At 43.4% G+C, this 57,671-nt stretch carries 53 protein-coding genes and 1 pseudogene (2 of these 54 cut by a window edge); 33 read left to right on the top strand and 21 right to left on the bottom strand.

The features are described from left to right. The 5 genes from CKO50_RS07830 to rmuC form a co-directional block, all read left to right on the top strand. Positions 1-865 carry the 3' portion of a ParB N-terminal domain-containing protein gene (locus CKO50_RS07830; RefSeq protein ID WP_095727700.1) on the top strand. It extends 98 nt beyond the left edge of the window, so only the last 865 of its 963 coding nucleotides appear in the window; its start codon lies beyond the left edge, outside the window; it ends in the stop codon at positions 863-865. 170 nt (positions 866-1,035) lie between these two features. Beyond that, on the top strand, positions 1,036-4,128 hold the full coding sequence (locus tag CKO50_RS07825; RefSeq protein WP_095727699.1) for a DEAD/DEAH box helicase: 3,093 nt from the start codon (positions 1,036-1,038) through the stop codon (positions 4,126-4,128). 234 nt (positions 4,129-4,362) lie between these two features. After that, on the top strand, positions 4,363-4,566 hold the full coding sequence (locus tag CKO50_RS07820; RefSeq protein WP_095727698.1) for a hypothetical protein: 204 nt from the start codon (positions 4,363-4,365) through the stop codon (positions 4,564-4,566). A 5-nt stretch (positions 4,567-4,571) separates the two neighbouring features. Continuing rightward, entirely contained in the window at positions 4,572-5,258 is a 687-nt protein-coding gene (locus CKO50_RS07815; RefSeq protein ID WP_095727697.1) for a response regulator, read from the top strand. A gap of 62 nt (positions 5,259-5,320) precedes the next feature. Beyond that, positions 5,321-6,802, top strand: coding sequence for a DNA recombination protein RmuC (rmuC, locus tag CKO50_RS07810; RefSeq protein ID WP_095727696.1), 1,482 nt, complete (start codon positions 5,321-5,323; stop codon positions 6,800-6,802). Between the two features lie 74 nt (positions 6,803-6,876). On the opposite strand, the gene CKO50_RS07805 is transcribed toward rmuC, so the two are convergent. Beyond that, positions 6,877-7,362 carry a hypothetical protein gene (locus CKO50_RS07805; RefSeq protein WP_095727695.1) on the bottom strand — a complete coding sequence of 162 codons (486 nt, stop codon included), beginning with the start codon at positions 7,360-7,362 and terminating at the stop codon, positions 6,877-6,879. 358 nt (positions 7,363-7,720) lie between these two features. Between CKO50_RS07805 and CKO50_RS07800 the strand changes: the two genes are divergently transcribed. After that, complete coding sequence (locus CKO50_RS07800) at positions 7,721-10,264, top strand: TonB-dependent siderophore receptor (protein ID WP_095727694.1); 2,544 nt, start codon at positions 7,721-7,723, stop codon at positions 10,262-10,264. A 75-nt stretch (positions 10,265-10,339) separates the two neighbouring features. Here CKO50_RS07800 and CKO50_RS07795 read toward each other — a convergent pair whose 3' ends face one another. Together CKO50_RS07795 and CKO50_RS07790 are read right to left on the bottom strand one after the other, a co-directional pair. Beyond that, a complete protein-coding gene (locus CKO50_RS07795; protein ID WP_095727693.1) occupies positions 10,340-12,388 on the bottom strand; it encodes an ATP-binding protein in 2,049 nt (682 codons plus the stop codon). Positions 12,389-12,876: 488 nt separating this feature from the next. Beyond that, on the bottom strand, positions 12,877-14,481 hold the full coding sequence (locus CKO50_RS07790) for an isocitrate lyase (protein ID WP_095727692.1): 1,605 nt from the start codon (positions 14,479-14,481) through the stop codon (positions 12,877-12,879). A gap of 247 nt (positions 14,482-14,728) precedes the next feature. On the opposite strand from CKO50_RS07790, the pseudogene CKO50_RS07785 reads away from it, so the two are divergent. Continuing rightward, a pseudogene (locus CKO50_RS07785) lies at positions 14,729-16,898 on the top strand (malate synthase G). Positions 16,899-17,028: 130 nt separating this feature from the next. On the opposite strand, the gene CKO50_RS07780 reads toward CKO50_RS07785, so the two are convergent. Beyond that, positions 17,029-17,544, bottom strand: coding sequence for a cysteine hydrolase family protein (locus CKO50_RS07780; RefSeq protein WP_095727691.1), 516 nt, complete (start codon positions 17,542-17,544; stop codon positions 17,029-17,031). Positions 17,545-17,646: 102 nt separating this feature from the next. On the opposite strand from CKO50_RS07780, the gene CKO50_RS07775 reads away from it, so the two are divergent. The 11 genes from CKO50_RS07775 (at position 17,647) to CKO50_RS07725 (ending at position 27,840) form a co-directional block, all read left to right on the top strand. Then, complete coding sequence (locus tag CKO50_RS07775) at positions 17,647-18,558, top strand: GlxA family transcriptional regulator (protein ID WP_095727690.1); 912 nt, start codon at positions 17,647-17,649, stop codon at positions 18,556-18,558. 304 nt (positions 18,559-18,862) lie between these two features. Further along, entirely contained in the window at positions 18,863-19,363 is a 501-nt protein-coding gene (locus CKO50_RS07770) for a hypothetical protein (protein ID WP_095727689.1), read from the top strand. Then, the gene (locus CKO50_RS07765) at positions 19,356-19,568 is read left to right on the top strand and encodes a helix-turn-helix transcriptional regulator (RefSeq protein ID WP_095727688.1); all 213 of its coding nucleotides are present in this window, start codon (positions 19,356-19,358) and stop codon (positions 19,566-19,568) included. Before CKO50_RS07770 ends, CKO50_RS07765 begins: the two co-directional genes overlap by 8 nt. A gap of 213 nt (positions 19,569-19,781) precedes the next feature. Continuing rightward, positions 19,782-20,633, top strand: coding sequence for an ABC transporter substrate-binding protein (locus CKO50_RS07760; RefSeq protein ID WP_095727687.1), 852 nt, complete (start codon positions 19,782-19,784; stop codon positions 20,631-20,633). Positions 20,634-20,933: 300 nt separating this feature from the next. Further along, complete coding sequence (gene betI, locus CKO50_RS07755) at positions 20,934-21,524, top strand: transcriptional regulator BetI (RefSeq protein WP_095727686.1); 591 nt, start codon at positions 20,934-20,936, stop codon at positions 21,522-21,524. Between the two features lies 1 nt (position 21,525). Continuing rightward, positions 21,526-22,989 carry a betaine-aldehyde dehydrogenase gene (betB, locus tag CKO50_RS07750; protein ID WP_095727685.1) on the top strand — a complete coding sequence of 488 codons (1,464 nt, stop codon included), beginning with the start codon at positions 21,526-21,528 and terminating at the stop codon, positions 22,987-22,989. 9 nt (positions 22,990-22,998) lie between these two features. Further along, on the top strand, positions 22,999-24,666 hold the full coding sequence (gene betA / locus CKO50_RS07745) for a choline dehydrogenase (protein ID WP_176474626.1): 1,668 nt from the start codon (positions 22,999-23,001) through the stop codon (positions 24,664-24,666). A gap of 151 nt (positions 24,667-24,817) precedes the next feature. Then, on the top strand, positions 24,818-26,035 hold the full coding sequence (locus CKO50_RS07740) for a choline transporter (protein ID WP_095727683.1): 1,218 nt from the start codon (positions 24,818-24,820) through the stop codon (positions 26,033-26,035). Positions 26,036-26,047: 12 nt separating this feature from the next. Continuing rightward, the gene (locus tag CKO50_RS07735) at positions 26,048-26,749 is read left to right on the top strand and encodes a TorF family putative porin (RefSeq protein WP_095727682.1); all 702 of its coding nucleotides are present in this window, start codon (positions 26,048-26,050) and stop codon (positions 26,747-26,749) included. Positions 26,750-26,856: 107 nt separating this feature from the next. After that, positions 26,857-27,240, top strand: a complete 384-nt coding sequence (locus tag CKO50_RS07730; RefSeq protein ID WP_095727681.1) for a VOC family protein — start codon at positions 26,857-26,859, stop codon at positions 27,238-27,240. A gap of 291 nt (positions 27,241-27,531) precedes the next feature. Continuing rightward, on the top strand, positions 27,532-27,840 hold the full coding sequence (locus CKO50_RS07725; protein WP_095727680.1) for a cupin domain-containing protein: 309 nt from the start codon (positions 27,532-27,534) through the stop codon (positions 27,838-27,840). Positions 27,841-27,865: 25 nt separating this feature from the next. Here the strand turns inward: CKO50_RS07725 and CKO50_RS07720 are convergent, their stop codons facing one another. Next, on the bottom strand, positions 27,866-28,801 hold the full coding sequence (locus CKO50_RS07720; protein ID WP_095727679.1) for a LysR family transcriptional regulator: 936 nt from the start codon (positions 28,799-28,801) through the stop codon (positions 27,866-27,868). A 122-nt stretch (positions 28,802-28,923) separates the two neighbouring features. Between CKO50_RS07720 and CKO50_RS07715 the strand changes: the two genes are divergently transcribed. From CKO50_RS07715 to CKO50_RS07705, 3 genes are read left to right on the top strand one after another with little or no spacing between them, the layout of a single operon-like run. After that, the gene (locus tag CKO50_RS07715; RefSeq protein ID WP_095727678.1) at positions 28,924-30,918 is read left to right on the top strand and encodes a ligand-gated channel protein; all 1,995 of its coding nucleotides are present in this window, start codon (positions 28,924-28,926) and stop codon (positions 30,916-30,918) included. Continuing rightward, a complete protein-coding gene (locus CKO50_RS07710; RefSeq protein WP_095727677.1) occupies positions 30,918-32,009 on the top strand; it encodes a PepSY-associated TM helix domain-containing protein in 1,092 nt (363 codons plus the stop codon). The genes CKO50_RS07715 and CKO50_RS07710 overlap by 1 nt, the downstream gene beginning before the upstream one ends. Before the next feature lie 2 nt (positions 32,010-32,011). Continuing rightward, positions 32,012-32,839 (top strand): DUF4198 domain-containing protein, encoded by an 828-nt coding sequence (locus CKO50_RS07705; protein WP_095727676.1) that lies wholly within the window; start codon positions 32,012-32,014, stop codon positions 32,837-32,839. A 129-nt stretch (positions 32,840-32,968) separates the two neighbouring features. On the opposite strand, the gene CKO50_RS07700 is transcribed toward CKO50_RS07705, so the two are convergent. The 4 genes from CKO50_RS07700 to CKO50_RS07680 all read right to left on the bottom strand — a co-directional run bounded on the left by CKO50_RS07700 (position 32,969) and on the right by CKO50_RS07680 (position 37,633). Next, positions 32,969-34,501, bottom strand: a complete 1,533-nt coding sequence (locus CKO50_RS07700) for an ATP-binding cassette domain-containing protein (protein WP_095727675.1) — start codon at positions 34,499-34,501, stop codon at positions 32,969-32,971. Between the two features lie 616 nt (positions 34,502-35,117). Further along, a complete protein-coding gene (locus CKO50_RS07695; protein ID WP_095727674.1) occupies positions 35,118-35,873 on the bottom strand; it encodes a DUF3307 domain-containing protein in 756 nt (251 codons plus the stop codon). 38 nt (positions 35,874-35,911) lie between these two features. Beyond that, positions 35,912-36,520 carry a hypothetical protein gene (locus CKO50_RS07690; RefSeq protein WP_095727673.1) on the bottom strand — a complete coding sequence of 203 codons (609 nt, stop codon included), beginning with the start codon at positions 36,518-36,520 and terminating at the stop codon, positions 35,912-35,914. Between the two features lie 273 nt (positions 36,521-36,793). Next, positions 36,794-37,633, bottom strand: coding sequence for an alpha/beta hydrolase (locus CKO50_RS07680; protein ID WP_255229465.1), 840 nt, complete (start codon positions 37,631-37,633; stop codon positions 36,794-36,796). Between the two features lie 232 nt (positions 37,634-37,865). On the opposite strand from CKO50_RS07680, the gene CKO50_RS07675 reads away from it, so the two are divergent. Together CKO50_RS07675 and CKO50_RS07670 are read left to right on the top strand one after the other, a co-directional pair. Next, positions 37,866-40,001, top strand: coding sequence for a winged helix-turn-helix domain-containing protein (locus tag CKO50_RS07675; RefSeq protein WP_095727670.1), 2,136 nt, complete (start codon positions 37,866-37,868; stop codon positions 39,999-40,001). Positions 40,002-40,014: 13 nt separating this feature from the next. Beyond that, positions 40,015-40,242 (top strand): hypothetical protein, encoded by a 228-nt coding sequence (locus tag CKO50_RS07670; RefSeq protein ID WP_095727669.1) that lies wholly within the window; start codon positions 40,015-40,017, stop codon positions 40,240-40,242. Positions 40,243-40,298: 56 nt separating this feature from the next. On the opposite strand, the gene CKO50_RS07665 is transcribed toward CKO50_RS07670, so the two are convergent. From CKO50_RS07665 to CKO50_RS07655, 3 genes are all read right to left on the bottom strand, one after another. Next, positions 40,299-40,673: a PH domain-containing protein gene (locus CKO50_RS07665; RefSeq protein ID WP_010605565.1), complete on the bottom strand. Its 375-nt coding sequence runs from the start codon at positions 40,671-40,673 to the stop codon at positions 40,299-40,301. Between the two features lie 146 nt (positions 40,674-40,819). Next, on the bottom strand, positions 40,820-41,188 hold the full coding sequence (locus tag CKO50_RS07660; protein ID WP_010605566.1) for a nuclear transport factor 2 family protein: 369 nt from the start codon (positions 41,186-41,188) through the stop codon (positions 40,820-40,822). 25 nt (positions 41,189-41,213) lie between these two features. Next, positions 41,214-41,849: a glutathione S-transferase family protein gene (locus CKO50_RS07655; protein WP_095727668.1), complete on the bottom strand. Its 636-nt coding sequence runs from the start codon at positions 41,847-41,849 to the stop codon at positions 41,214-41,216. Between the two features lie 112 nt (positions 41,850-41,961). On the opposite strand from CKO50_RS07655, the gene CKO50_RS07650 reads away from it, so the two are divergent. From CKO50_RS07650 to CKO50_RS07635, 4 genes are all read left to right on the top strand, one after another. Further along, positions 41,962-42,321, top strand: coding sequence for a MerR family transcriptional regulator (locus CKO50_RS07650; RefSeq protein WP_095727667.1), 360 nt, complete (start codon positions 41,962-41,964; stop codon positions 42,319-42,321). A gap of 327 nt (positions 42,322-42,648) precedes the next feature. Next, entirely contained in the window at positions 42,649-43,221 is a 573-nt protein-coding gene (locus CKO50_RS07645; RefSeq protein WP_095727666.1) for an NAD(P)H-dependent oxidoreductase, read from the top strand. Between the two features lie 102 nt (positions 43,222-43,323). Continuing rightward, entirely contained in the window at positions 43,324-44,274 is a 951-nt protein-coding gene (locus CKO50_RS07640) for a cytochrome-c peroxidase (RefSeq protein WP_095727705.1), read from the top strand. Beyond that, positions 44,271-47,432, top strand: coding sequence for an EAL domain-containing protein (locus tag CKO50_RS07635; RefSeq protein WP_095727665.1), 3,162 nt, complete (start codon positions 44,271-44,273; stop codon positions 47,430-47,432). The genes CKO50_RS07640 and CKO50_RS07635 overlap by 4 nt, the downstream gene beginning before the upstream one ends. Positions 47,433-47,568: 136 nt before the next feature. On the opposite strand, the gene CKO50_RS07630 is transcribed toward CKO50_RS07635, so the two are convergent. Together CKO50_RS07630 and CKO50_RS07625 are read right to left on the bottom strand one after the other, a co-directional pair. Continuing rightward, entirely contained in the window at positions 47,569-47,856 is a 288-nt protein-coding gene (locus CKO50_RS07630) for a hypothetical protein (RefSeq protein ID WP_019647463.1), read from the bottom strand. Positions 47,857-47,883: 27 nt separating this feature from the next. Next, on the bottom strand, positions 47,884-48,501 hold the full coding sequence (locus tag CKO50_RS07625) for an HAD-IA family hydrolase (RefSeq protein WP_255229460.1): 618 nt from the start codon (positions 48,499-48,501) through the stop codon (positions 47,884-47,886). 145 nt (positions 48,502-48,646) lie between these two features. Between CKO50_RS07625 and CKO50_RS07620 the strand changes: the two genes are divergently transcribed. Next, a complete protein-coding gene (locus CKO50_RS07620; protein ID WP_095727704.1) occupies positions 48,647-49,402 on the top strand; it encodes a DeoR/GlpR family DNA-binding transcription regulator in 756 nt (251 codons plus the stop codon). Between the two features lie 85 nt (positions 49,403-49,487). On the opposite strand, the gene CKO50_RS07615 is transcribed toward CKO50_RS07620, so the two are convergent. Further along, positions 49,488-49,979 carry a GNAT family N-acetyltransferase gene (locus tag CKO50_RS07615; protein WP_095727703.1) on the bottom strand — a complete coding sequence of 164 codons (492 nt, stop codon included), beginning with the start codon at positions 49,977-49,979 and terminating at the stop codon, positions 49,488-49,490. Between the two features lie 168 nt (positions 49,980-50,147). Between CKO50_RS07615 and CKO50_RS07610 the strand changes: the two genes are divergently transcribed. Beyond that, positions 50,148-50,567 (top strand): nuclear transport factor 2 family protein, encoded by a 420-nt coding sequence (locus CKO50_RS07610; protein WP_095727702.1) that lies wholly within the window; start codon positions 50,148-50,150, stop codon positions 50,565-50,567. Between the two features lie 37 nt (positions 50,568-50,604). Then, positions 50,605-50,841 (top strand): hypothetical protein, encoded by a 237-nt coding sequence (locus CKO50_RS07605; RefSeq protein ID WP_095727664.1) that lies wholly within the window; start codon positions 50,605-50,607, stop codon positions 50,839-50,841. A gap of 243 nt (positions 50,842-51,084) precedes the next feature. On the opposite strand, the gene CKO50_RS07600 is transcribed toward CKO50_RS07605, so the two are convergent. From CKO50_RS07600 to CKO50_RS07590, 3 genes are all read right to left on the bottom strand, one after another. Beyond that, positions 51,085-51,438 (bottom strand): VOC family protein, encoded by a 354-nt coding sequence (locus CKO50_RS07600; RefSeq protein WP_095727663.1) that lies wholly within the window; start codon positions 51,436-51,438, stop codon positions 51,085-51,087. Between the two features lie 54 nt (positions 51,439-51,492). Beyond that, positions 51,493-52,005, bottom strand: a complete 513-nt coding sequence (locus CKO50_RS07595) for a hypothetical protein (RefSeq protein ID WP_095727662.1) — start codon at positions 52,003-52,005, stop codon at positions 51,493-51,495. A gap of 213 nt (positions 52,006-52,218) precedes the next feature. Next, on the bottom strand, positions 52,219-53,091 hold the full coding sequence (locus CKO50_RS07590) for a LysR family transcriptional regulator (RefSeq protein ID WP_095727661.1): 873 nt from the start codon (positions 53,089-53,091) through the stop codon (positions 52,219-52,221). Positions 53,092-53,186: 95 nt separating this feature from the next. On the opposite strand from CKO50_RS07590, the gene CKO50_RS07585 reads away from it, so the two are divergent. Next, on the top strand, positions 53,187-54,557 hold the full coding sequence (locus tag CKO50_RS07585) for an MATE family efflux transporter (protein WP_255229459.1): 1,371 nt from the start codon (positions 53,187-53,189) through the stop codon (positions 54,555-54,557). Between the two features lie 56 nt (positions 54,558-54,613). Here the strand turns inward: CKO50_RS07585 and CKO50_RS07580 are convergent, their stop codons facing one another. Beyond that, positions 54,614-55,147, bottom strand: a complete 534-nt coding sequence (locus CKO50_RS07580; protein WP_095727660.1) for a dihydrofolate reductase family protein — start codon at positions 55,145-55,147, stop codon at positions 54,614-54,616. Between the two features lie 86 nt (positions 55,148-55,233). On the opposite strand from CKO50_RS07580, the gene CKO50_RS07575 reads away from it, so the two are divergent. Beyond that, positions 55,234-55,791: a TetR/AcrR family transcriptional regulator gene (locus tag CKO50_RS07575; RefSeq protein ID WP_095727659.1), complete on the top strand. Its 558-nt coding sequence runs from the start codon at positions 55,234-55,236 to the stop codon at positions 55,789-55,791. 58 nt (positions 55,792-55,849) lie between these two features. On the opposite strand, the gene CKO50_RS07570 is transcribed toward CKO50_RS07575, so the two are convergent. Further along, on the bottom strand, positions 55,850-56,644 hold the full coding sequence (locus CKO50_RS07570; RefSeq protein ID WP_255229458.1) for an AraC family transcriptional regulator: 795 nt from the start codon (positions 56,642-56,644) through the stop codon (positions 55,850-55,852). A gap of 144 nt (positions 56,645-56,788) precedes the next feature. On the opposite strand from CKO50_RS07570, the gene CKO50_RS07565 reads away from it, so the two are divergent. Further along, positions 56,789-57,160, top strand: a complete 372-nt coding sequence (locus tag CKO50_RS07565) for a DUF3224 domain-containing protein (RefSeq protein ID WP_095727657.1) — start codon at positions 56,789-56,791, stop codon at positions 57,158-57,160. Between the two features lie 19 nt (positions 57,161-57,179). Here the strand turns inward: CKO50_RS07565 and CKO50_RS07560 are convergent, their stop codons facing one another. Continuing rightward, positions 57,180-57,671, bottom strand: the 3' portion of a protein-coding gene (locus CKO50_RS07560) for an HAD family hydrolase (protein ID WP_095727656.1). Its footprint extends 126 nt past the window's final position; the window shows 492 of its 618 coding nt (coding positions 127-618); its start codon lies off the right edge, out of view; its stop codon occupies positions 57,180-57,182.

Raw genomic sequence — 57,671 nt, 5'->3', positions numbered from 1 at the left:
CGATGTGGTTACTATGCCTGCGCCAAGCGACCCGACAAAAACCATAGTACTGACCTGTGAAGTAGTGCCGTTTAGCGAAATTGAGAGTAAAACCACAGTTTATGGGCAAAATCGCCGTGAGCAATCCCTATTAAGCGAAAAAGCAGTCGCAGATATATTACCTGCCATTAAAAAAGATAAACGTAATCTCCACCCAGCCCTTTGTTGGCAGCACAATGGCAAACTTCACGTTTTATCGGGTTCAAGACGCCGCAAAGCCTGTTTGCTAGCCGAAGCGGATTATGTGGTGTTGAGCTCGAAAGACTTTAGTGATGAAGATGCAAAAACATTAGCGGTATCTTCCGATCAATACATCGCCCCGAGCCTTTGGGAATTGGGTAAAGCCTATTTTGATACTAAGCATAACTTGATCAAACAAGGCCAAAAAGGATCGTATCGAGAAATCGCTGCGGTGGAAGGTGTTTCTCACACTGCTATCGCAGACGCATTGAAAGCTTATGAAAGCATTCCTGTCGAAGTATTGCAGTTATATCCAACAGCAAATCATTTAGGTCGTGAAGCAGCTAAAAAGCTCATCACAGCAAAACAAGAACAGCCTGAGCAGTTTTCAGAGCAAATTGCTGCGCTTAAAGTGCAAGACTTTATGACAGAAGAGATGTCAGATGAGAAACGTGCTGTTCAGATCACTAAATTCTTGACTACATTCGGAAGTAGCGATTCACGTGTGGAATCCATGCTAGAGAACGACTACATTCGAGTACAAAGAAATCTGAAAAGCGGTGATGTTACCGTAAAAATAGATAATCGAGTATTGACTGATAAGCGTTTAGAGCAATTGCAAAAATTACTAAGCAGTTATAATTAAGGTCTGCTCAAAAATTGCCGTGTTGGTTGAATTATCAAGCAACTCGGCACTTTTTCTAGTCAGTTGACCTCCAACCAGTCCTTTTTTAGCGAATTTCTCGCATTTCTCTCTTTAGCTCAAATCACTAATTTCATATACTGGCTTTTTATTTTAATTTTGACGTGTACTTAATGTCTTCGCAGTTATCTAAAGAGCAACTTTTCGCCTTATTTGAAGAAATCAAACAGGAACAGGCTAATCAATTTCCTTTGTCTGAACGTTTTCTTCGTCAGTACTTCAATTCAGCTTTACTTGCGAAAGCTAAGGAGTATTTAAAGGACGAACAAGTCTGCTATCTTCAACACAGCGAAAACTTTGCGCAAATCGACGCGCAGGTATTGGGTAATTACGGCAATACCTTCACTCAACACATCAAAATAAACCAAACACAAGGTGCCGTTTCGGTTGAAGCAAACTGCTCGTGTTCAAATAATCCTAAATGTCGGCACATTGCCGCGGTATTACTCAAACTTAAAATAGAACATTCTGGTGGTTTTGGTGAGGCTTATTTGGTTAATGACTGGTTTAATGAGCTCGGGCAATTGCAGCAAATCGATAAAGCAGATGCAGAAAACGTCTTACTCTTCGTATTAGAGCCTCGAGCAAACGAAGTCCTTGTAAGCCCAAAGGTATCGCCAAATCGACCCGACGGTGTTTACCCCTTAGGCCGAGTGTTAACCGAGCAGCAGCTCAATAGTCAGGTCGCTCCGGCTGGTTTATTAGAAAACGATTTTCGCTTATTTAGTTGGATCCGCTCGCAAAATACACCGGGTCATTTTGAGCTATTTGGCGCCTGGGGTTTTAATGCACTCACACAACTTGTACATACCCATCGCTGTTTTTATCGTAACCAGCGCCAACCTTTGGAGCTTGGACACAAGCAAACACTAGATTTTTACTGGTATCAGGAAGGCAATGAATATCAGCTTAAAAGCCGTCTAGCGAATGTTGAGCACTGGCGCTTGATTAAAACCGAACCTCCAATGTATCTAGATACCGAAAACTTGATCGTTGGCCGAATTGAGTCAGAGCTCACCGCGCAGGAAATCGCCCACCTTCATACTATGCCTACTATAACGGCTGAGAAACTAGAGCAGGTTATGGCGCGCTTCCAAGACATCTTTACAGATGATGTGATTGCCCCCCCTGCTGGGTTTTCGCTGTTAGCAAGCAAGCAAGCTAATGTTGCTAAGCTTATAAAACTCGATAGACCAAATAAAATTCGTTTTGCAATTGAGTCGCTTGGGAAAGGCGCGATGAAAAAGCAGTTGGCAAGGCTGGAGCAGGTACTTACAGGTCTGGGCTTTGTTCATGAGGGCAACGAATTTTTACTACCAACCGAGGATGGCGTTGAAGTACATTGGTTTAACAGAGAGATCAGGCCGCTTCTACAGGGTAAGCGTTGGATTGTTGACGAGTTGCCGAGCAATGGCCTTGTTGTTACACCAAAAGTGCTGTTAAGTCTTAAACGAGATAAGCAACATCACGTGCTTGGTAAGGTGATGTTAGATGACAAACCTGTCACGCTCAACTGGGATAAGCACCCGGCTCATGAGCTTAATAATCTGGCGCATGAATATCGCTACGTCGAAATCGGCGAGCAGTTCTATGCCATTAGTAAATCCATATTTGATGAATTGCTGGAGCTGAAATCTCGTTTTAGTTATTACCTTTCGAGCTCACAATTTAAATTTCCGTTATCGTATGCCAAAAAGCTGTTTGAACTGGGCCATATTCATACCGACTCAGACGATCAAAAGCTACTTGAGTATCTCGCTGAGTTAGATAAACCGATAGAAAATCTTGACGTGATCCCTGCTAGTGAAGGACAAAGTTTCACCCTACGAGATTATCAAGTTCAAGGCGTTAACTGGCTTAAGTTCCTTAATCGTCATCAGTTAGGTGGCATTCTGGCCGATGATATGGGCCTTGGAAAAACACTTCAGGTTATTGCTTACTTTATTTCTCAGCACAATACGCTTGTGACACAACCAAGTTTAATTGTCTGTCCGACGAGTTTAGTGGGGAACTGGCGTGATGAATTTAAACGTTTCGCACCACATCTACCTCTGACTATAATTCATGGTTCTAATAGAGAGGAAGCACTCACTAACTTGTCTGGTGTTCGATTTATTTTAACGACGTATCCGCTACTTAAGCGCGATGTGGCGTATTATAAAGGGCTTGATTTCGATTCCATCGTGTTGGATGAGGCGCAATATATTAAAAACGAAAGCGCACAAATATCTAAATGTGTAAAGAGCCTATCCGCGCGTTTCAAGCTTTGTTTAAGTGGCACACCGGTAGAGAATAATTTACTCGAGCTTAAATCGCTGCTCGATTTTGTCATGCCTGATGTGCTGGGCACCAAGCAACAGTTTAAGCAACACTTCCAGATCCCAATTGAAAAGGAACAAGATCGTCCTAGAGCTCGAGAACTCAGATCGCTGATCGCGCCGTTTATTCTTCGTCGTACAAAAGCTGAGGTAGTGAAAGAGCTACCTAATAAGACTGAACTCATCAAAGAATTAGAGTTCTCTGATGAACAACAGAAATTATATCAAGGTGTTCAGCATCAAGTAGAAAGCAAATTGCTCAATCTATTTCAAGAGCAAGGCGTTGAAAGAAGCAAGCTGGCGTTCCTCGATGCCTTGTTAAAGTTACGTCAGATCTGCTGTCACCCACAATTGGTTGATAAATCACTGACCGATCAACATGGCGCCAAATTTGAGTGGCTTGCACAACACCTACCGGTGCTACTCAGTGAGGGCCGCAAGATAATTATCTTCAGCCAGTTCACCAGCGTGTTAGATCTTATTGCTGAGCAGTGCCAACAGCAACAGTTGAAATACACTATGTTGACAGGGCAGACTAGGCAAAGAGATAAAGCCATTGAGGCGTTTACCCAAGGCAAATGCAATGTCTTTTTGATAAGCCTAAAAGCTGGAGGAACTGGTTTGAATTTAACTCAAGCAGATACGGTTATCCATTTCGATCCTTGGTGGAATCCTGCGGTAGAAAATCAAGCAACAGATCGCGCCTATCGTATCGGACAAGATAAGCCGGTATTTGTGTACAAGTTGATTATGGCGAACTCTATCGAAGAGAAAGTGTTTAAGATGCAGCGCGATAAGCAAGCCCTTGTTGACGCTCTGTTTGCTGAGTCTGGTGTCAATCTTGGTCAGTTTGATGAGTCGCAAATGCTAGCGCTGATAAAAAACTAAAAATTATTTGGAACTAATCAGCAAAGGTGAAGGTCTATGATAGTGCTTGTTGTGGCATTGTTGAAACAGTAGGCATATGTTGATTTCCCCCCTTTGTTACTGATTGTAATAAGCCAGCTTAATTAAGTTGGCTTTTCTTTTGATAAAAAACATCATTCACTCCATTTTTATTCCATAATCTCACGCTTTAATAGCTATAACGGAGAAACGCCATAGACCAATTAGGATAACGTTATGCTGTGCTACGATGCGACAATTTCACACTTAAGCTTTATTGAGACGAAATCAGAATCAGACTATGATCTACTTAATGAAGTTGCGAGTTCAGACGACTTGTCTAGTATACTGACCATGTTACTGTTCGATGACACGCTTTCAGACAAGCTAAAGCGCCAAGTTAGACAACAATTGAAAAAGTTAAAAGCAAAGAGTAAATAAATCCTATGTCTACCCCATCAAGAATCTTGCTCGTTGAAGACGACCAAGATATTGCAGAGCAGGTGCAGTTGTTTTTTAGAGCATCCGGTTTTGAAATGTTTCATATTGCAGACGGTGCCGAAGTTGTACCTTGGGTAAAGGTAAACCAACCAGATGCAATCTTGATGGATATTATGTTGCCAAACCAAGATGGCGTAGAGTGTATGCGTCAAATTCGAGCGTTTTCTGGAGTACCTATTGTGATGCTGACTGCCAAAGTGGCAGAAGCTGACCGTTTAAAGGGCTTAGAAGTCGGCGCAGATGACTATGTATGTAAACCTTTTAGCGCTGCTGAATTAGTGATGCGCATGAAAGCGATCTTACGCCGTTGTGTAAACTCCAATGCGTATCAAAAGCCTATCGAAGTAAATCGCGAAGAACTAACGGTTAAACTGAATGGCAGTACATTAGGCTTAACCAAAGTTGAGTTTGACGTCTTTGCGCTTTTATATGACGCACCAAATCGTGTCTTTTCAAGACAGCAAATTCTTGATTATATTCAACCGGATAACTTTGATATTTCGGATCGCGTAATCGACAGTCACATTAAAAATATCAGAAAGAAAATCAAAGGATTAGATTTATCTCCAAAAATTGTAGAGTCGGTATATGGCGCCGGATATCGCTACAATAGTCAACAGATCACTGAATGACTAAGTGATTGAAATTTATATCTAAGGTATTATCAAAGTAGAAGAACCGATGAGATCTCAATATGCTTTGGTCAATGCTCTCCAATACGCCTGCATGGTTTAGTTTTGCGCTATTTGCAGGCGGTGCGGCTACCCTACTCCCCATTGTTTGGGTCATGCGCAGCACTTTCAAAAATCAGCTCAATACTCAACTCGCCTCCGAGCAAGCACTTAAGTCACAACTAAGTCAAGCTGAGCTGCTCGCTGAACAATTAAGAGCGCAACAGCTACAAACTCATGGCCAACAGCAGCAATTGCAAGCAAGATTAGCTGAGCGTCAACGTCAAGCCGCTGAGTATCAGCAGCTGTGGCAGCGAGAGCTAGATGCCAAGGAAGAAATTCAAGTGCATGCTCATGAGTTAGAAGTTGAAATGGCCAATCTACAAACTTTGCTGGAGCAAAAGCAACTAAACTTTGAACAGCAGCTTGCGCAGCTTGAACAAGCGAAAGTCCAGCTTAAAGAAGAGTTTCACAATCTCGCGAATCAAATATTCGATGAGAAAAGCGAGCGCTTTAGCCATCAAAGCAAAGAAAAAATCCAGCAGTTGCTGCAGCCAGTACAAGGTGAGTTAAAGGGCTTTAGAGATAAAATGGAAGCCATTCATAGTGAGGAGCTAAAGCAACGAGCATCATTGAAAACTGAATTGCTGCACTTACAAGCCAACAATAAAGCCATGACCGAGCAAGCAGATCGTTTGACCACTGCGTTACAAGGACAAAAGAAAGCACAAGGTAACTGGGGCGAACTCATGCTCGAAAATGTGCTTGATAGCGCTGGGCTACGTCCGGGTTATGACTATCAGCGAGAAGTAAACTTTAATACCGACGAAGGCAAGTTTCGCCCTGACGTCGTGGTTTACTTACCGCAATCTCGTCACTTGGTAATTGACGCTAAAACCTCATTGAATGCCTATACACGGTATATCAATGCCACAACCGATAGTGAAGTAAATCAAGCCATTGTGGCGCACACTGAAGCCATCACTGCACGGATCAAAGAGTTGGGGAGTAAATCTTATGAGCGCTTACCTGGTCTTAACTCCCCAGAGGTGGTCATTATGTTTATCCCTGTGGAATCTGCATTTGTTGAGGCGGTTAAGCATAAGCCAACGCTTTATCAGGACGCTTTACAAAATAATGTATTGGTGGCAACGCCAACAACGCTTTTAACCAGTCTTAATATCGTTAAACAGTTATGGCGTTTTGAAGAGCAAAGCAAGCACACCAGAGAGCTGGCGCTTCGAGCTGAGAAGTTTTATAACAAGCTCAATAGCTTCCTACATAGTATGGAAGGGGTGGGTAAACAGCTTGATAAAGCAAAAGAGAGCTACGAGCGAGCGTTTTCCCAGTTATATATGGGTAAAGGCAACTTAATTAAGCAAGCCTCTGAATTTAAAGAGCTAGGTGTTGCTGTAGTCAAAGAGCTACCCGAAGAACTTGAAGAAAAAGCCAAGCTTGAGCTTGAGCCGGTAAGTCCGCTTGGCAATCACGACAGCTCGAAATAACCCTTGAAATCCAAAAAACAAAAAAGGCCCATTGGGCCTTTGAACGAAAGATAAAAGACGTTAACCTTAAATGATTAAGGTGCTTTGCACTTGGCATAGTCACTGTGGCGTGGCGTATCCGAGTACAAATGCATATAAAGCGCAAACTGGCTGACATCACGCCAAACATTACTATTGGCCGGTGGGCATAGTGACTGCTCGATATAACTCTTAAGTGCCTGTCCTGTTAGTGCTAGTTTAGTCGGGATACGGATAAACACATTAATGTCATCTTTACTGGTTTTTAAATGTGAGAACTGCCAGCTTCCAATCATATACTGTTTGGTAAAGTAGCGATTGATACGCATTTGGGATTCTTTACTAAGCTGCTGAGTGGGTGCCTCATGCGTTTCGGTAACAAATGCCCATACACTGACCAGTGAAATAATAGTGGCTAGTACAAAAGTCCAAATCACAGCTGGTGATAGTTTATTTTTTGGCTTTATTTGAAGTTGCTGCTGGTTCGCTCTAGATTCAACAATCTTCAACCATTCAGCATGTTTTAGCGTCCGTTGTGTCATTGGTACTCTCCGTTTCTGCATACTGGTATTTAAGCGCTTCAATGTGGAGTAAAGATGGAGTGGGCAAACATCAGACCAGTGCCCTGATGCGGTATAAGGTAGATCTAAAAATTCTTTATTGTCGGTGAAAGAATAATTCTAAAATTCGCATCTTTTCTGATGAAAGTTACTTAATCTTAGGCTGGTATTGAATTAGTAAGTACCAACATTTTAATCGTAAGTCTAATGGGTATCGTGCCGCATTTTGTGTTATTTACTTGGGTACTTTATTCAGTCTTGATTTATCCTCATATTGACTAAATTAAGTAATAATCGGTCTTTTATAGACTCTGCGTTCAACATATTCACGGGACAAACTATGCAATTTATTAATAACAAGCTGGAAAACGCTGTTCGCAAGCCAATCTCGTTGGCTGTCGGTGCTGCGCTTCTTTCAACTATTTCAATTCATGCGCAAGCAGAAAGTAACAACACGGAAGCCAAAGAAAGTGTTGAAGTCATCGAAATCACGGGTACACGAAGAAGCCTACGTAGTGTTGCCGAGAGCACGGTGCCGGTAGATGTCATTTCTTTAGAAGATATGCAAAGTACAGGTCAGCTGGAGCTGAGCCAAGTACTGACAACTCTAGTGCCTAGTTTTAACTTCCCAAATTCAACGCTGGCGGATGGTACTGATCACGCTCGTCCGGCAGTACTTAGAGGCTTAGCACCGGATCATACCTTAGTGTTGGTAAATGGTAAGCGTCGTCATGCTGGTGCATTATTGAATTTAAACGGTACCGTTGGTCGTGGTTCTACGGCGGTTGATTTAAACACCATTCCAGCTGCCGCGATTAAGCGTATAGAAGTGCTGCGTGATGGTGCTGCTGCTCAATACGGCTCAGATGCCATTGCTGGCGTTATTAATATCGTGCTTAAAGATGCAGAAGAAGGCGGCAGTATTAGTGTGACCTACGGCGAGCATGATACACAGATGGCAGGTGTGCCTGACTTATTACAAACTCGTGCAAACGCTGCTGGCGATTTAGACTTTGTGTTAGGAGATGACCGCAAGCGTAATGATGGCGGTACTACGACAATTGGTGCCAACATCGGTTTTGCTTTAGGTAATGAAGGTTTTATTAATCTGTCTGCCGAATATAGAGATAAAAAACCGACTAATCGTTCAGGCTTTGATCCAAGAGAGCAATATGCTCGTGATGAAAATGGCCAGCTTGACTCAAGAGAGTTTTCATTCGATCGTTACAACCACCGTTTTGGTAAAGCTGAAGTGGAAGATTTTGCACTATTTTATAATGCGGGTTACAACCTAGATGCGGAAACCGAACTTTATTCATTTGGTAGCTACTCAACACGTGAAGGCAACTCCGGTGGTTTCTATCGTCGCGCAAATGACAGTCGCAACTTAACTGCGGTATATCCAGATGGTTTCTTGCCTCAAATCGTCAGTGATGTCGATGATTACTCTTTTGCGGTTGGTGTCAAAGGCACTCAAGGTGAATGGGATTACGATATCAGTACAAACTATGGTGTGAATGACTTCGCTTTGGGTGTCGTAAATAGTTTGAATACTTCGATGGGGGTAACAAGCCCGACAGAGTTTAATAACGGTGCTTTAGTTTATTCACAGTGGCTTGTGAATGCTGATGCTAAAACGGCATTGGATTTAGGCTTACCGGATGACGTATTTTTCACGATTGGTGCAGAATATCGCCGTGAAACCTATGAAATTGAAGTAGGTGAAGAAGCGTCTTACCTCACTGTGCTTGATGCAGAAGGTAATCCCGTTGCAGCTGGTGGTGCGCAGGTACTCGCTGGTTTCTCACCAGCAAGTGCTGTCGATGAATCTCGTCATAACATCGCTTTATTCGCAGAGTTTGATACCTACTTAACGCAAGACTGGAATGTCGTCTTGGCGGGTCGCTTTGAAGATTACAGTGATTTTGGCAGCACTTTCACCAGTAAACTGGCATCGCGCTATGTGGTGTCGGATAACTTTTCACTACGTGGTGCAGTAAGCACAGGTTTTAGAGCGCCTTCATTGGCTCAAACGTCCTATAAATCAATTGCTACGGTATTTGAAAATGGCGTACCGAGTGAAGTTGGTCACTTCCCTGTTGATACACCAGCTGCAAAAGCGCTGGGTGCGCGCGAGCTTGAGCCGGAAGAGTCGGTCAATATGACAGCGGGCTTTGTCTACACACTAGACGCGTTCTCATTTACTGTAGATGCCTATCGAATTGACATCGATGATCGCATCGTCCTTTCTGAGAACTTGGGTGGTCCTGAGGTCATTAATATTTTGCAGCAAGCGGGTGAGCTCAATACGCAAAGTGTAAGGTACTTCACTAATGCTATCGACTCGCGTACTCAAGGTGTGGATATCGTAGCAACGTATAGTTTTGATCTCGCCGACTACGGTAATCTGCGTTTAAGTGCCGCGGTAAACATCAATGACACTGAAGTGACGCATGTAAAAGCAAACCCTGCTGAGCTTGAAGCCCTTGGTGACAGCTATGAGTACTTTGCTCGTCGTGAAATTGCACGATTTGAAGATGGGACACCAAAAGACAAATGGAACCTAGCTGCAATTTGGCAATTTGGCGATTGGCAGACGACATTACGTGCCACACGCTATGGTGAAACGGTGGACTCTTCTAGTGCAGTAGAAGGCGATGAAGTATTAGATGCTAAATGGATCACTGATTTAGAAGTGGCTTATAACCTAGGTGACAACTGGAAGTTTGCTGTAGGCGCTAACAATCTATTTGATCAATATCCACAAGATACTGTTAGTAATATTGGTTATACAACGTTTAACCAGATCTTCCCGTACTCTGCGTTCTCGGCATATAACACCGATGGTCGCTTTGTGTATGGCAATATCAGCTACCGTTTCTAAGCAAGCTCAGAAAGACAAAAGGCCAAGCATCTGCTTAGCCTTTTGTACTTTACTTACTTAATATCAATTCGCATTTTATGCGGGTACATCTACCGCGTGAGGTAAGTTTATCTGAATACACAAACCGCCATACTTCCCTGACTTCACTGTGATTTTTCCATTCATCGCTTCAATTAAGCTCTTACAAATAGATAAGCCAAGACCTGAGCCTCCTGTTGCACGACTTCTCGATGCCTCGGCACGGTACAAGCGTTCAAACAGCTTGTTCTGCTCGGCCTCTGATACGCCTGGTGAGCTATCATCCACTTGTAGAAATAGTCCTTGTTTATTGACCACTGCTTTAAACCTTACCTTGCCGGGTTTATCTGTATATAAACATGCATTCTTAGCAAGATTATCGATGACCCTATCCAGCTTTGGTTTATCAATGTAAATGCTCATATCATCGACGTGAATGTCGGCGATAAATTGCAGCTGATTACTCGTTACTAGCCTTTCAATGTCATAAATATAGCTTTGGATAATCGTTTTCGCGCTGTGCTGCTGAGGAAGGATCACAAGTGCGTTATGATCTGCTTGAGACAATTGATATACGTTCGAGATCAATTCATTTAGCTGATTTATTTTGTTGTTGATCTTGGCATACGCAAGAGTGCTGTCATCTATGAGATTGTGTTCCATCGCTTCTATATGGAGTTTTAAGACACTGAGTGGCGTGCGTAACTCGTGGGAAATATCGGCCAGCATTTTATCCTTCTGCTCAATATTCAATTGATACATTTTTGCTTTTAGCGCTGCATTTCTATGTTTGACGACAAAAAATCCGACTAGAAATAATCCAGCTAAAAAGGTCGAGATTGCAGTGATCACCCACATTTGTGTGGATAGCTTGGCGTTTTGTAAGTTAACCTCGGTTATGGCTTGTGCAGAGCGTGCTTGCTCCAGTTGTTGAGATTGAATAAGCGCGTCAATACTGGCTTTATAGGTACTTACTTGTTTTTCTAGTAATGTTTCATGAAGTTGAGTCTGTAGCTTTGAAGTCGACTTCATAAATTGAAAAGCTTGGGTGTAATTATTATGTGCAGCTAGCGTTATCGCTTTAAGGCGATGATATTTTTCGAGCAGCACCTCTGCCGTTTCAATTTCGGTTAGGGCGTCCAGCTTGGTGAGTAGTGTTTTTGCTTTGGCTAATTCTTTGCGTTTTAGCCTAACTTCTAACTCCGTCAGGTAGGCGTAAAATTGTTGCAGCGTTGAACTGGTTTGAGTGGCATATTCAATGCTTGCAAGTGCATCTGATAACGCATTGTCTAAGTCTGCCTTAGCTATATGGATCAGCGCTGAGTTACGATATGCCCTAGCGAGTGAAACCCTAGCATTGAGTTCTTTTAGAAATTCAATGGCCTCTTTTGTTTGCGCTAATGCTTCGTCCGTTTTACCGTTCTTAAACTTCAGCTCTCCCAAGCGAAGGGCTGTGCCAGCGACGTTGCGTAATTCTTTTGAAGCTTTATCTGCAACGAGAGCTTGTTGAAAGAAATACTCTGCATTTTCCTTATCCCCCATACGCACAGAAATATCACCGAGATTATAAAAGTTAGCCCCTTGTTTTTCGTACTGATCAGTTCCTTTTAGCAGTTCATAGGCTTTTAAGTGATATTGCATAGATTGCGCAAGCAAATTTCTATGGTCGGCAACAACGCCTAGATTATTATAAGTTTGCGCAACTAAATTTGATTTATCCATTGCTTCGGCTGAAGAGAGTGCTTTTAAGTAAAAAGACTCGGCTTGCTCAAGCTGGCTTAAGTGACGATAGTTAATGCCTATCTCTCTGTATAAATCATACTTGCGCGCTTCGGTAAGGAAAAACTGCTTTTCGATATAGCTAAGGGTAGATATTGATTTCTCATATAAGTCTTGCTTTCGATAAATCATAGCCTGCAAATAAATCGCTTGATATCGCGTTTCTTCTTCTTCACTGACGCTGGCCGTTTCAATTTTAACTAAGGCTTCGGTGTATTTTCCTGCCTTTTCCAGCTCTTCTATTTCCTTGATAACTGTATTCCCGGCCTGGCAATGCATCGCTGTAAGCAGTGCTACTGCTTTTATTAAGTTCTTAATGGGGGTCATGTATCAACTTCAACGTACTGTAATCAGTTTTATAGTTTTACATGTAAAAGTGGGGTAATTATGGAAAGTGTAAAGGGGGTTTACAGCTGATTGTAGTGCTTATAAATCTAAGGCTCGGCATATTTTGATTTTTAGTTAAGATAAACTCAGAACAAAATTTTACTAAGTAAGTTAGTAAAAATGTGACCTGTCGCTGGTTTAGTTAGTAAAATTTTGGTTTGTGAAAGTGAACGAAGTCACAAATGTGCTCTATTTTGTCTGGATCTTAGATCTTTACTGTAAAGATCGGGATCGTTTGGTGTTGAGTTAATAAAAGTCTGATCTCAAATAGGCATATATTAGTAAAAATATGATCTGAATAATTGACGTTGGTAAATACGTGATCTAGGTAATCAGTGGCTAGTAAAAATCTGATCCACAATAGATAAAAGGGCCTCGCGGCCCTTGCTGATTTAGGAACTATATAAGTCGCTATCTAAGTCGAGTGTTTAGAACTGGTTCATGGTGTTGGCTTCACCGCCTGCCTTGAGGGCATTTTCACCAGAGAAATACTCTTTGTGCGTGTCACCGATATTAGAGCCCGCCAAGTCTTGGTGTTTAACTGATGCTTGTTCGCGACGGATTTCTTGTCGTTGCACATCACGCACATAGGCAAGCATACCCGCGTCACCAAAATAGCCTTCAGCCAGAATATCAGTGCTGAGCGCTGCTGTATGATAAGTTGGCAGTGTAATTAGGTGGTGGAAAATTCCCGCTTCTCTTGCTGAGTCACGCTGAAAGTTTTGCACCAGTAGATCGGCTTCTGTTGCCAATGCGGTTGCATCTAACTCTGGTGCCATCAACACTTTTGCATCCGCGCTTGGATTTGGGTATGCCGATAAGTCTTTACCTTGCTCCTGCCATTGTTGGTATACCTGTTCACGGAATTTTAATGTCCAGTTGAACGATGGTGAGTTGTTGTACACAAGCTTAGCGTTAGGCACTTGCTCGCGAACTCGGTTAACTAGCTCGGCAATTTGCTCGATATTTGGCTTTTCGGTTTCAATCCACAATAGATCTGCGCCTGATTGAAGACTGGTTACACAGTCTAGTACCACACGATCTTTTTCTGTGCCTGCTCTGAACTGGTATAAACCGTTGTCTAAGCGAACTGGCTTTTGCAGTTCGCCACTCAATTTAATTGCCATCTCACCTTCTTGTAAGTCAGCGGCCGAGGTAACTGGCGTGGTGTCTAAATAGCTAGTGTATTGGCTCGCAAGGTCGCCTGGCGCTTTTGATACTGGCACTTTTTGCGTCAAACTTGCACCCAATGAGTCAGTGCGGGCGACGATAACGCCATCTTCAACACCAAGCTCAAGGAAAGCATATCGTACAGCGTTAATCTTGGCTAAAAAGTCTTCATGAGGAACCGTTACTTTACCTGCTTGGTGGCCACACTGTTTTGCGTCCGATACTTGGTTTTCGATTTGAATTGCACAAGCACCCGCTTCAATCATTTGTTTAGCTAATAGGTAGGTTGCTTCTTCGTTACCAAAACCGGCATCAATATCAGCAATGATAGGCACTACATGAGTTTCGAAGTTATCGATTTTGTTAAGGATTTCAGTTGTGTCTTGGCCTTTTGCTCTTGCTGCATCAAGATCTTTGTAGAGATGATCTAGCTCTCGTGCGTCGGCTTGCTTGAGGAAGGTGTAGATCTCTTCAATCAAAGCAGGAACCGCTGTTTTTTCATGCATACTTTGGTCAGGTAGTGGGCCAAACTCTGAGCGCAGCGCTGCAACCATCCAGCCACTTAGGTATACGTAAGAGCGTTTTGTAGTTTTATTGTGACGCTTTACGGCCATCATCATTTGTTGCGCGGTAAAACCGTGCCAACAACCAAGCGATTGCGTGTATTGGCTGCTATCTGCGTCGTACGCTGCCATGTCTTCACGCATCACTTTTGCCGTGTATTTTGCAATGTCCAAACCGGTTTTAAAGCGGTTTTGTAGGTGCATACGGCTGGCATACTCAGGACTGATAGACTGCCAAGTTTTTCCTTGGCTTTGGCATAGACTAGAGAAATGATCTAACTGAGTTTGATACTGAGACATAATTAGCTTCCTTTGAACGGGTACTATAAATCAAATTAAATTCTGGTTGTTTGTTACACGAAACCAACCGGTGTGAGAGTGGTTGGCTGCGGGCTTAATTAAACACTAGGCCGATAAATTAGATTTTTTAAATTTATAGTTATTATTACGAGTATATTTTTTGTGAATGGGAAAAGGGGTTCGTTTTTCCAAAAATTGTTTTATGTTTGACCTATCCCGTTCAAAAAATGTTAATCAAGGACTCTCCATGAGCAAGTATGTCACTCATTCAGGCTTCCAAATTGCGACTCCACTGGCGCACTTTGTTGAGCAATCTCTACTTCCCGGTACGGGGATCGCGGTCAATCAATTTTGGCAAGGCGTAGCGGATATTTTTTCGGAACTTGGGAAGCGAAACCAAGCGTTACTCAACAAACGCGATACCCTGCAACAGCAAATTGACGATTACCACCTCTCTCACCCTGATTGGCAATCAGCAGAATATCGGACATTTCTTGAATCTATCGGTTATTTGCAGCCTGAGCCTGAAGACTTTGCTATCGAAACCGAGCATGTGGAGCCTGAAATCGTCAGTGCTGCTGGGCCTCAGTTAGTGGTGCCTGTCAGTAACGCAAGATTTGCGCTCAATGCGGCGAATGCGCGTTGGGGCTCCTTGTATGACGCGCTCTATGGAACGGATGTTCTTGGCGAAGAGGATGGTGCTGAGCGTACTCAAGCCTATAATCCGAATCGCGGATTTAAAGTCATGGCTTATGCTAGGCAATTTCTCGATAAAGCGCTGCCGCTGGCAGAAGGCTCTCACATAGAAAGTACGAACTACGCGATTCTAGACGGCAATTTGGTGATTACACTCAACGACAGCACCCAAGTTGCACTGCAAAAGCCTGATCAGCTAGTGGGTTATCAGGGGGAGGCACAAAATCCAAGTGCGATATTGCTGCGTCATCATGATCTGCATATTGAGATCCAAATCGATCCGCACCATCCGATCGGACAGGCGGATAAAGCTGGGATCAAAGATGTTGCTCTTGAGGCTGCACTTACGACAATCATGGATTGTGAAGATTCAGTTGCGGCGGTAGATGCACAAGACAAAGTATTGGTATACCAAAATTGGTTAGGCTTGATGAAAGGGAGCTTGAGCGAGACCTTCGAAAAGTCAGGACAATTACGGACTCGGACGCTAAATGCCGACCGAAGCTATGTAGATACACAAGGCCAGCGTATGACACTAAAAGGTCGTTCTATGATGTTTGTGCGCAATGTTGGCCATCTAATGACAACGCCAGCGGTACTGGATGCAGAAGGTAACGAGCAGTTTGAAGGGATCTTAGATGCCATCATGACAAGCACGGCTGCGCTGCATGATTTACAAGGCAATAGTCCGTTTAAAAACTCGACGGCAGCAAGTATCAATATTGTGAAGCCAAAGATGCACGGGCCTGAAGAAGTCGCTTTCACTGATACCCTATTTAGCCGAGTTGAAGCGCTGCTCTCGCTACCCAAAAATACCATTAAAATGGGGATTATGGATGAAGAGCGCCGTACTTCGGTAAACTTAAAAGCGTGTATTGCTGCTGCTAAGCAGCGTGTAGTATTTATCAATACTGGCTTTTTGGATAGAACAGGCGATGAAATTCATACCTCGATGCTGGCGGGCCCTGTATTGCCCAAAGTGGCTATTAAAGGACAGTCTTGGATAGCGGCCTATGAAGACCAAAATGTGGATATTGGCCTTAAAACCGGTTTTAGGAAAAAGGCACAAATAGGCAAAGGAATGTGGCCAATGCCAGATAAAATGGCGTTAATGATGGATCAAAAGCAAGGCCATCCGGAGTCTGGTGCTAATACTGCATGGGTGCCCTCTCCTACCGCAGCTACGCTCCATGCGATGCACTATCACTATGTGGATGTGTTTGCACGCCAACTTGAGATAAAAACACGTCAGCAAGCATCGCTCGATAACTTACTTACGCCCCCGTTGATGTTAGAAAACGATTTGTCTGCGGAGGATATTCAAGCCGAATTAGACAATAATGCGCAGGGCATTTTGGGCTACGTGGTGCGTTGGATAGATCAAGGTGTAGGTTGCTCAAAAGTGCCTGATATCAATCACGTTGGATTAATGGAAGACAGAGCAACCCTTAGGATCTCAAGCCAGCATATCGCTAATTGGTTATATCATGGCATTTGTAGCGAAGAACAAGTAGAAAAAACCTTTNGCTGCTGTGGTAGATGGTCAAAACGAAGGTGACAGCCTCTACCAACCAATGCTCAATGACCATAAACCGCTTAGTGAAAACCTCGCCTATAAAGCGGCGTTATCTTTGGTATTTGAAGGCCGAGTACAACCTAATGGTTACACCGAGCCGCTACTTCACGCCTATCGACAAGCCTACAAATCGCAGGCTAGTTAGCACCTTTTCATTTCGATGTCACTCAAATCAAGGCTGGTCAATCCAGCCTTTTTGGTTTTTATGCTTGTGTCGAGGAAAACCTCAACCTACGTTGGATTTGTAGGTCGTGATTTATCACGACGAGCATAGGCTACATTTGCGATGCGGTGACTAACGGAATTCGTGTTGAAACACCGTTGAGTGCAATTTTGTGGATCATTTCATCTAGGGTAGTGCAGCAATCACTGAGAATGTAGACATTGTACAGCTCCGCCGATTTCGATAGCGCGGTATGGGTTACACAGTTTTGTGTCATCATGCCGCAGATATATAAAGTGTCGATACCTTTAGATTGGAGCAAATCGTTTAAGGTGGTTTGCTCAAAGCTGTCGGCGTAGGATTTTACGATATGGTGACCGTTTTCTTGCGCTTGGCGTAGGCCATTATGAAGCTCGACACCGCTAGTGTTGGCATTGAAAAATGGTGCTTTTCCTTGCTCTGGATTAGCTATGTGCTGGACATAAATGACTTCCATGTTTTGCTCTGCTGCTTTTTTGATAGCAGTATTGATGTTTGCTAGTGTATTTTCGGTATTCCATAACGGGAAAAGCCCTCCAGGAAAGTAGTCATTTTGAATGTCGATCACCAATAGTGCGCTGTTGTTCATTTTTTTACCTCGTTAGTTAATTTGCAGAGGTATTGTGCTGGAGTTGTAACTTTGACTGGAGTGTCTAAAATGACATTTTTGAGTTCAAATTCGACAATGTAGATGAAACCAATCAAAGTGGCGATTTGTCACTATCCTCACGCGATGAAGTCGGCTGTGTATGGTCTAGAAGAGCTGTTTTTTCTAGCTGATAGAATTTGTATCGAAGAGTCTCAGGATACCCGCTTTACAACACATGTTGTCACCTTTAGTAGTTCTGTAAAGGGGGATTACAATATTGTGTTATTGCCGCCGAGTGTTAGTTCTGATTATTACCTCAAACCTGAACCTCAATTACTTGCTTGGTTAACCGAGCAGCACCAACAAGGTGCAGTTATCGCCTCTGCCTGTGCAGGGGCTTTTATACTTGCGGCCTCGGGGCTAAGTCATCAGCGCTTACTTACCACGCATTGGGGGTTAACTGAGGCATTTAAACGGCACTTTCCTAACCAGCCTATTGATACACGAAAAATTTTAATCGATCACAATGATATTATGTCGGCTGGCGGTATGATGTCATGGCTTGATCTTGGATTAGAGCTAGTCAAAAAATATAGCGGTCACTTGGTCATGCGCAAGTTAGGCAAAACGCTTGTCGTAGATACGGCTCAGCGGGAGCAGAGCTACTATCATCAATTTCAGCCAAACTTTCAACATGGCGATGATGCTGTGCTGCGCGCTCAGCAATACATTAATACCCATTATGGTCACAATATTTCAATTATAGAACTAGCTGATATCGCTCTACTTACGCAACGAACCTTACAGCGACGTTTTGCTAAGGTGCTCGGACTCAATCCAAATCAATATCTGCAACGGTTTCGAGTGCAGAAAATGTGTGATTTATTAGAAAGCACGAGCAAACCATTTGATTGGATTGCGCATCAGGTAGGATACGAGGATACGACAGCCTGCCGTAAGGTGTTTAATAAGTGTATGGGCTTAACACCAAGCGAGTTTCGAAAACGTTTCTAGTTAACCTGAATCTGGGATAACAACTTGTTTTCTAGCGNCTGTTATCCCTTACTACTGCGTTAAATTTGCTTGCAATAGGCCAGCTATTGACGCACAAATTTGCCTTGTACTAAGAAATAACTTCTGGCTAGATCGATATTACGCTTTTGAACTTAGTGATTTTAGTGGATTAACTTACTTCTTACCCCGAGTTCAGGTTAGTTATTTAAACTTGACTTAAAGTAAAAAATATTTGACTTGTGGTTGAGCAAAGTTTACGCTTTTAATGTAAAAAATACTTAACCTTGAGTAAAGTGAGGGTGACATGGAAAGCAATAACAAGATTAAAGCGTTTTTAGACTCGTTGAGTTTCCGTGACTTAACGATTGCGATAGAGTTTTTGGTAACAGGTTATATCCTGTATTTTTATTTAGGCGAAATAACAGCGGCTACAGAGCAGTTACGTCAAGATCCGAGTTGGGTATCAGGATTGTTGCTCAAGGTGATTGTTATTTCTATCGTGACATCTATAGCAGGTCAGCTGCTACTGAGCTTTGTTAGCGATAAAGATATGGATAAGCCGTTAGATGAGCGTGAAAAGTTGATTGCGCTATCTGGGTGCAAACCTGCCTATTGGGTGCTTCAGGTTGGTGTGTGTATCTCTATTTTCCAATATTCTGCTGAAGCGCAAAATTGGTCGCAAGCGCTTCCTTTTGAGCTACCATTTGCACCACTTCATATTTTAGTGATTGCATTTTTGCTGGCTGAATTGGTCAGTTATGGAACCCAGCTAGTCAAAGCTCGTTTGGGAGCTGTGTATGGCTGATTTACCAATAAAAAACAAAATTAGAATGCTACGTTTTATGAGCGGTGAAATGACACAAAAAGAGCTTGCTGAGCGAGTGGGTGTTACGAGACAAACGATTATGGCGGTCGAGGCTGCCAAGTACTCCCCTTCGCTTGAAGTCGCCTTTAAAATCGCTCATGTATTTAATGTCCCTATCGAAGAAGTATTCGAATATCAGCCATAAAGTGCAAAACAAGCGTGATGTAAAGGGGGTTTACGTCACGCTTTTTTGTTCCAGTGAGCCCCTGTGCGTTTTTTGATTTAAATAGTTTAATAATTAGGCATTGTGTTCTAGGCTTTAGGTAAATATATTGTTACTAATATAGATAGTGCCTATGCAATGAACAGAGTCGTCATGTTATAAGGCCGATTGTCATAGACTTGCTCACGAGGTGTCATGGTTAAGCAGTACATATCAGTGAATAACTTGATTGGCACGATTATATTGGTGTGGGGCTTGGTATTTACCCCTGTCAGTGCAAGCGAATGCAGTAAAACGGTGAATATCGGCGTTGTTGCCGATTGGCCGCCATTAACTGTATTTGATGAGCTTGGACCTTGGGGTCTAGACGTAGACATTGCCGAAATGGTGTTCCAGCATGTTGCCGTGTGTACTACCTATATTCGCCTCCCTTCCAGCGCTCGCACTTTTGAAGAAATGTCAAAAGGGATGATAGATGTCGCGGTAATGGTTAGCTACACTAAAGACAGAGAAGCATACGGAGATTTCTCTCTGCCCTATCGTTTTGAACGTATGCGATTATTTTCGTTATCACCTCCCACTGTGCTTGCCGATCTCGCTTCATTACTACAGCAATCGAAAACTATAGGGTTAAGCATCGGATCTTACTATGGAGAGGAGCTTGGTAAGCTTACACAAGAGCCCCGCTATAAAGATCAGTTTGTGAGTATTGCCAGTGCGCAGCGGCGGGTTGAAATGTTGATGAAAGCGCGCGTTGATTTTATTGTAGATGATATGATCACGGGGAACTATTTTATCAAAGAGCGAGGACTTTTCGCTGCACAGGCTTGGCCTTACGTGGTACATGATAATCAAGTACATTTTTTGCTGCGTAAAAATGTTTTTAGTACGAGGCTGAAAAGTAAAATTGATGAGGCGATCGTAGCGCTTAAACCCAAGATTGAATTGTTAGTGGCGAGTTATCAGTCAAATGCCTCTTTTGGGGTTTCCACTGTCTCAAATAGGTTTCCTAGTTACCAACCGTTACCGCTTTCAAATCTTAACTAGCAAGGATGTTTAGTCTTACTCAATTCCCTCATTTGGTTCGATTTTTGATTTTTTTCTAGCCAAACCAAACTTAATCAAATTGTCACATCAAAACGGTAAATTATCGCAAATACCTGCAAAATCTCAGATTTTTTAAAATTTTTTAAGATTTTTTGTAATCCTTTAAAACCCCTTAGCTATCATGGGATTAACCTAGGTACAAACGTCAAAAATTTGGCTTTTTACAAAAAGTCAACCTTGAAGTCTCATCTTTATCACCCTAAGCTTTATTTTAATTGAACGGTCAATTAATAAAAAGCTATGCCAAAAGTCGGAATGGAACCTGTTCGTCGTCAGCAGCTAATTGACGCCACTTTAGAGTCAGTTGCCGAGTTAGGATTACAAGCAACCACTATTAATAGTATCAGTAAAAGAGCGGGTCTCTCATCGGGGATCATCAGCCACTATTTTGGTGGTAAACAAGGCTTGATTGAAGCAACCGTGCGCTATCTATTAAACAACTTGAAATACAGTTTGTTGGACAAAACCTGCGGTGGTTGTAGTGCCGAGCAGCGACTCATGTATATCGTAGAAGCTAACTTTGCCATGGTACAGCAGCAGTCAAATACGACGCGTACCTGGTTGAGTTTTTGGGCGCAGTCCATGCACGATGATGAACTTCACCGACTACAGCGCGTTAACAGTCGCCGTCTGCAGAGTAACCTAGCGACTTCGTTTGCTGCTTTTATGCCGCGAACTGAGGCAAAAGAAGCGGCTGAGCTTGCCGCGGGTATGATTGACGGACTCTGGTTAAGAGCAGTGCTAAGCAAAGCTGACCATCATGCGTTTCATCACAGTGAAACGCTCGCAAAACACTACATTCAATCACTTATTAAGCAGTTTGGAGGATAATGTGACAGTCCCTGTATATCAAAATTTTATTCATGGCCAGTTCTTGGCAAACCACTCAGGCGAAAAGTTTGCAGTAAAAAATCCAGCAACGGATGAAGTGATCTACGAGGTAGAAGTTGCCGATAGTCATGTTCAGCAAGCTGCGATTGAAAGTGCCAAAGCGGGCTTTGCATTATGGTCAGCGATGGCGCCAATTGAGCGAAGTCGTGTGTTACATAAAGCGGTGTCTCTGTTGCGCGAGCGCAACGATGAGCTTGCCAAGATTGAAGTGTTAGATACAGGTAAACCTTGGCAAGAGGCGGAATGTGTAGACATTCAAACTGGTGCTGATGTGATTGAATACTTTGCAGGGTTGGCTCCCGCTCAAGTTGGCACTCAGCAGCCTGTGGGAGGGGACTTTTTCTATACTCGTAAAGAGCCCTTGGGTATTTGTGCAGGCATTGGCGCGTGGAATTATCCACTGCAAATTGCGTGTTGGAAATCAGGCCCTGCACTTGCCGCTGGTAACGCCCTCATTTTCAAGCCATCGGAAGAAACACCACTAGGCGCGATTAAGCTGGCTGAAATCTTTATTGAGGCCGGTGTCCCTGCGGGCGTATTCAATGTGGTACAAGGTGCCGCTGAGGTGGGCCAATGGCTTACTACCAGCCCTGATATTGAAAAAGTATCGTTCACCGGTGAAGTGGGGACTGGCAAAAAAGTAATGCAAAGTGCGGCAAGCAATTTAAAAGAAGTGACGATGGAGCTAGGCGGAAAATCACCGCTTATCGTCTTTGAAGACGCTGATATCTCTCAAGCGATAAGCGCTGCGATGTTGGGCAACTTCTATACCCAAGGTGAAGTGTGTACCAACTGCACACGCGTATTTGTACAGCGTAAGGTTTACGACGCCTTTTTGGCTGAATTAAAGCAGCGTACCGAACAAAATATCATTGCCGGCGATCCGCTCGATCCAAACGTTAATCTTGGCGCCCTAATCTCAAAACAGCATCACACCTTGGTGATGGATTACATTGCAAAAGGCAAAGCTGAAGGCGCAACCATACTTACTGGTGGTGATGCGCTTAGCCCTGAAACAGCGCCTAACGGCTATTTTGTCGCACCGACCGTATTTATCGACTGTCATGATGACATGACCATAGTGAAAGAAGAGATCTTTGGTCCAGTGATGTCGGTATTGGTATTTGATGATGAGGAAGAAGTCATTCAACGTGCAAACAACACCCATTTAGGTTTGGCCGCAGGTGTATTTAGTAGAGATATTCAACGTGCCCACCGTGTCATCCACCAGTTAGAAGCTGGTATTTGTTGGATCAATAGTTATGGTAACTCACCTGCTGAAATGCCCGTTGGAGGCTATAAGCAGTCGGGCATTGGCCGCGAAAATGGCATCGAGACGCTAGATCAATATACCCAGACTAAGTCTGTGTATGTTGGTATGAGCGATATTGAAAGTCCATTTTAATCGAGGAGTATGATGACTGATTTTGATTATATTGTCGTAGGTGCTGGTTCTGCAGGCTGTGTGCTTGCAAACCGCCTATCGGAAAATCCAGCGCACAAAGTACTATTACTCGAAACTGGCGGTAGTGATAAGAGTATTTTTATTCAGATGCCAACCGCGCTATCTATTCCAATGAATACCGATAAATACGCTTGGCAGTTCCATACTGAGCCCGAGCCGCACTTAGATAATCGCGTTATGCATTGCCCTCGCGGCAAGGTGCTTGGTGGTTCATCGTCAATCAATGGCATGGTGTACGTTCGAGGTCATGCTAAAGACTTTGACGAGTGGCAAGACAGTGGTGCACAAGGTTGGGATTATCAGTCTTGTTTGCCTTACTTCAAGCGCGCTGAATCTTGGTATTTAGGTGGCGATGAATACCGTGGTGAGCAAGGTCCGCTTGGCACCAATAATGGTAATGAAATGGCAAACCCGCTCTATCGCGCCTTTATTAGCGCCGGTGAGCAAGCGGGTTATGCGTTTACTAAAGACTATAACGGTGAGCAGCAAGAAGGTTTTGGGCCAATGCATATGACCGTAAAAGGTGGTAAGCGTTGTTCATCAAGTCGCGCCTATTTAGATCCAATTAAACATCGCAGTAACCTCACCATAGTCACGGGTGCCTTGGTACAAAAAGTACTGTTAGATGGCAAAACCGCTACAGGCGTTGAATACAGTGTGAAAGGAAACCTGAAAACAGCGAATGCAGCGAAGGAAGTGATCCTAAGTGCAGGTTCAATCGGTTCACCGCACTTATTACAATTATCTGGCATTGGCGATAAAGAAGCGTTGACTGCCGCAGGCGTTGAAGTAAAACACCATTTACCCGGAGTGGGCAAAAACCTTCAAGATCACTTGGAGTTTTATTTCCAATACAAGTGTAAGCAGCCTATCACCTTGAATGGCAAGTTGGGGTTAATTTCTAAAGGCTTGATCGGTGCAAGATGGTTACTTGATAAGTCAGGTCTTGGCGCGACTAACCACTTTGAGTCTTGTGCTTTTATTCGTTCGAAAGCGGGCGTTGAGTGGCCAGATCTTCAGTACCACTTTTTACCTGCGGCGATTCGCTACGATGGTAAGAGTGCCTTTGATGGTCATGGATTCCAAGTTCATGTCGGCCACAATAAACCAAAGAGCCGTGGTGAAGTAACGATTAAATCAGCAGATCCAACGGTTGCGCCTAAAATACAGTTTAATTATCTGGCAGAACAAGAAGACATCGAAGGGTTTAGAGCATGTGTCAGGTTGACTCGTGAAATCATCGAGCAAAGTGCGTTTGATGACTTTAGGCAGAGCGAGATCCAACCTGGTGAGCATATCCAAACCGATGAAGAAATTGATGCCTTTGTGCGTCAAGCGGTAGAGAGTGCTTACCACCCTTCTTGTTCATGCAAAATGGGTGAGGATGAAATGGCGGTTGTAGACTCGCAAACCCGTGTGCGCGGTGTAAAGGGGCTACGCGTTGTGGATTCATCTATCTTCCCAACCATTCCAAATGGCAACCTCAACGCGCCGACTATTATGGTCGCGGAAAAAGCAGCGGATATGATTTTAGGCAATTCACCACTTGCCGCTGAGGGAGCAAACGTTGCTATGACACAAAACTGGCAACAGGTTCAACGTAGTTCGGAGATCTAGTTTCGCCACTCGTATGGGAAAGTTCGTGTCCCATATGAGACCTGCAGTGGCACGCAGTGCAAATCGTTTGCACTGCGTTAATGCGGGAATAATGTAAATAAAAACAACGGAGAAAAAATGAGTTACTTCTATCAATTTTGGGAGGGTGACAATGACAGTATGGCTTAGTGCAGGCATCATTTTCACCCTATTGGCAATTGCCTTTATCTTATTGAAGTGGGGGAATTTACAGTGCGTTGGTGTTACACCGGTTAAAACGTTCACTTTTATTGCAATCTTATTTACTTCTGGCCTAGATGTTGGCCTCATCATGTTTCCGCTTACGGAGTTTGCGGGTTACGCAGACATAAAAGCAAGCCCAGAGTATGCGTTTACTAATCCGCTGGCCATAGAGTTTGGTTTTTGGGGATTTTTAATCTGGGGGTTCTACTTTCTTACGTGCTTTTATTTCTGCGTAATAGAACCCAAGGTGAAATTCTTTGAAATTCCTTGGGTTAAATTCATTAATAACCTAGTTATTATCGGTACTTGTGCGTTTACCGCATTCTTATTGTTGTCTAATTTACCTTGGTATTTACCCAGTTTAGGCGACGGTGAGTCGATTATTCCTAGTTTCTATCTGATTGTGTTTGCGGCGATCGCCTTTGCGGTTTACTCAAGCACTAGCCTGAAGTACGTACGTTTTTTAAGTATCACGACAACATGGGTCTTTATCGGTTTAATCGCCTTTATGTGGGCGTCAGCGTTTGTCTTTGGTGACAGTGCAATGTCGAGCTATACCAACAATTTGGCACTGATCGGCGGTTACTTTACCAATTTAGATCAGTTTGTGTTGCCACTGAATGACTATCACGAGTTTTATCTGTTTTGGTGGTTTGCGTGGAGCATCATGATAGGGCAATTCACATCGCGTTTTGTCGGTGGCTTGAAAACCTATCAAGTGCTAGCGGCGATGTTGATTTTCCCGTCTATTCCAATCGCAGCATGGTTTAGTGTGCTTTATCACTACCATGAGGCTGGGATCCCTACCGCGGGTATTAGAAACTTTGCAATGGTCTTTGTTGGCGTGGTGTTTGTGATTAACTCACTCGACTCTTTGATCCGCCTATATACAGACAACCTAAACCTTACAGTTAGCCGTTTAGGAAAAAGAAACTATATTTTATTTAATATCGTGGCGTTATCACTGCTTACGCTGTTATTTAAACTAAACTTTTTACAGATCCAATGGGTTGGTGCGTTAGTCATAGGCTTGTTCTTCTCATGTTTTGGTTACATTGCTTATAGTAAATACAAAACCGTGAGTAAGATTGATAGCTCGCCAAAAGACAATCTTATCGACTTTAGAAAAATTGAATCAGTAAACTAGGGATACAACTACATGACAACCTTAAAGAAAACACTTTGTGCACTCCCTCTTGCACTTGCATCTAACTATGCAGCGGCAGACTGGTCTGCAACGCTTACAGGTGCATCTGATTATACCTTTAACGGTGTGAGTCAAACGCAAAATGACCCAGCGCTTCAAGGCAGTATAGATAAAGCCTTTTCAAATGGTGTATATGCGGGAAGCTGGGCATCTAATGTCGATTTTGGTGGTGACACAGATCTAGAGTGGGACTTTTACGTTGGTCGCTTCATTGAGCTGAACCAGAGCTGGAGTCTAGACTATGGTATTGCTTACTATTCTTACCATGGTAGTGACAGCTCAAGCGATGGTAACTATCCAGAGATCTATACTAAGTTTGGTTACGCGAGTGACCTTGGCCAAACTGAGTTTAATTTTTGGTACAGCTGGGATTATTTCGGTACCGAAGCGGGCCATACTATTGCGATGGTAGCACATACTTTTGAAATTGCAGAAGGTCATGCACTAAGAGCAAGCTTTGATATCTCCAATTCATTGGATGGCGATAAATATACGTGGGATGGTAACGATAAATCTTACAATCACTATCGCCTTGCTTACCAAACTGCATTTAAAGGGTTTGATATTGAAGTGGCGGCTGAAAACACGAGCTTAGATTGGGATACGGCTGATGAACGGATTGTACTTTCTGTGTCGCGAACATTTGATTTGTAACCTGTATTAAGGTGCGATGATTGTAATACCAGCCTAACCTAGGCTGGTATTTTTTTGCGTTTAAGGCAGAATGTTTTAAAAAGCTCACTGTAGTAAGAAAAACCATCATGAACCTTAATCAAGTTACGCTGCCTGTCGATGATATGACAGCAGCTTGTCAATTCTATCGAACGCTAGGCTTTACTCAAATTGTTGATACGCTGCATTATGCTCGATTTGAATGTCTTGAAGGTAATGCAACCTTTTCCCTGTCACTAGAAACGCCTCCCATCAACAATGGTGCAGTTATTTACTTTGAACATGAACAGTTAGATGAGTGGGTTTCTGAGCTCGAGGCTCGGGGTATCATATTTGAGCAACTGCCGACAGCGCAGCGCTATCTGTGGCGAGAAGCGATACTGTTTGACCCCGCAGGAAATAAGATCAAATTGTACTGGGCTGGTGAAAATCGACTGTACCCTCCTTGGCGTGTAGAGCTCAAAGGGGTTTAGTAAACCGCCATCTTGTTTATTTAATGTTAAATTTTGTTTTACAAACATTGTTGAATTGTGTAACTTTAATAGTGACTGTACAACTAGGTAAGAAGTCCGAGTGGAGTCGCTTAAGTTAGGGGATTTTTCACCAATCGCCTGATGGATTGTTTTGAAAGATTGAGAACGATGTATTGAACATTTCTACAGATCAAGTTGTACCATTCTCCCAATTTGCCGTTACCAGATAAACGGATGTGCTGTTGCGGCAAATTATTTCTCTATCGTTGACTAATTGCTAGTTTCAAGCCTATGAACTTTCTAAAAGATATTCCAGCTGATTTAACCGAAGAAATTTTTGAAACGGTGCTGTCTCATCCAAATATTCGTATTGAACGGATAGTATCGAACGGTCATACCTCTCCAAGCTCTGGGTATTACGACCAAGATGAAAATGAATGGGTGCTGGTATTAGAGGGCTGTGGCGAGCTAACCTTTGAGGATGGCAAGACTATCACCTTACAAGCGGGTGATAGTCTTAATATTCCCGCACATCAAAAACATAAAGTAAGTTATACAGACACTTCAGAGCCAACCATTTGGCTTGCTATTTTTTATTGAGCTTTAAAGAGTAGCAAAACCAGGCTTAGATAAAGCTAAAGTCGCCAACAAACACTTGGTTGTCGTTGGAAACTTGGGTAAACCACTGTTTTAGGCTTTCAATCGCAGCGGTTGTTTTTGCTGCAACAGTATTGCGATGCGGCGTGACGGCATAAACGCTATATTCTCTCAATGACCACTCAGCACACAATCTCTTTAGTCTACCAGATGAAAGGTGGTGCCTAATTTCTGGTTCAGGTAATACTCCATAGCCTATGCCATCTAGAGTGAGCTGAATACACGCCTGCATATTATTTACCATAAAACGCGCTGTTGGCAGCGCCACTTGTTGATGGGTTTGTTGGTGGCTTAAATGGTAAGGGTTTTGTTTACTACTCGAGTGACCAATCAAAGCGTGAGGCGCTAAGCTGTCTGGATGCGATATATTGAGTTGTGCCAGTGGATGGTGGCAACTGACACAGGGGATCAGTTGCCAGTCAGCAAGATGACGGGCAATAAGGTTTGAGTCTTGTAAAGGGCCTATACAGATAGCTAAGTCGACGCCCTCAGTAATGATGTCAATGGGCTCGTCGGTTAGGATTAAATCGACCTTTATTTGTGGAAATTGTTCACTTAAGTAGCGTAGAGGCTTACTGAGTAGCCCTCCTCCAAATCCGATGGGGGCAGAAATCTTCAATATGCCAGACGGTGTATGTTGTAATAACTCAAGTTCATGCTCTGCCTGTTCTGCGGTTTGCAGTATTTGTATCGCGGATTTGTAATAGATAGAGCCCGCTTCAGTGAGTGTTAGGTTACGAGTATTTCGATTAAATAAGCTTAGGCCTATGTCTTGCTCTAATTTGCTGATCTGCTGGCTGACGGCCGAGGTGGTCATATGCAATAAGTCAGCAGCTTTACTCATACTGCCAGCTTCTACTGTTTTTGCGAACACTTTAAGTCCGCGAGTCAATTTCTGATTCATTGTTAAGACCTACTTAAAATACCTTTAAGAAAAACCGCATTGCTCCAAAATACGCAATCATCATACCATTACAAATGAAAATAATTGTTATTTATCTTGTATTCTATCATGGAGGTTTCTCGATGTTGATGGCCTGTCGTAGTTTGGCGCCACTCTCTTTAGCTGTTGCAGCAGCCCTGCCTTTTTCCTCACTTGCGCAAAGTGATGCAAAATCAGAAATAAAAGAAGAGGTGGAAGTGATCGTTGTATCCGCTTCTGGATTTGAGCAACTGCTAAAAAATGCGCCGGCGTCTGTTAGCGTTATCAATCAAAAAGAGCTACAGCAGCGCTTTTATCGAGACCTTACCGATGCCATGACAGATGTTCCCGGAGTTGTAGTAACTGGAGGCGGAGACAGGGAAGATATTAGCCTTCGCGGCATGGGCAGTCAGTACACGCTTATCTTAGTCGACGGGCAAAGACAAAGTTCGCGTGAGACTCGGCCAAATAGTGACGGCCCTGGTGTTGAAGGTGCATGGACGCCTCCTGTTGCTGCCATCGAACGCATTGAAGTTGTGCGCGGGCCTATGTCTTCGCTGTATGGCTCTGATGCAATTGGCGGCGTAATTAACATTATCACTAAAAAAACGCCTGACGAGTGGCATGGAGAAGTCAGAGTTGACGCAACCAGCCAAGAAAACAGTCGATCAGGTGATATCTATCAGGCTAATTTCTTTGCTGCAGGCTCGTTAATCAAAGATACCTTAGGGGTACAAATTTACGGTCAAACTACGCACAGAGACGAAGACGAAATCGTGTCTGGCTTTAGAGGTCGCGATGCCGATACGTTGAAGGTAAAACTGGCCTATACACCGTCAGATGAACACGAATGGTTATTGGATTATGGTATTGCCTCTCAAACGCTTGATGCAACGTTAGGTAAAACAGTGGCACCGCTTGCGCCAGGTGAACCGTGTGGCCGTCGAGGCTGTCCTGAGTCCACCACAACCGAATACGATAGTGAATCAATCTCTTTGACACATAACGGTTATTGGTCATTTGGTAGCTCTCGTAGTTACTTAAAACATGAAGAGTTTGATAATAAATCTCGTGAGATGACGGTTAAAAACGTAGACTTCCAGTCTCTTTGGACGTTACCGCTTGGCGAGTCTCATACTAGCTCAATCGGTGTTGCTTACCTCAATGAAGACTTGACCGACAAAACCAGTAACCGCATTAGTGATTTACAGCAAGTCGACAACGATCAGTGGTCAGTATTTGCTGAGGATGAATGGCGCATCGTTGAGCCATTTGCCCTGACTATGGGCTTACGCTACGACAAAGACGGTAACTTTGGCGGCCATGTTAGCCCGCGTTTATACGGTGTTTATACTGCATCAGACACGGTGACGGTCAAAGGTGGGATCTCAACTGGCTTTAGAGCGCCGAACTTGCGCCAAAGTACGGCGGCATGGGGCCAAGTGAGTCGTGGTGGTAATATTTATGGAAATCCAGATTTAAGCCCCGAAACCTCAATTAACTATGAGCTAGGTTTATATGTCGAGCTTGCTAAAGGGATCAGCACCTCGGCAACGGTATTCTATAACGAGTTTGACGATAAAATTTCGCGTGTTTCATGTCCACTAACTCAATGCACAGACGGTCCTAACGAGTTTGGCTCGTTACCGACAACCTATGTCAACGTTGATGAAGCCGTAACCCAAGGTGGTGAAGTTAGTTTCTCGGGTCAATTGACTGAAAAGCTAAAGCTTAGCGCAAACTATACCTACACAGACTCGGAGCAAAAAACCGGAGTGTATGCTGGTAGTCCATTAAATCAGTTACCTAAACATTTGTTCCAAACTTCGCTTAATTATCAGTATTCGGATGAGCTGAGCACGTGGTTACGCTTCCATTATCGTGGTGAAGAAAGCCAGCCTGTAACTGGGCCTTCTCAAAGTAGCTTAGTCGCACCTTCGTATAACCTAACTGATTTAGGTGCAAATTATCAGCTGAACGAAGCGATCAAGCTTGGGTTTGGGGTTTACAACCTTTTCGATGAAGAAATTACCGAAGCAGAATACGGCTACTTTGAAGATGGTCGTCGCTATTGGGCTTCATTGGCGTGGAGCTTTTAATGATACGAGCTCGCTCAGCGGCTAAGTCGTCGAATCGGCGGCTTAAAAAGCTGTTTGATTGGCGCACTTGGCATTGGATGAGCTCTGCCGTGTGTTTGGTGGGAATGCTGCTGTTTGCCGTGACTGGGATCACCTTAAATCACGCAAGCCAGATAGAAGCTGCACCGACCACATATGCTAAAGAAGCTGTGCTGCCAAGCGCTCTGTTGACCCAGCTTAACGCGGCGGCAGAGCAAACAGCGCTGCCACACAGCTTTCAATCTTGGTATCAGTCACACACAGGCTCGGCGTTACCTGCACTACAGCAAGTGCAGTGGAGTGAGTACGAATTGTATGTTGCGCTGCCAAGAGCTGGTGGCGATGGCTGGTTTAGCATCGCCCTTGATAGCGGTGAGTTTTATCAAGAGATCACGGATCGTGGTTGGGTATCATACCTTAACGATCTTCACAAAGGGCGTAATACAGGATTTGCATGGCGTATGTTTATTGATGTGTTTTCAGTAGCTTGTGTAGTGTTTTCACTCACAGGGTTATGGCTTTTATACAAGCATTCTCGAGGAAGAAAGTCGACTTGGCCGCTCGTAGCAGCAGGCTTTGTATTACCTGTTTTAGTGCTGATGGTACCCGCGCACGCTAAAGCTGATGAAGTTGAAATCACGATCCCGCGCTTAAACGTTGCGGAATATCACCCACCTTATGTAGCAGTATGGCTGGCAGACAGCAAACAACAGCGAGTTGCCGATATTGCCGTTTGGTATGACGTTAATATGGCGGATAAAGAAGGTGAAAAGTGGTTAAAAGACTTACGCCTTTGGTGGCGTAGAAGCGGCCGTAGCCTATCCATGCCTGTAGATGGCGTGACTGGTGCTACAAGGCGTCCAGGTACGGCAAAAATTGATTTAACCCCTTGGCGCGATGAGTTTAAAGCTTTACCTGCGGGTGAATACACGCTGTTTGTAGAGGCTGCTCGTGAGCTTGGAGGTCGTGAAGTATTGAAACTGCCAGTGACCTTACCTATCACTGCGCCTGTCACTGTGATTGCAGAAGGTAAATCTGAACTCGCTACAACAATTTTAACAATGGAGCCTTAATCGTGAAAATTTCAACGTTAGTTTCTGGTGTCTTAGTTGCCTTAGCCGCATATAGCCCGTTAAGTGAAGCACACCGAGTATGGATAAAGCCAAGTACCACCGTGGTGTCTGGTGACAGCGAATGGATCACGTTTGATGCAGCCATCGCCAATGGGATCTTTAACCCAGATCATTATGCTTATCCACTAGAGCGCCTATCAGCACTGTCTCCTTCTGGAAGTAAGGTTGAGCTTAAGAACGCCGCAAAACTTAAGTATCGTAGTGTGTTCGACATTGAGCTCAATCAGCAAGGCACTTACAAAGTGTTTAATCAAAGTCGCTCGCTGGTGGCGCGCTGGACTGATGAAAATGGTGAAAAGCATTACTGGCCAGGACGCGGTAAAATTGGTTCGGTAGAGGCCTTTAACAAAGAAGTACCAAAAACGGCAAAAGATTTAAGTGTGACCGACGTTGCAAGACGATTAGAAGTCTTTGTAACTTTGGGCGCACCAAATAACACCGCGCTTAAGCCAACTGGCAAAGGGCTAGAACTAAATCCGGTTACTCACCCTAATGATTTGTACACCGGTGAACCAATTACCTTGCAGTATACGATGGATGGTGAACCTGCCAACGGGGCAGAAGTGATAGTAGTGCGTCAGGATGAAAAGTACCGTGATAATAGTCAACCAAGCAAATATACAACAAATGCCAAAGGTGAAGTGACGCTAACATTATCTGAGCCAGGCATGTATTGGTTTGAAGTGGAATATGAAGACGACAAAGCACAAGCACCCGCCACAAAACGTGCCGGCAGCTATGTCACGACCCTCGAGGTATTACCGCTTTAACTAACCGTCCCCATGTGGTTTGAGACGTGCAGTCGTCTCAGCCTATTTTATTTAGTGGTCATAACAGAGACGCCACTAAGTGCCCAAAGGGGGAGGCGTTCCTTCCTCCCCCTTTTCTTCTTTCTATAATTATTGATCACGCAGTAGTAGCGCTTTTATGTTGGTAAGCTGAGTGCAAAAATACTCATTGTGAGAGACCAGTATAAATCCACAAGGAAGTTGATTGAGCATGGCAGCAAGCTCTCCTTGTGCTTCAAGGTCGAGGTGATTATCCGGCTCGTCAAGCAGTAAAAAGCCTTGCAGTTGCACTGCCAGTATGATGGCCGCTTTCATTCTCTCGCCACCACTGAGGCTCGTAATAGGCCCTGAAATCTGATCAAGCTTAAGACCAACGCTTGCAAAGCTGGTGATTATATTATGATGTGGCGTATCAAGTAAGCGCTCGGCAATATCTAAAATGCAAGCGCCCTGCTCAAGCCAAGCACAATGCTGATCTAAGTAAACAGATGTTGTTGGGCGCTGGATTTCTCCGCGTTTTAACTCTAGCTTACCCGCAAGGGTTTTAAGCAAGGTCGATTTTCCGATGCCGTTGTCTCCTATTATCCTGAGCTTTTGTGTTGTATCCGCAAAAAGGTTCACTGTCTTTTCTGGTCCAAAGCACAATTCGGCTTCGCATAAGCGGATCTTTTCTTTCGCTCGCAGAGCTGAATTAAAATGAAACTGCTGTTTGTCTTCTCGATAGTAAACTGCATTTTTCTTAACCCTATCTTGAGCTTGCTGAATTTTATGGGTTTGTCCGGCATGACGCTTACTTCCTCTGTCTGACTTAAAGTCAGCAACCAGTTTACTTTGGCTACCAGCGCGCACTTGTGCTTTTCCTTTATTCTCCTGCCGTTGATGTTGCAGATCCGCTGCAATCATGGCTTGTTTAAGTGCTTTTTGTGCTGCGCGATTTGCCAAGTGTTGTTGTTTTTGTCGAGCTTGAGTTTGAAGTAGCGCTTCTCTGAAGGCGTCAAACCCAAGCGAGTGATGAGTTAGCTCCCCCTGTTTTATGTGCAGTATATGGTCGGCTGCATCCAATAAAATAGGATCGTGTGTGACGGCAACCACACCATGTTTGTGGTGCTTTAGCTGCTCAGCTAGCCAGTGCTTATTGTTGCTGTCCATGTGGTTACTCGGCTCATCCAGTAATAGGATTGCAGGCTGAGATTGTAGTATCTCAATATAAACACGCATTCGCTCTCCTGGACTAAGCCTTGTAAAGGGGGTTTCCAAAGTGAGTTCTAGTGGCGCAAGTGTTGCTTGCCAAGTTGTTTCTAACTGCCAATCATCTGAGATTAATTCAAAATCGTGCTCAGAGGCTAACCCCTGATGGGCTCGATGCAGCGCTACTCGCTTCTCTTCAAGTCCGAGTAGTTCAGAAACGGTGGTAAAGCGGCTGGTCGCATCTTGTGGGAGATAAAAGCATTTCCCATGACTTTGGTGCTCACCCGAGGTTAGAGGCTGTTCACCGGATAGGGCTTTGAGTAAGTGTGATTTGCCCGCCCCATTTGGGCCTGTTATCGCAATAAACTGTCGCTCTATTGTTAAGTCGACATCGCAAAATAAACAGTGACCATTTGCAAGCGTCAAGTTTGCTTGTTTTAACTGTATCCAAGGCATAATTACTGCTCCTAGTTGCAGCAGTGCAAAAGGCTAAAGGCACAAAGACTCGTAAAAGCCATAAACAGTAAAATAGAAAATGAGAGTCTATAAATTAGTCTGAGAAGCCTCAAAGATAACCATAAGCCTTGCACTGGAAATTAATAATAAGTTCGTCAGTTACAAAGGGCTTAGTTATTCATTGTGATGGCAACTCCTAATGAGGAAATAAAACGAATAGAGGCAAATAATTAGCGATAAATCGTGCCTATGTTTATTTTGCAGGCACAAGGGCCTGTTGATCTTTGCTGTTTGACTTTTGTTCTCCTGAGTGTGTTTTGGTCGCGACGCTCGACTTGCCGCCTAGTAATCTAGGCAAAAGTTGAGCAACAATGAACAAAGCGCACTCAGGTGAACCCAAAGGGCTGCGCTTGATTGGCATTTTCTCTGTGTTGCCCCACAAGGATGTGGAGTAAGGTGACTTTGCAGGAGCATAAAGTCTTTATCGCCTGACTTACATAGAGCAACTATGCTACGCTGGCTCTGCCTTGTATCAATACCAATCAAACTGCTGCAAAAACAAACTTGAAAGATACACAGACCCTAGATTAAATGTCAAGGCGCGGAATGGATTAAATTACAATTGAATGGGCATAAATGGTTTGATTAAGACGCCGACCACAAGTGCCAGCAACACACTGACAAGCGTGCCCAACATCACGTATTCGGTGAGCTTTCTGTCTTGGCTTTGGGTTAGATCGCCAAAGCGAAATACCGATTTAGCGGCGAGAATAAAGCCGATAGCAGCCCAGCTATCCAGTAACACACAGCTTAGTAGTAATACACGTTCAAGTTGACCGATTAAACTTCCTGCTTGCGGCAGGCTATCAAGAGCTAAATTATTGAGTTGCCAACGCTCAAGCAGCATGCTGGTGAATATCGATGCAGGATGCAATACCATTAAATAGCCCACAACCAATATTAGCAGCTGGACATTGGCAAAAGGCTTTGCAAAGGCACTGAGTGCAATTTCAGGTTCAGCAATTTGCCAAGTGACGGCCACTAATATGACAATATGTGCACATTGATCTAGCACAAAAGGAATAACGCCTTTGTTAGAATAGGATTTAGCTAAGTCGATACAATAGTGGCTAATACCTACCGCTAGCGCAAAGAGCAGCGCATTCCACTGTGCTCCCCAAAACAAAGTCGACTGCCAAAGTAGGATGATTGCAAGTGCAGCCCCGCCATGCGCGACACTATGCCACAACAACTTGATGGACTTATAGTGACGGGTATTTCTGTCATGCACCCAGCTCATAGGTTGGAGGTAAAAGTCAGTGATTGTGTGGCCTATTACTAACCACAATAACAATACTTGCCATTCGTTCATTAAGTCCACCTCGTGATATTTAAGTGTTGAGCATTCGACTATTGGTGTGAGCGTGCAATTGCTAAAAATTGGTCTAATAAAGCATAGTGTGCGCTATTGAGTAACTTAGTCACGTTCACCCGACTGGTGCTGAGTTGTTTTGCGATATCGGCATGGCTCAAGTTAGGGTGTGAAATATGAATAAAAGCGGCCTCTGCTTGTTTTTGGGTTAAGTTCGAAAGTAATAAATCCACAAATGCCAGATTTAGTGCAAAGTGGGCATTACTGTCATTGTTATACCTGAGTCTTGCTTGTCCAATTGCGTCCAACCCTCGGCCCGCAAGTACCAGCGCAGCACCTGTTGCGGTTGATAAATCTGCTGCTGTGATATTAACTTCACCGACCGCAAGGCTGAGTCTAGCATCGCTATGTCGGCTAATTAAAAACAACCGTAGCTGTAATGCCACATTGAACAGTTTCGTAGCATCTGGCAACACAAGCTGAAAGCCGTCGCCGCGGTAAAAACTATAATAGCTCTGTTCCACAGTCGCTATTTCAGCTAAGTAATCCTTTAACTCGCTTTGCAGCCTTGTAAGTTGTAGTTGTGACAGCGATTGTGAGCCGACAATGTCTGCTGTGATCACCGCACCTTGAGGTATTGATGTCATAAAGGTAACTTAATTTGGTTACATTTAAGTAAGTAACTGATATTGGTTACATTGATTTTGGTATGAAGCTGGATAAAAAGCAAGCAGCCGGTAAGTTTTGTTCGCTTTGGCAGTATTTTACCAAAGCGAACGCTGGGGTGGAGGCAGACAAAGCTTCCATTGATGTGAGAAATGGACCTTTACTAGTAGCTCTAAAACTTACATCTTTAAAATTTAAAGTGTTGATTTTTAAGTTTTTTGTTGCATTATCCTTAGTGCGGCATGGGTGTCACTTTATTCCTGACTACTCCCATAAATAGACTTTAACCAATTGATACTATGTACTGCAGTTTCAGGGAAAGCGGTTTGATGTGTACCATAGGGCACTGTTTTGTGTAGTGATAGGTCGTCACTTTGTTTACTTTTTAGGTAGTCGATAAATGCGTCGATTTGCGGTGCTAACTTCTGTTCTTCTTTACCAACAGAGATAAACACTTTTCCTTTGAGTGGTTGTTTGGAGCTAGAGAGTGCTTTTAGCGCATCCAGTTGTCTGACTGATGGACTGCCTAGCATATAGTTGTCAAAGGTGTCTGGTTTGGTGAGCAGTATATAGGCGCCAAATAGTCCACCGAGAGAATAGCCAAAATAACTGCGACTATTGGGTTTTACTGAGTAATTGTTTTCAACATACTTAATAACTTGATTGCGAATAAAAGCCGTGTGAGTGTCAGCTTGGCCAAATTGATATTTTCGCTGGCGCTCAGCATCTTTAGACTTAGTAAAAGAGTAATCTGCGAAGCGGCTAAAATGAGGGCCCTTTTCCTGAAGCAAGGTTGGGTCAATATTTTTTCGCCAAGAAATACCGACGAGAATTATCTCTTCAAATAGAAAAAATGTTGTGGATGAAAACGCCTCAATATGCCATATCGCATCTGTAAAATAGAGCACAGGATAACCTTTATCTTTTGAGTATCCTTCTGGCAGCTTGATATAAAGCTCATATTGATGGCCAGTAGTGGAATCTTTTAGTGGCACAACTTGCGTTCCGGGTATTGTATATTGCGGTAATTCATTTGCATTCAGTAAGTTACAAAATAGGAGTAATATCAGTATAAACAACAAACGTTTCATCATATTTTTCCTTCTTTCATGTTATTTTTAAAGCAGTTAAGGCCACTAATTTAGCAGCGTGAGCCACAAAAGCATGACGTACACTTGATGTTGTGCTGAATTTTATCTTTGTATTAAAAAACTAAACTTATCAGTTGGTTATATTGTTGAGTTCAAACTGGTTCGGGTTTATTCTGATATTAATAATGATAATAATCGGCGTTGTTAGCGCGTGCGCTAGGCATATTGGGGATTTATGGTAGAACAATATTGGGTTGGTGATTTTTTTGTAGATTTATCACGTAACCAGATTTCACATCAAGGTGAATGTCAAACACTTGCACCAAAGGCGCTGGCGGTATTAACTTGTTTAGCCCAAAACCAAGGTAAAGTGATTAGCCTTGATGTTCTGCTTGATGCAGTATGGCCAGATACCGTGGTCTCTCCTAACACTTTGCAGCGCAGTATTGCGCAATTGAGAAAAGCGCTTGGGGATGATGGTAAGGTGCAAGGTTACATTCAAACCCATGCTAAAAAAGGATATAGCTTAGAGTGTGAAGTACGTTGGGAGGATCAAACCAACGCGTTGACGAATACTGAGCCGCAACTCGAGGTGATGCCAGTCCCAGAGCCTGAAGTGCAACAAGATAAACACCTCAATCAAAGTCAGAATAAACATAAACCCATTCTTTATGTGTTTGTTTTACTTGCTGTAACTATGGTGCTTGGAGCCATTAGTTATCAACATTTTTCCATGAAAAAACCTTCCCCCCTGACTTTTGATAGCTTACGTTCATTGACCGCAACTGACGACAAAGAATTTGATGCAAGCTATTCCCCAGATGGTCAATACATTGTTTTTCACCGCTATTTAGATAAGTTTTGTGATAATAAGATATGGGCAAAAAAGGCGGATACCCAGCAAGAGATCCTACTCACAAAGAGCTGGGGAGCATACGGCAGGCATAGTTTCTCAAAAGATGGTGAGCAGTTACTGTTTTTGGCCACCGACGCTTGTAGCGAGCCCGTTACACAAAAGCGCTGCTACGACCTGGTAACACTCGATTTTACTAAAGCATTGAAAAGCCCTCAGCAGCCAAAAGTAATTCTCCAGTGTAAAAACTCAGTGGTTGATAAGCCTATCTGGCTAAACGATGGCAATGTGGTATTGAAGCAAAAACAAGGCGAACGCTGGAAGCTGATCAATTATTCCATTGATGGCGACAGCAGTGCTGATCTTTATACCGTAGAAGAGGGGACGTTGATTGATTACGCCTATTCTCCTCAAGATGATTTAATCGCGGTCAGTAGTATTCATGCAGATGGCCTACATTATATCGATATGCTAAAACCTGACGGTGAGTTGATCTCTAGCCACCAGATCCAGCGGCCGCCGGAAATTACTAAATTTCACGATATCTACCCAAGTTTTGACCCACTCAATCAGCAATTGATTTTTAGTACCGGACGTCAGCTATTTAGCCTGACTTATGAAGGGCTTGTGAGTAAAATTCAATTGCCGTTTTCAGATCGAATGAGGCAGCCCGAATTTCGTCCTGATGGCAAAAGTGTACTGATGATCAAAGGGCCTTACGACAGCGATATCGTCAAATTACCGCTGACACAGTTAGCACAAGGCGCTCAAACATATACCAGCTTTGCGCGAACCAATCTTGGTGAAGATTATGCCGTTTTTCAGCCTGATGGAGACTTAGTGGCATTTTGGTCGGAGCGCTCTGGTACTGAACAGGTGTGGTTAAGCGATGGCAATAACACGCGACAACTGACCAACTTCCCCTTAGATACTTTTGTTCGCGGGATCCACTGGGCTGAGGATGGCCAAAGCATATTGGTCAGTGCCAGTGGTGTACTGACGCAAATTGCTTTAGATGGTAGCTTGACATCTTACCCGCACACCTACCCTGTTTTACGCTTATATCAATGGAAAAGTGTAAAACAACGTGCGCTAACACAGATTAGGGTAAAGGGAGAAATGAAGTTAGCAGCTTATGATCTTGCTCAACAATCGTTTCAAATACTGACGCAGCGACCTGTGCTTTGGGCACTTGAAAGTGAACACGGTAAAGTTGTGTATAAAGATAGACTTGATCAGTTTTGGCAAATAGGCGCTGTTGAACCTCAGCGGATCAGTGCACTAACCAACCAAGGGGGCAGAGGAAAATCTTTTGTAATGCGCGGCAATGGGATATATGGCGTCAATGAAGACAATCAACTTTGGTCCTATAATTTAGACAAAGCGTCGTTTACTGTTCTTGGCGAAGTGCCTACCAGTGTTGACTATCTCACCGACATTAACGACAACGATGTGCTTTTGATGAATCGAATATCGGCCAAGAAAGAAGTGGTAGAGCTTACGGTTGCGAATCAATAGCTGGAGTGTAAAAATGAGCAAATTATTTCAATATCAGCGTTTTAGGCAAGAATTAGGACAATTGCTCGCACAATATAAAGGCTGTGGGTTTGTACTTGGTTTTCTGCTCAACTTGAGCATTTGGCATATTGCATCTCAGTTTGTTGCAGATCCCTTTGTCGCTAAATTTTGGAATCAAGTGTTTGTTTCCTTACTCTTTTCTGCGGTTTTTTGCCTGCGTGCAGAGCGAAAACCAACTTAATTTACTTACTGAAAAGAAAGGCACAACACGCATGTGCCTTTTTACAGCAAGCGCGGCTATAAACAATATTGTGAAATGATCTGATACACTTGGTTGATATTGTCGCCTGCTTTAAATTCTTTACTAATTGGCGTTGGATCTGAGCCAATCCAGATTTTTAATTCCGCATCGAGGTCGAAGTGACCCGCAGATTCTTTGCTGTATTTTGTTATTTTGCTATACGGAATGCTGAGCATTTCTACTTTGCTGCCCGTCATGCCTTGCTTGTCGATTAAAATTAGGCGTTTGTTGGTAAAAATAAACAAGTCGCGGATCACCTTGTAAGCTTGTGCAACCTCTTCTCCAGCAATTAGCGTATCTGCTAATAACTTATCTACTTCGCTACTGTCTACTTCGCTTGCATTACCGAGTAGGCCACTTAATAGTCCCATTGTTATTCTCCGTTTTATTTCAATTCGTCTTAGGCTGATCGCAAGATAGTGCTTAGGTCGAAATGAATTGATGATGAAAGTGCAAAACCAGCATAGGAAAGCGCGCTGATTTTGCCAAATAAATAACCTGAGTTTGGAGTAAGGAGTTAGCTTATATCTCTTATCAAACAAATTTTGCCATCGCGAAATGCAAACTCTGAGCGGCCTTGCAAGGAGATGCTTTGCCCTGCTTTCATGCCATTGGCCAAGTCTTGGGCTAATTTAGCTTTGTAGGTCACATGAACAATAAACAGATCATTGTCTTGCGTGGCAGCGGTTAAAGATTGATTGCGTTCGGAAAATAACTTTGCAGACTGATTTGCTAATTCTGCAAATTCCATTTTACTGGTTGTGCGCGTTGTAATTTCACCATTGGCGAGATTCTCAAACACGACATCATCCGTGAGCTGAGCTAGCATTCCCGGAATATCAAAATGATTGTAGGCAGAGATATAGTTTTTCACTAAGGTTTCCATTTTTTCCTCCTTGGTGTAATGGATGCTAATAAAAACTTAGATCGGTTTGTTCAATTTCGCACACTCTTTTTACCACTTTTTGCTGTGCCATCATTCGCATAAATCGGCCCAAATGTGCATAGCTTTTTGGCGCAGTATTAAACCCACTTGCCCAATGGGCCAGCATAAATAAATAATAATCACAAAGCGTGAACTGTTCACCAACTAAGTAGGTGTGTGTTGCTAACTGCTTGTCGATAAGGGCAAACATGTCGCCGACTCGTTGCTCAGCGGCTTGAGACATGGTCTTGCTGCTCTCTGGTGACAGCTGATATGTATCAGGATAGAAATACAGCATGAGTTCTGGCTGAACTGTCGTGGTTAAATAAAAAAGCCACTGATAAAACGTGGCTCTCTGTGGGGTTGCTGGCGCTGGGATAAGCTGTCCTTCAGGGTGCTTTTCGCATAAATGCAAACAAATTGCTGCACTCTCGAAGATGATTTGGTCACCGTCGACCAATGTCGGGATCCGTCCTGTAGGATTGAGTTCTAAATAGGTCGCAGACTTTTGTTGTTGCGTTTTTCTATCGACCAAGAGCAGTTCTTTTTCTAGTTGTAGGTGCTCAAATACGAGATGTGGTGCCCAACTGGCATTACGTGGGTAGTAAAACAACTGATACATCTTTTGCTATTCCTTGACGATACTTTTTGTTAGCGTGCAATTGGTATTAGATGGTTGCAACTTTTATGGAGGCTGTAAACCGTTATTTTGCTTTTAGCTGGGAGAATCAAAAATGTATATTGGCAAGCTGTCGAAGCAAACTGGGCTGTCAGTCAAGGCCATTCGCTTTTATGAAGAGAAAGGGCTTATTCCTACCCCGGAGCGTGTTGGTAAATATCGCGTCTATTCGCAGGTGGATGTCGATCTGCTGTTATTAATAAAAGAAGCAAAATCGCTCGGTGTGTCGATTAAGCAATTACAGCAAGTGATTGAAATTAAAGGGCGGCAAGTCAACTGGGTCGAAATCAACACATTTTTAGTTGAGCTCAAAGCATCCTTCATAGAGCAAGTTGCGCAGCTTCAGCAAAAAATACAACGTATTGAACATTGCATCGCATCGCTCGATGAATGTCCACAGATAAAACTATCCTAACCTGAGGTTTGGATAAGGAATGTTCCAACTCATTGTTGCTAAAGCACAACTTAGTTTTTTCCTTGTCTAGCCAGCAAGATTTAGGGAAAACACCGCTTCCGCGTCCTGCTCTCGCTAAGGTACCTACATCCTGTAGGCAAGGCGAATTTACGCACCAATAGCTGGCTATTGGAAGTGAATTTAACGCAGTTAGCGCTAAAACTGGCTGCTAGAAAGGCATTAATTATCCGCAGCTCAGGTTATCCTAGTCTCAGGTAGAGTAACTTGACTCTCCCGTTAAGGGGAGACAGTACACTCGTTTCTCAGTCATGTGATAAGGAAACGACGATGAAAAAAATACTGCTACTAAACGGTAACCCCAAAACCAAAGGCCTGTGCCACGCTATCACCACAAGTTATGCGCAAGCTGCAAACACCCAACATCAAGTACGCAGAATGGATCTTAGTGAGATGCACTTTGAAATCAATTTGATGTATGGTTATGAAGCGAGCCAACCATTAGAGCCATGCCTTAAGCAATTCCAAGAGAACTTACTGTGGGCGCAGCACATTGTGATAGTAAGCCCAATTTGGTGGTTGGCGTTACCAGCCAAGCTCAAAGGGCTAATAGATAGAACATTACTTCCAGGCTTTGCTTTTAAATACAGTGAGGCCGGCACTGAAATTGAAAAGCTTCTACCGCATAAAACCGCAAGAGTCATTCTCACCTCAGACACGCCGCAAACTTATTTGGAAGAAGTTGCTGCTGGGCTTATGGCTCAACTAGAACATGGGACACTAGGATTTTGTGGTATAGAGCCAACTCAACATACGCTATTTGGCCCTGCGCACTTAGCAACGCCTGAGGTAATTGATAACTGGCTGAGTGAAGTGACAAGTCTAGCCGTGCGGGGTGAGTGAATAAAAACATATAACTTCTGTTGCTAAGCTTATTTTAAATCAAAATTTGCAATGCCGAATGTTGCTATCTTTTACACCAAGATGGCAACTTGGGCGGAGTGTATGCGAATTTGGAGTTTATTACTTTTTGCGTTTCCATTATTGGGGGCTGCAAATGAGCCAATTCTGCCACTTGAGCCTGCAATAGGACTTAATGCCGATAAAGTCAGCTTGGGCAGAGCACTCTTTTTTGATAAGCGGCTTTCCCGAGGAAACCAAGTCAGCTGTGCGTCATGTCACCAATTACCCAGTTATGGCGCGGATGTAAAGCCCCTTTCCAGTGGCGTTAATGGCGCACTAGGTGAGCTAAAAACTCCAACTGTTTACAATGCGGCTTTAAATATTCGTCAAGCTTGGGATGGCCGTGCGCAATCGCTTTATGATCAAATCGACTCACCCATCTTAAACCCAAAAGAGCATGATATGACTTGGTCAGAAGTCGTTGCCAAGTTAAATCAAGATAAAACGCTGGTCGCGCAATTTACTAAAGTGTACTCGCAGGGAGTAACGAAACACACGGTAAAAGACGCAATAGCGACTTTTGAAGGGTCGTTAATCACGCTTAATGCACCGTTTGATTTATGGCTTAAGGATAGCAGCATAGGACTCTCTAAGTCGGCAATTGCCGGTTATGAATTATTTAAACGGTATGGTTGCATTAGTTGTCATCAAGGGCGCAATGTCGGTGGTAATATGTTTGCCAAAATGGGCACCTTTGGTGATTATTTTGGCGATAGAAATACACCAATTCAAAAAGCGGATTATGGTCGTTTTAATGTAACTGGCAATGAGCAAGATCGCTTTGTGTTCAAAGTACCGAGCTTGCGACTTGCTAGCAAACAAACGTACTTTTTTCACGATGCTAGTCATAGCAGCCTAGAAGCCGCCGTTGCGACCATGGCCAAATACCAACTTGGCCGCAGTATCTCAGACTCCGATATTAACAAGCTAGTTGCCTTTATTGACAGCCTAGCAGGACATCACCACGAAATGGATTTGGAAAATCACGAATGAAGAATAAGGCCTTCATTGGTGTGCAAGCGTTACTGCTGTGCGCGCCAATTGCGCTTTTTGCGTATTTTTACTCGCAGCAAGAGCTCAGCAGTCAAACACACCAATCACGAGTTACCCTGCTCTTTGAAGCCAAAAGTATTGATGCCAAACTGGATGCCGCTGTGTTACAAATGCTTAGTGCACAGCTCAATCAATATGATGAGTTAGCGCAATTAGCACATGCAATTGATGCTTTGAATACACCACAGCAAGATGCATTATTTGCAGAAGCCACGCCTGACATTCGACAGCAATTTGACGCCTATCGTCAGCTACTCAGCAATAAAGTATTGCAAGTCGAATCCATTAAAACTGCGGCGGCAAATATTAAAAACAGCTTGCTTTATCTGCCCGAGTTGCTAATCGAGCTGGAGCAGAGCGAACCTGAATTGGCAACGCACGCAAATAGAATGTTTACTAATTTAATGTTGGGTCAGCTATACGAATTTGTCGCAGAGCCTTTACTGACCATCAACTCTGAAAGTAGTTTAGAGCAGCTTATCTATCAGCATTTTAATGTTGCCCTTGCTAACAGTGCAGAATTGAAAAAGGCAAAACAACGCTTTTTGTCTTTGCCGAGTGACCAAGCTTTTTCAGCACTTTACGTGGCATATAGCCAGCACCACAGTGAAACGATAGAAAAAACCAAGCATCAAAGTGAATTGCTTTTACTGCTGACCATTGTGCTATTTCTGCTCTTGATTGTGTTTGCAAATCGGCTTTACGTGGCCAAAAATAAAATTCTGAGCACCAGCCAAACTTTGTCCGATGCCGTTGCGCGTTTAACCGAAGGCTTTGCTCTTTTTAGTCGCAGTGGCAATTTGCTACTCTGTAACAGTGCTTGGCGTAATCATTTCGCAATTGCTGATAGCGAAAAAATGCCACGCAAGCTAGAAGAGTGGCAGCAGCAGTTTGGAGAAATTTTTAACTCCGATGCCAATTTGCATCAAACCGAATCTGGTGCTTGGTTACAGGTAAAACAAACGAACACGCACAACAATGGCCAAGTGTTTGTGAGTGTTAATGTCTCCCTTTTTAAACAAGCGGAAGAAGAGCTGCGTAAGTGGGGCCATGCTATTGAGCAAAGCCCCTCCTCCATTGTGATCACCGATCCTCGTGCTCGCATTGAATACGTCAACCCTAAGTTTGAACAAGTTACTGGGTATTCACTTGAGGATGTGAAAGGACAAACACCCAAAGTACTAGGCTCTAAACAAGGGTTCACCGACTACAAAGCGCTGTGGCAAACCATTAAACAAGGCAAAGTCTGGCGTGGTGAATTTTACAATCGCCGTAAGTCTGGAGATTACTATTGGGAGTACGCGTCTATTTCCCCGATTAAAAACCAGCAAGGGGAAATCATTAACTTTATTGCGATCAAAGAAGATATCACCGCACAAAAAAGCGCAAGTGCACAGCTTAAAACCGCGGCGGCGGTATTTAATGCAACGCAAGAAGGGATCATGACTACCAATGCAAAACTTGAGATCACTGCGGTCAATCCTGCTTTCACCAAAATTACTGGATACGAAGAACATGAAGTGCTCGGTCAACGACCTAATATTTTAAGTTCGGGTAAGCATGACAAACATTTTTATGAACAGATGTGGAGCACCCTCAACTCGCACGGGCAATGGGCGAGTGAGATCTGGAACAAACGCAAGGATGGTACCTTGTATCCAGAGTGGCTAGCAATCAGTGTCGTGCATGATGACAAAGGGTTAGTGCAGCAATACGTTGCCATATTGTCTGATATGACCGAGCGCAAAGCGCAAGAGGAGCAGATTGAATATCAAGCCTATTACGATGTGTTGACCGGACTGCCCAATAGAACGTTATTACTCGAGCGCATTGAGCAAGATATTAAACGCATGAGCCGTACTCATCATCAAAGTGCAGTGTTATTTATTGACTTAGATAGATTTAAGCGTGTCAACGACACCATGGGTCACGAGGCCGGAGATGCTTTACTTATCTCCGTAGCTAAGCGCTTAAACGGCTTGCTGCGTAAAAGCGATACCTTAAGCCGCTTTGGTGGAGATGAGTTTGTATTATTATTGAGCCAAATTGCTCATCCGGATCATGCTGCTCAAGTAGCCGATAAAATTGTCAAAGCACTGAGCGACCCATTTGTGATCAATGGCTTTGAGGTATTTACCGGGGCAAGTATTGGGATCGCGATTTTACCAAGTGATGCAAAAGATCAAAAAGAGTTATTACGACTTGCCGATTTAGCCATGTATAAAGCAAAAGAGGCGGGGCGTAATCAGTATCACTTTTTTGCGCAAGAAATGCAGCAACAGGTGAATCGTCGAGTGGAACTGGAGCAGTTGCTCAGAGCTGCGCTTGAACATCAGCGCTTAACCGTACATTACCAACCTATTGTCGATACGGTGTCGGGTAAATTATATGGAGTCGAGGCGCTCATGCGCTGGCCTACTGATTTCGGTCAGTATATCTCTCCTGCTGAATTTATTCCGGTCGCTGAAGAAAGCGGCCTTATCGCTCCTCTTGGTGAGTGGTTACTTGCTAAGGCATGTAATGATATTCGCAGATTAAATAAAGCGCTTGGTATGAACTGTTATTTGACGGTAAATGTCTCGAGTCAGCAGTATCGACTCGGCTTTAACGCCACTATCATTAAGCAAATCATGCAGCAATCTGGCTTTCTTCCAGAGAACCTAACGCTTGAAATCACAGAAAGCATTTTACTTGAAGATGATAAAGCCGTAACTGCTTGGCTGCAAAGCCTACGGGCAACGGGAGTCAACTTAGCAATCGATGACTTTGGTACTGGTTACTCTTCTCTCAGTTACCTTAAACGCTTCCCCATCAATATTTTAAAGATCGACCGAGGTTTTATTCAAGATATCGATAAAAACCAAGATGCGGCCGTTTTGGTCAACGCGATTTTGTCGATGGCGGAGAGTTTATCGCTCAAGGTGATAGCCGAAGGCGTAGAACAACAAGGACAACTAGATTGCTTAAAAGGCTTGGGCTGTCAGTATGTGCAAGGATACTTTTATGCCAAACCAATGGCGATTGAGGGATTAATCGACTGGGTTGAGCAATTTGCCATTGCATCGGAGCGAGCATCTCCTAAGTTGTGGTTGGATTGAAGTGTGTGGCTGTTAAATTGCAATATGGAGTGTTGTGATCCAATTAGAGCTGATATCTGGGTCCGTGAATAGGTTCCCAATCAAATGGCAACCCGTTCTAAATAGGTTGGCAAAGCTGTTTAGCTTTGCCAACTACTCAACGCAAAATGGCAGTTAGTAAAATTAAGATCTGTAAAAGTAGGCAAAGTACATTAGTAACAATGATTGCCATTCGCTGAAATCTCAGCCCATACATCAGCCAAAAACTAAACACCAACACATACCCGATTAAAAACGTAAAGGACAAATTGGTTGGGCCTTGGCGCTCTAGTTCGCTGAGTAGCTGGCCGAATAATGCAATAAAACCGATACCGCCGAAGAACACACCGGCGAAATCCCAGTAGGTATCTTTAGTTTGATAAAAGCCTGTCAGCCATGTTTTCATTTGCGTACTTCCTCTGATAAGTAGATATCACTGATAGTGATTGATACGGGCAACAATATGGTCGTGGTGAATGGTGCAAAAACGGTTAACCACGACTACGTCACAGCCAGCGCTAAGTGCGGATCTTACCCCTTGATCTGAGTCTTCAAATGCAAGACATTTAGAGGTTACCACTCCCAATCGTTTGGCCGCCAATAAAAATGGCTCAGGGTGAGGCTTACCTTGTCCAACATCATCTGCGGTGATTAATATTTCAGGAATAGGTAAACCTGCTGTGGTGAGTCGTGCAATTGCATTGTGACGATTTGCAGAAGTTGCAATGGCCCACTCGTGTTGCTGTGCCTCTATTTCGTTTAAAAACGATTTTGCTCCAGGAATGGCTGTTACGGTATAGGCAAGGTCGGCTTCTGCTTGTTGCAACAGCTCGACTTCATGCTGGCAATCTAAATGCGGAGTAAATTGTTCTATAAAGTCTTTGAAACGTGCACCTCGGCCTGTAGTTAATACCATTTCCAAATCGACATGATGTTTCTCACACCAAGGCGCGATGGCCTGCCGCACTGCAACTTCAGAATCAATAAGTGTGCCATCCATGTCGAATATCAACCCCTGATAATGGTTCAGGTTGAGTGAATTAAGTGCCATTTTTACTCCTTATAATAATATTTCCATGCATAAACAGGCGTTAGTTGATATTAAATCGGCTTTATCATGCATGTTTGTGCAAATAATACGCTTGTATCTCGATCTTTTTCAAGTAAAATTACGCAAAAACATGCAGGAACATGCAATGCTATTGGCAGAACGTCATCAATTCATTCTCGATCAGCTTAATTTACAAGGGCGGATCACCTCAGTGTCCTTGGCGCAAACGCTTGATGTGAGCGAAGACACAATTCGTCGGGATTTAAATAAGCTGGCTGAACTTAAGCTCTTGCGGCGTGTTCATGGTGGTGCTTTAGCATTACAAGATAATACCCCTGACTATATTGAGCGGTTAGACAAACCCGATACCAGTAAAATTCGTTATATTGAACCTGCACTGGCGATGCTCATGCCTGGACAAACGATAGTGATTGATTCTGGCGAGACGTGCCGCTATTTGGCACAACACTTACCTAAAAACATGCCACTGACGGTGGTTACGGGTTGTCCACTGATCGCCAAAGAACTGGCCTATCATTCACTGGTAGATGTGATTGTATTAGGTGGCCCCATGTTTAGACCAGCAATGCGAGTGGTAGGCATGACAGCGATCGAAATGGTGAAACGGATCCGTTTTGATATTGTTTTTATGGGGATTTGCTCGTTCCATATTCACCACGGTTTTAGTGCAAGCTATATCGAAGAAGCGGAGATCCTCTCTGCGACTATTCGTCAAAGCGATCACACTGTGATTATGGGACCGAGTCATAAATTAGATAAAGTCGCTACTTATCAGATTGTTACAGCTAACGAAATTGACACAATTATTACCGATGAAGAAATCAATCCAAGCTTAAAAAAGCAGATTGAGTCGCTAGAGATAGCGCTGACTTTGGTCTAGGCTAGTTGCATTAGGTTAACAAGTTTATATCGGCTACTTAGCAGCTAGAGTAGCCGACTTACGGTCGAGCTAAACAGCTACATATCTAAGGTTTTAATAAGGCAAAAATGTGACTGTTATAGAAACGCTCATTTTTAAATATAGCGCGTTTTAACACCGCTTCTTGCTCAAAACCTGACTTCTCTAGTAGCTTCATTGATGCATGATTGTCGTCAAATACGGCGGCAAAGATCCGTTCAATATTGGTCTCGTTAAATACCTCTGATGCAATGTGTAAAATGGCTTTATGAGTAATTCCTTTACGCCAATGGCTTTTTGCGAGCCAATAGCCTATTTCACCAGAACGCTCATATTCAAACTCGCCAGGGTTAACACCTATACAGCCGATAAGTTGCTGACCATCACAAATCGCCCGGATATAGCCGTGTTTACTGCCTTCATTTATCCACCACATCGCATCTTGCTCGGTGTAAGGTTGCGGAACTTTTGTTGATAAATACCGAACGACATCAGGATCGTTCAAAATCGCGACCATGTTGTCAACATCATTGGTTTGGAACGGTCTTAGCTTGAACATTGCGCTCTCTTTCAATAGATTTAAAGGTAAATTCATCAATAAGTTACCATTCCTTATTGTGGTATACAAACCTTGTAATTGAGATTGCCTATATTGTTTTTATTTTGTTTGCCCTAATTAAGAGAGTGAGATAACAAATTAATTTCAAAGGATTAGGAAGAAAACATGATGGATAAAAATACCTTAATTGAATTGGTGACAGAGTACTTTAAAAAGGTTGATGCTGGAGACTCAAGCTATTTAGACTTATTTCATGATGAAGTGACGTTCTTTTTTCCAAAGTTTGGTGACGCTGTTGGTAAGCAGGCACTACTAGAGTTTGGTGCTAAGATAGGGAGTTCACTCAGTAGTATTTGGCATGATATTGCTCGTTTTAATTTCATTGTGTCTGGAAAAACCGTTGTTGTTGAAGGACAAGAAGGAGGTGTGATGCGTGATGGTACGCACTGGCCTGATAATCAAATTTCGTCTGGCCGCTTTTGTAGTGTGTTCGAATTCTCTGATAACTTGATCACAAGAATGCATATTTATGTTGATCCAGACTTCTCAAGCCAAGATAATGCTAGGATTTCAATATTATCGCGCTAATGTTGACTGTTTTGATAAAGAAAAGGATAGCTGATCTATGGTTTTCTCTGAAAGTGAAAAGAACATCTTACTCGCACTCAAGGGAGTCGGCCCTACGGTAATAAAGCGTTTTGAAGAAATCGGTATTTGCAGTTTGAGTGAACTTGCGACTTATGAAGTTGAAGAAATAGCTGAGCGGGTCGCTTCTATGTTGCAAACTACTTGTTGGAAAAACAGCCCACAGGCCAAAGCTGCGCTCCAAGCTGCTATTACCAAAGCCAAAGAAGTAAGTTAACTGACTGGTTTATGGGTGGTGTGATGTAAAGCCCCTTTACATTTAGTGGGTTAGATTTATGGGTTTTACCGCTCTATCATCCGCAGCTGAGAATATGAGTCAGCCATCTTACATCGGGTTGTAACTTAAACTACAGGTTTTTAAATCAGGGCTCCTTTGAAGTGATGAATAAGGGAGTGTTTGCAAGAAAGCTCCCTTATTATTTGTTGCTACGAATAATCAATCTGCTGCGATAAAAGTAGCTTACTTTTCGTGTTGCAGCACATTCACTAAGTAGCCAAATGGATCCCGAACATAAAAGCGGCGCACACCCCATGGCTCCGACACGGGTCCATACTCAATCTGTATTTGCTCCGCAACAACTCTATTCAAAGCGGTGTCAAGGTCGTCGACTTCTATGGATAATTGAGGCACAGGCGTTCCTGCTCCCCCTTCAGATGCCACACTAATTTGTGCGATCATTTCTTCACCTGAACTAAAAGTTTTAATCCAGCCATGGTCCATGACAAGCTCAAGACCAAAGACACGTTCATAGAATACTGCGGCATCCTCTGGGTTGGGAGCGTTAATATTTGAAATAATCCGTTTTACTTTCATTAGACTAAGCTCCAAATATGTCTAAGCGTGCGCTTAAAACTTTGTCTCACCGCCCTACTGAGAAGCGGCTACTATAAAGTTGAGATCAAAACGTCCGTCCGGATCTTCTACTTTGATAAGCTCGTTAAGCGGTTTGTTTTTTAACGCCTTATTTTCAGCAAAGATGTCTAGTAATAGTGGTTTTACTTCGTTTCCGCATAGTGCCTCGGCGAGCGCTTCATGAGATAGCTTGAACAACATATCCATATTCTCGTCCTCGTCTTCAACGAGTTCTCTATCTTCCCAGCTCTCGAAAATGTCTCTCAGTTTACTGACTTCTGGACAATCATCTTCAAAATCAGACAAGATGATAAACTCGTCTGAAGCAACGTTTTTATGCTGCTCGAAACGGCTGTCGGGCAGGCTGTAGATATTCCAATTTACATCGTAATGCCAAAACTCAACAGATAACGACATATGAGAATAAGTAATTTGATTTACATAAAATTTTATTTCGTTGATACGCTTTTTAATGAGCGTAATTAAAACGTTTTCGTAGGCTTCAATAAGCGTATTTTTATCAAACATAATGTATCCTAACTGCAGTCTTAAACACTAAAACTACGTGCTCCTAAATTTGTTCTCAGTATTAATTCCATTCTACTATGTAAATGTGAACTTTTGTTACTGGCGCTTGCTAAAAGGAAATTTATCCAAAACAGGTTAATTTAACCACCTGTATAGAAAAAATACCAGCCTATGCAGAGCCTGTATGGCTTAAATTTGACAGTATAGGTTTAGTCAGAATAAGTTTGCTGTTTCGTTATAAAGCCATTGCACAATAGGACCTTTGCTTTGATCTCTGCGTTGCACTATACCCATTTCGACGACCAAAGAGTTAGGAATATGCTCGGTTGATAGCTCGATCAGCTCGCCCATGTACCATGGTGTATTGACAACATGCTCAGGTACTAATGCCCAACCAACGCCTCTAATGACCAAACCCATGATGTAATAGTAACTGTCAATGTGCCAGTGGCTTGTGGATATAGCTTGTGATTGAGTATTGCCAATACGGTCGCGTATTACGAGCTGACGATGTTGATTTAACTCCTCAATACTCGGAGCAGAGTGTCGTGCAAGTGGGTGGTGAGGGGAGCAGATCAAGATTTGTTTAAAGCTGTTTATTGAGGTGAAATCCAGCGATTCAGGCAATGGTTTTTGATGAAATAAAATGCCTATTTCCGCCCTTTCTGCGCTCACCCATTGCGCAATATCGTCTTGGGAGCCATTAATAATGGCTAGTTTTAATAGCGGAAATTGTCGAGCTAATCGTTCAAACAAAGATTCAAATGCGATGATGGGCACGGCTTCATCCATGGCAACCGTGAGAGACACCTCTTCGCCACTATTAAGAGAATTGGCTCTTGATTGTAGTCGCTGGCACTGCATGAGCACCGCTTCGGCTTCTTTAAACAGGTCAAGACCAGCTTGATTTAACACAGGTAGTCTGGCTGAGCGGTCAAAAAGTGCAAAGCCTAGATCGGCTTCCAGATTGGCGATAGCGGTGCTGACACGAGATTGTGCCTTTCCCAAGTGTCTTGCCGCAGCTGAAAATGACCCCAACCTGACGGCGGTGACGAAGGCTTCAAGTTGATCGAGTGTCCAATGCATGATGATTTAACCTATCCGAATTTCGGATGGATACTAACTTTGACCAATCTTAATTACAAGGATAATAACGGTTTTTCATGCTTAAGGATGTCATCATGCTATTAGATTCAGCGAGCAAAGTGCAGGCTAAAGACGCCAACGTTACCCGTACTTTTTGGCGTTACACCATTCCTGCTGTTGTCGCAATGATGGTCAATGGGTTGTATCAAATCGTCGATGGTATTTTTATTGGTCACTACCTTGGTGCTCAGGGGTTGGCTGCTGTAAACCTTGCTTGGCCCATTATCGGGATCATTATTGGTTTTGGCGTTTTAATCGGGATGGGAGCTGGCAGTTTGCTGTCGATTTATCGTGGCGCTGGCGACAATGCAGGTGTGCAGCAGCTGATCAGCACCAGCTTTTGGCTTATTGCTATGCTGACTGTGATTGCAATAACCGCCCTTGTATTATTCGGACCGGCTTTGCTTGGGCTTCAAGGTGCTTCAGGTGAGCTTTTACATTCTAGTTTGGCCTACTTGCAGGTGTTGAATTGGGGAGCAGGGGTCACAATCGCGGCAGGTGCGTTGCCGTTACTGCTAAGAAACAATGGTAAACCAGAAATTGCAACGGCTTTGCTGATTATTGGGGCGCTCGGCAACATAGTGCTCGATTATTTTATGATTGTGGAAATGCAATGGCAACTGCCCGGTGCGGCACTTGCTACGCTGATTTCACAAGGGATAGTCGCACTTGCGGCGCTCTACTTTTTATTCACTTCAGGTGAAGAAAATAAACCCAAAGGTGCGTTTAATCAGCCCCTAGCCCTAGAAATATTAAAGCAAGGAGCAGCAGGGTTGGTGATGTTTTTGTATTTTGGTTTTATCGTTGCGTTACATAACAAGCAGTTGCTGATATTTGCCAGTGAAGTTGAGGTGGCGGCCTTCGCTGTGGTTGGTTACCTCGGCGTTATTTACTATTTTATCGCAGAAGGCATGGCGAATGGTGTCCAGCCGCCTATCAGTTATTATTATGGAGCTGGCCTTTACCAGCGTATTCACACTATGTTTAAGCTGGCGCTCAAAGTGAGTGTGGGTTTTGGTGTGATGATGGTAACGATGTTTTATCTGTTTCCGAAGGATGTACTTGGGCTCTTCAGTGAGGATTTGGCTTTGCTCAACGCGGCTGAGCGTGGTTTGCAGCTGCATCTATCCACCTTATTCTTGGATGGCTTTATATTTCTTACCTCGATGTACTTTGTTGCGGTAGGCAAAGGCGGTAAAGCGTTGGTTATTTCGCTTGGAAACATGTTGGTGCAATTGCCATTTTTATATTTATTACCCTTCTGGTTTGGTGTTGATGGGGTGTGGCTTGCGGTCCCTATCTCAAACATCACGTTAACCGTTATTATCATCCCTCTGCTTTGGCGTGATTTATATCAGTTAAAGCAACTTGACCACTTTGCGGATATGGAAGCAAGCGCTAGGTGATAAGCTGTGCGCTTAGTTGCATACTGTAGGCGCTTATTTTAAGCGCCTTTTTAGGGTTACCTTTGGCGTACGTAGTGATTTTTTACCATGCAGTCTAAGTATCTTACTGTGTTCACATGTTTAAATTTAAGCGGTTCGTTTAATTTTCCGAATAAAGGTATTCCACCACCTAAAATAGTTGGAATGGTCGTGATAATTAGCTCATCAATGAGATCTTGTTGAAGAAAGCTTTGTATGGTTTGCCCGCCATCAATGTAAAGGTTGTTAAATCCCTGCTGAGCCAGTTGTCCGACGATATCTGTCAGTTCACCTCGCACAAGCGATACTTTATCCACAAAAGCTTTTGGTACCTCTCTAAGCGTATTACTTAATACAAAAACAGGTTTACTGTATGGCCAGTCGCAATCAAATCCTTGGATTGTCTCAAAGGTATTACGCCCCATGATGATAGCATCTACGCGGGCCATAAAATCGGCGAACCCCAAGTCTGAACCTTCAGGGTTAGGTAATTCGTGTAGCCAGTCTAAGCGGTTATTTTTATCCGCGATAAAGCCGTCTAGGCTTGCCCCAATATAAACGATGTTTGACATTTTATACTCCGATTGAACCCTAATCCATTTCAAGATAAAATAAATTCTACATTGTAGAATTTATTTTATCTTAGCGAGCGTAAACAATGAGTGTCAAGGATAAGAAGCGTGGTCGACCGTTAGTGGAAGGTGAAGCGCTAAGTCAGGAGCGGATCATCCAAGCTGCCAAATTGCAGATGAAGGAAAGTAGAAAAGTACCTAGTATTCGAGTGTTGGCGCACAGCCTAAATGTCGATGCCATGGCAATTTATCATTACTTTAAAAACAAGCAGGCTTTGCTCGAAGCTTTGACCTGCTCTTTAGTCGATGAAATATATGAACCTAGCCGCGATGAAAAGTGGCAAACAGAACTACAAAAGCTCAGTGCAAGTTATTTACAGCTACTCGACGACTATCCAGGGTTGTTAACTGTGCTGCTATCAATGGACTCAGTAGGTCCAGTTGAAGTGTTTCAAACTCGATTTGAGGAAATTACTCAAACGCTTGGATTGCAAAGACAGGCACAACAAGATGCGATTTGCTTACTGGTTGATTATTTACATGGGGTAGCACTTGCTATGGAGTGTAACCCAGATAGAGAAGCGTTAAATGTCTCGATGACAAACGGTACAATTGCACTAATTTGTAAAGCGATTGAGGCTTAAGTGTCATTGCGTTGTGGTGTTGTAAAGGGGCATTACAACACAATAGGCAAAGTACCTGTTAGGGACGCTTGAGATAACGATTGGGAGTGGTACCGATTATTTCTTTAAAATCTCTTATAAGGTGGGACTGATCGGTATAGTTCAACTGAGCAACAATATCTGCCATTGTCGTCGCATCAGATTCAAGCAGTGCAAGCGCTTGGTGCAGGCGATACTTTCGAATTAGCCATTTGGGACTAAAACCTATGTAGAGTTGGCAGAGCCTTTGTATCTGTCGTATTGGTATGTCGCATTGGTCGGCTAGTTGCTCAACCGTAAAAATATCGCTGTGATCTTGCAAGGTGTTGAGAATACCTCCGGCCATAGCTGCACCTGTGCTTATGGAGAGTGTAAACGGCATTAAAAATTGTGATAACACTTTTACCCGCTGTGCATCATCACTTGCCGTGGTTAATGAATCAATAAGCGGCCTCGACGCTACATCGCAAAAATGCTCCAAAGAAAAGGTTTTATCGACACATGCCAAAGCAGTGATATCAAATTGTTCTACTAGGGCACCTATCCTAAATTTAACCCCCAAGATCTGCCCTTTTCCATGCATTGTGTAATCATATACTTTGCTTACAGGGCCAATAATTTTTATTTCATTGGTACTTAGCAGCAAATGAAAGTTGGGATCTGGTAAGTTTCGTTGTGTATGGGGTTTATTATCCGGCAAACACCAGTCGACAAACCAAAATTGCTCGACAAGGCCTTTTAACTCTGTACATGGGAAATACCGTCTAAGTTGGTAATTGGGAGCACTTTGTTGTTGGTGAAGTACGCCGTTAATTTGGCTATGGTTAGATTTCATCGCTGCCTTGTTATGGATAGAACTCATTATCTGTTGTCGCGTTTTTACAATACCAATTTTAAATTGCGTGCTAGATTTAAAACAAGCTGCATGAAACTGCAGAGCAAGGTCAAACTCCTCCACTATAAAATTAAGGGAAATGCGATGCAACTAACAGGTGTGTACGAAATTATCAATTGGCAAGAAACCACAGAAAAACAATTTGATGATGGTGCGAAACTCTCCAAAGCCGTGGTAAATCTCAGTTATGAAGGCGAAATTGAAGGCAGTAGCGAAGTTTATTATCAGCTCGAAGAAGGAGATGTTGAGTTTAATGGTTTTGAGGCAGTAATCGGGTGCTTTTCTGGGCAACAAGGCAAGGTTGTATTGATGCATGATGGCCGTTTTAAGCATGGTAAAGCACATAGTAATTTTACGGTGGTACAAAGCGATGTTGACGCTATTGCTGTGGGTGACAAAGGGTCATTTGAGTCAACGGAAGGGAAAAAGGCAAACTACCAAATAACACATAACTGATAGCTTTAATGTTGTTACGCTAGGCGAAGTAGCGGTGTCTTCTCGTATCTAGCGTATACAGCGCGTCAACTAACTCTGCAAAGTGACTAATGACGATATCAGCTTGCTCTGCGTAGTGAGGTTTTTCATTGGGAGCAAACAAGCATGACGGCATGTTGGCGTTATGTGCCGCTTCTATATCATAGAGATAATCGCCAACATAAACACATTGATAAGATGGCACTTGCCACGTCTGTGCAACTTGCAGCAGCGCCGCAGGGTCAGGTTTGGCTGGCGCATCGTCCCTCGTTAAAATCAATGGGATTGGCAATCCTGCAGTTTTAAGCTTCAATCTCGCCGCTTTTGCAAAGTTTCGGGTCACAACGGCAAGCGGCACACCCATTCTTGAAAGATGTGCAATGGACTCCTTAACTCCAGGAATAACTTCACAGTGCTGTGCGTCACATAATTCATGTTGGTGGACGATGTTCATGGCCTCTTCACGCATGTAAGGTGAAGGTAATCCACTGAT

It is taken from the genome of Pseudoalteromonas sp. HM-SA03, from assembly GCF_002289345.1.
Taxonomy (GTDB): Bacteria; Pseudomonadota; Gammaproteobacteria; order Enterobacterales; family Alteromonadaceae; genus Pseudoalteromonas.
Note: the sequence above shows the minus strand (reverse complement) of the source record. Positions and strands in the feature narration are given on the sequence as shown.

Bases quoted from the DNA above. Each gene is read 5' to 3' on its own strand.
- CKO50_RS07825 (WP_095727699.1), top strand. From the start codon at position 1,036: ATGTCTTCGCAGTTATCTAAAGAGCAACTTTTCGCCTTATTTGAAGAA.
- CKO50_RS07820 (WP_095727698.1), top strand. From the start codon at position 4,363: ATGCTGTGCTACGATGCGACAATTTCACACTTAAGCTTTATTGAGACG.
- CKO50_RS07815 (WP_095727697.1), top strand. From the start codon at position 4,572: ATGTCTACCCCATCAAGAATCTTGCTCGTTGAAGACGACCAAGATATT.
- rmuC (WP_095727696.1), top strand. From the start codon at position 5,321: ATGCTTTGGTCAATGCTCTCCAATACGCCTGCATGGTTTAGTTTTGCG.
- CKO50_RS07805 (WP_095727695.1), bottom strand. From the start codon at position 7,362: ATGACACAACGGACGCTAAAACATGCTGAATGGTTGAAGATTGTTGAA.
- CKO50_RS07800 (WP_095727694.1), top strand. From the start codon at position 7,721: ATGCAATTTATTAATAACAAGCTGGAAAACGCTGTTCGCAAGCCAATC.
- CKO50_RS07795 (WP_095727693.1), bottom strand. From the start codon at position 12,388: ATGACCCCCATTAAGAACTTAATAAAAGCAGTAGCACTGCTTACAGCG.
- CKO50_RS07790 (WP_095727692.1), bottom strand. From the start codon at position 14,481: ATGTCTCAGTATCAAACTCAGTTAGATCATTTCTCTAGTCTATGCCAA.
- CKO50_RS07780 (WP_095727691.1), bottom strand. From the start codon at position 17,544: ATGAACAACAGCGCACTATTGGTGATCGACATTCAAAATGACTACTTT.
- CKO50_RS07775 (WP_095727690.1), top strand. From the start codon at position 17,647: ATGAAACCAATCAAAGTGGCGATTTGTCACTATCCTCACGCGATGAAG.
- CKO50_RS07770 (WP_095727689.1), top strand. From the start codon at position 18,863: ATGGAAAGCAATAACAAGATTAAAGCGTTTTTAGACTCGTTGAGTTTC.
- CKO50_RS07765 (WP_095727688.1), top strand. From the start codon at position 19,356: ATGGCTGATTTACCAATAAAAAACAAAATTAGAATGCTACGTTTTATG.
- CKO50_RS07760 (WP_095727687.1), top strand. From the start codon at position 19,782: ATGGTTAAGCAGTACATATCAGTGAATAACTTGATTGGCACGATTATA.
- betI (WP_095727686.1), top strand. From the start codon at position 20,934: ATGCCAAAAGTCGGAATGGAACCTGTTCGTCGTCAGCAGCTAATTGAC.
- betA (WP_176474626.1), top strand. From the start codon at position 22,999: ATGATGACTGATTTTGATTATATTGTCGTAGGTGCTGGTTCTGCAGGC.
- CKO50_RS07740 (WP_095727683.1), top strand. From the start codon at position 24,818: ATGACAGTATGGCTTAGTGCAGGCATCATTTTCACCCTATTGGCAATT.
- CKO50_RS07735 (WP_095727682.1), top strand. From the start codon at position 26,048: ATGACAACCTTAAAGAAAACACTTTGTGCACTCCCTCTTGCACTTGCA.
- CKO50_RS07730 (WP_095727681.1), top strand. From the start codon at position 26,857: ATGAACCTTAATCAAGTTACGCTGCCTGTCGATGATATGACAGCAGCT.
- CKO50_RS07725 (WP_095727680.1), top strand. From the start codon at position 27,532: ATGAACTTTCTAAAAGATATTCCAGCTGATTTAACCGAAGAAATTTTT.
- CKO50_RS07720 (WP_095727679.1), bottom strand. From the start codon at position 28,801: ATGAATCAGAAATTGACTCGCGGACTTAAAGTGTTCGCAAAAACAGTA.
- CKO50_RS07715 (WP_095727678.1), top strand. From the start codon at position 28,924: ATGTTGATGGCCTGTCGTAGTTTGGCGCCACTCTCTTTAGCTGTTGCA.
- CKO50_RS07710 (WP_095727677.1), top strand. From the start codon at position 30,918: ATGATACGAGCTCGCTCAGCGGCTAAGTCGTCGAATCGGCGGCTTAAA.
- CKO50_RS07700 (WP_095727675.1), bottom strand. From the start codon at position 34,501: ATGCCTTGGATACAGTTAAAACAAGCAAACTTGACGCTTGCAAATGGT.
- CKO50_RS07695 (WP_095727674.1), bottom strand. From the start codon at position 35,873: ATGAACGAATGGCAAGTATTGTTATTGTGGTTAGTAATAGGCCACACA.
- CKO50_RS07690 (WP_095727673.1), bottom strand. From the start codon at position 36,520: ATGACATCAATACCTCAAGGTGCGGTGATCACAGCAGACATTGTCGGC.
- CKO50_RS07680 (WP_255229465.1), bottom strand. From the start codon at position 37,633: ATGATGAAACGTTTGTTGTTTATACTGATATTACTCCTATTTTGTAAC.
- CKO50_RS07675 (WP_095727670.1), top strand. From the start codon at position 37,866: ATGGTAGAACAATATTGGGTTGGTGATTTTTTTGTAGATTTATCACGT.
- CKO50_RS07670 (WP_095727669.1), top strand. From the start codon at position 40,015: ATGAGCAAATTATTTCAATATCAGCGTTTTAGGCAAGAATTAGGACAA.
- CKO50_RS07665 (WP_010605565.1), bottom strand. From the start codon at position 40,673: ATGGGACTATTAAGTGGCCTACTCGGTAATGCAAGCGAAGTAGACAGT.
- CKO50_RS07660 (WP_010605566.1), bottom strand. From the start codon at position 41,188: ATGGAAACCTTAGTGAAAAACTATATCTCTGCCTACAATCATTTTGAT.
- CKO50_RS07655 (WP_095727668.1), bottom strand. From the start codon at position 41,849: ATGTATCAGTTGTTTTACTACCCACGTAATGCCAGTTGGGCACCACAT.
- CKO50_RS07650 (WP_095727667.1), top strand. From the start codon at position 41,962: ATGTATATTGGCAAGCTGTCGAAGCAAACTGGGCTGTCAGTCAAGGCC.
- CKO50_RS07645 (WP_095727666.1), top strand. From the start codon at position 42,649: ATGAAAAAAATACTGCTACTAAACGGTAACCCCAAAACCAAAGGCCTG.
- CKO50_RS07640 (WP_095727705.1), top strand. From the start codon at position 43,324: ATGCGAATTTGGAGTTTATTACTTTTTGCGTTTCCATTATTGGGGGCT.
- CKO50_RS07635 (WP_095727665.1), top strand. From the start codon at position 44,271: ATGAAGAATAAGGCCTTCATTGGTGTGCAAGCGTTACTGCTGTGCGCG.
- CKO50_RS07630 (WP_019647463.1), bottom strand. From the start codon at position 47,856: ATGAAAACATGGCTGACAGGCTTTTATCAAACTAAAGATACCTACTGG.
- CKO50_RS07625 (WP_255229460.1), bottom strand. From the start codon at position 48,501: ATGGCACTTAATTCACTCAACCTGAACCATTATCAGGGGTTGATATTC.
- CKO50_RS07620 (WP_095727704.1), top strand. From the start codon at position 48,647: ATGCTATTGGCAGAACGTCATCAATTCATTCTCGATCAGCTTAATTTA.
- CKO50_RS07615 (WP_095727703.1), bottom strand. From the start codon at position 49,979: ATGTTCAAGCTAAGACCGTTCCAAACCAATGATGTTGACAACATGGTC.
- CKO50_RS07610 (WP_095727702.1), top strand. From the start codon at position 50,148: ATGGATAAAAATACCTTAATTGAATTGGTGACAGAGTACTTTAAAAAG.
- CKO50_RS07605 (WP_095727664.1), top strand. From the start codon at position 50,605: ATGGTTTTCTCTGAAAGTGAAAAGAACATCTTACTCGCACTCAAGGGA.
- CKO50_RS07600 (WP_095727663.1), bottom strand. From the start codon at position 51,438: ATGAAAGTAAAACGGATTATTTCAAATATTAACGCTCCCAACCCAGAG.
- CKO50_RS07595 (WP_095727662.1), bottom strand. From the start codon at position 52,005: ATGTTTGATAAAAATACGCTTATTGAAGCCTACGAAAACGTTTTAATT.
- CKO50_RS07590 (WP_095727661.1), bottom strand. From the start codon at position 53,091: ATGCATTGGACACTCGATCAACTTGAAGCCTTCGTCACCGCCGTCAGG.
- CKO50_RS07585 (WP_255229459.1), top strand. From the start codon at position 53,187: ATGCTATTAGATTCAGCGAGCAAAGTGCAGGCTAAAGACGCCAACGTT.
- CKO50_RS07580 (WP_095727660.1), bottom strand. From the start codon at position 55,147: ATGTCAAACATCGTTTATATTGGGGCAAGCCTAGACGGCTTTATCGCG.
- CKO50_RS07575 (WP_095727659.1), top strand. From the start codon at position 55,234: ATGAGTGTCAAGGATAAGAAGCGTGGTCGACCGTTAGTGGAAGGTGAA.
- CKO50_RS07570 (WP_255229458.1), bottom strand. From the start codon at position 56,644: ATGAAATCTAACCATAGCCAAATTAACGGCGTACTTCACCAACAACAA.
- CKO50_RS07565 (WP_095727657.1), top strand. From the start codon at position 56,789: ATGCAACTAACAGGTGTGTACGAAATTATCAATTGGCAAGAAACCACA.